Origin of the sequence: Nosocomiicoccus ampullae (assembly GCF_001696685.1) — a bacterium.
In the GTDB taxonomy this organism is placed as follows: Bacteria; Bacillota; Bacilli; order Staphylococcales; family Salinicoccaceae; genus Nosocomiicoccus; species Nosocomiicoccus ampullae_A.
Window position 1 is genome coordinate 1 of the sequence record NZ_MBFG01000017.1, and the last position, 57,671, is coordinate 57,671.

Annotated in this window: 52 protein-coding genes (1 of these 52 running past the window's edge); 2 read left to right on the forward strand and 50 right to left on the reverse strand. The window is 38.0% G+C overall.

From position 1 onward, the window contains the following. Positions 1–204: 204 nt before the first annotated feature. From BBS29_RS06670 to ylqF, 43 genes are all read right to left on the reverse strand, one after another. On the reverse strand, positions 205–1,071 hold the full coding sequence (locus tag BBS29_RS06670; RefSeq protein WP_068130431.1) for a 2-oxoacid:ferredoxin oxidoreductase subunit beta: 867 nt from the start codon (positions 1,069–1,071) through the stop codon (positions 205–207). Positions 1,072–1,088: 17 nt separating this feature from the next. After that, entirely contained in the window at positions 1,089–2,807 is a 1,719-nt protein-coding gene (locus BBS29_RS06675) for a 2-oxoacid:acceptor oxidoreductase subunit alpha (RefSeq protein WP_068130434.1), read from the reverse strand. 95 nt (positions 2,808–2,902) lie between these two features. Next, a complete protein-coding gene (locus tag BBS29_RS06680) occupies positions 2,903–3,661 on the reverse strand; it encodes a TIGR00282 family metallophosphoesterase (RefSeq protein WP_068130438.1) in 759 nt (252 codons plus the stop codon). 47 nt (positions 3,662–3,708) lie between these two features. Then, positions 3,709–5,268 carry a ribonuclease Y gene (gene rny / locus BBS29_RS06685; RefSeq protein WP_068130441.1) on the reverse strand — a complete coding sequence of 520 codons (1,560 nt, stop codon included), beginning with the start codon at positions 5,266–5,268 and terminating at the stop codon, positions 3,709–3,711. Positions 5,269–5,408: 140 nt separating this feature from the next. Continuing rightward, a complete protein-coding gene (gene recA, locus BBS29_RS06690) occupies positions 5,409–6,446 on the reverse strand; it encodes a recombinase RecA (RefSeq protein ID WP_068130443.1) in 1,038 nt (345 codons plus the stop codon). A 165-nt stretch (positions 6,447–6,611) separates the two neighbouring features. After that, the gene (gene pgsA, locus BBS29_RS06695) at positions 6,612–7,196 is read right to left on the reverse strand and encodes a CDP-diacylglycerol--glycerol-3-phosphate 3-phosphatidyltransferase (RefSeq protein ID WP_068130445.1); all 585 of its coding nucleotides are present in this window, start codon (positions 7,194–7,196) and stop codon (positions 6,612–6,614) included. A gap of 3 nt (positions 7,197–7,199) precedes the next feature. Beyond that, positions 7,200–7,949, reverse strand: coding sequence for a helix-turn-helix domain-containing protein (locus BBS29_RS06700; protein ID WP_068130448.1), 750 nt, complete (start codon positions 7,947–7,949; stop codon positions 7,200–7,202). A gap of 14 nt (positions 7,950–7,963) precedes the next feature. Then, positions 7,964–8,653 carry an SDR family NAD(P)-dependent oxidoreductase gene (locus tag BBS29_RS06705; protein WP_068130449.1) on the reverse strand — a complete coding sequence of 230 codons (690 nt, stop codon included), beginning with the start codon at positions 8,651–8,653 and terminating at the stop codon, positions 7,964–7,966. Further along, positions 8,646–9,920, reverse strand: a complete 1,275-nt coding sequence (yfmH, locus tag BBS29_RS06710; RefSeq protein ID WP_068130452.1) for an EF-P 5-aminopentanol modification-associated protein YfmH — start codon at positions 9,918–9,920, stop codon at positions 8,646–8,648. The genes BBS29_RS06705 and yfmH overlap by 8 nt, the downstream gene beginning before the upstream one ends. After that, complete coding sequence (gene yfmF / locus BBS29_RS06715) at positions 9,910–11,166, reverse strand: EF-P 5-aminopentanol modification-associated protein YfmF (protein WP_068130454.1); 1,257 nt, start codon at positions 11,164–11,166, stop codon at positions 9,910–9,912. Before yfmF ends, yfmH begins: the two co-directional genes overlap by 11 nt. 2 nt (positions 11,167–11,168) lie before the next feature. Further along, on the reverse strand, positions 11,169–13,499 hold the full coding sequence (locus BBS29_RS06720; RefSeq protein WP_040929126.1) for an FtsK/SpoIIIE family DNA translocase: 2,331 nt from the start codon (positions 13,497–13,499) through the stop codon (positions 11,169–11,171). A 60-nt stretch (positions 13,500–13,559) separates the two neighbouring features. Beyond that, a complete protein-coding gene (locus BBS29_RS06725) occupies positions 13,560–15,236 on the reverse strand; it encodes a ribonuclease J (protein ID WP_068130458.1) in 1,677 nt (558 codons plus the stop codon). Positions 15,237–15,239: 3 nt separating this feature from the next. Then, positions 15,240–17,375 (reverse strand): polyribonucleotide nucleotidyltransferase, encoded by a 2,136-nt coding sequence (pnp, locus tag BBS29_RS06730; protein ID WP_068130461.1) that lies wholly within the window; start codon positions 17,373–17,375, stop codon positions 15,240–15,242. Positions 17,376–17,469: 94 nt separating this feature from the next. Continuing rightward, entirely contained in the window at positions 17,470–17,739 is a 270-nt protein-coding gene (rpsO, locus tag BBS29_RS06735; protein WP_040929129.1) for a 30S ribosomal protein S15, read from the reverse strand. A 98-nt stretch (positions 17,740–17,837) separates the two neighbouring features. Further along, the gene (locus BBS29_RS06740) at positions 17,838–18,776 is read right to left on the reverse strand and encodes a bifunctional riboflavin kinase/FAD synthetase (RefSeq protein WP_068130464.1); all 939 of its coding nucleotides are present in this window, start codon (positions 18,774–18,776) and stop codon (positions 17,838–17,840) included. A gap of 7 nt (positions 18,777–18,783) precedes the next feature. After that, positions 18,784–19,695, reverse strand: a complete 912-nt coding sequence (gene truB / locus BBS29_RS06745; protein WP_068130467.1) for a tRNA pseudouridine(55) synthase TruB — start codon at positions 19,693–19,695, stop codon at positions 18,784–18,786. A gap of 99 nt (positions 19,696–19,794) precedes the next feature. Beyond that, positions 19,795–20,142: a 30S ribosome-binding factor RbfA gene (gene rbfA, locus BBS29_RS06750; RefSeq protein WP_040929133.1), complete on the reverse strand. Its 348-nt coding sequence runs from the start codon at positions 20,140–20,142 to the stop codon at positions 19,795–19,797. Positions 20,143–20,144: 2 nt separating this feature from the next. Next, on the reverse strand, positions 20,145–22,232 hold the full coding sequence (gene infB / locus BBS29_RS06755; RefSeq protein ID WP_068130561.1) for a translation initiation factor IF-2: 2,088 nt from the start codon (positions 22,230–22,232) through the stop codon (positions 20,145–20,147). A gap of 4 nt (positions 22,233–22,236) precedes the next feature. Continuing rightward, a complete protein-coding gene (locus BBS29_RS06760) occupies positions 22,237–22,542 on the reverse strand; it encodes a L7Ae/L30e/S12e/Gadd45 family ribosomal protein (protein WP_068130470.1) in 306 nt (101 codons plus the stop codon). After that, complete coding sequence (gene rnpM, locus BBS29_RS06765; protein ID WP_068130472.1) at positions 22,539–22,823, reverse strand: RNase P modulator RnpM; 285 nt, start codon at positions 22,821–22,823, stop codon at positions 22,539–22,541. The genes BBS29_RS06760 and rnpM overlap by 4 nt, the downstream gene beginning before the upstream one ends. A 13-nt stretch (positions 22,824–22,836) precedes the next feature. Beyond that, entirely contained in the window at positions 22,837–23,931 is a 1,095-nt protein-coding gene (gene nusA / locus BBS29_RS06770) for a transcription termination factor NusA (RefSeq protein WP_084778903.1), read from the reverse strand. Between the two features lie 14 nt (positions 23,932–23,945). Then, entirely contained in the window at positions 23,946–24,413 is a 468-nt protein-coding gene (gene rimP / locus BBS29_RS06775) for a ribosome maturation factor RimP (RefSeq protein WP_068130475.1), read from the reverse strand. A gap of 106 nt (positions 24,414–24,519) precedes the next feature. Further along, on the reverse strand, positions 24,520–28,782 hold the full coding sequence (locus BBS29_RS06780) for a PolC-type DNA polymerase III (RefSeq protein ID WP_068130478.1): 4,263 nt from the start codon (positions 28,780–28,782) through the stop codon (positions 24,520–24,522). A 53-nt stretch (positions 28,783–28,835) separates the two neighbouring features. After that, positions 28,836–30,527, reverse strand: coding sequence for a proline--tRNA ligase (locus tag BBS29_RS06785; RefSeq protein WP_068130480.1), 1,692 nt, complete (start codon positions 30,525–30,527; stop codon positions 28,836–28,838). Positions 30,528–30,531: 4 nt separating this feature from the next. Next, positions 30,532–31,836, reverse strand: coding sequence for an RIP metalloprotease RseP (gene rseP / locus BBS29_RS06790; RefSeq protein WP_068130482.1), 1,305 nt, complete (start codon positions 31,834–31,836; stop codon positions 30,532–30,534). Next, complete coding sequence (gene dxr, locus BBS29_RS06795) at positions 31,837–32,964, reverse strand: 1-deoxy-D-xylulose-5-phosphate reductoisomerase (RefSeq protein WP_068130485.1); 1,128 nt, start codon at positions 32,962–32,964, stop codon at positions 31,837–31,839. A gap of 11 nt (positions 32,965–32,975) precedes the next feature. After that, on the reverse strand, positions 32,976–33,761 hold the full coding sequence (locus tag BBS29_RS06800; RefSeq protein ID WP_068130488.1) for a phosphatidate cytidylyltransferase: 786 nt from the start codon (positions 33,759–33,761) through the stop codon (positions 32,976–32,978). Next, the gene (locus BBS29_RS06805; protein WP_068130491.1) at positions 33,751–34,500 is read right to left on the reverse strand and encodes an isoprenyl transferase; all 750 of its coding nucleotides are present in this window, start codon (positions 34,498–34,500) and stop codon (positions 33,751–33,753) included. The genes BBS29_RS06800 and BBS29_RS06805 overlap by 11 nt, the downstream gene beginning before the upstream one ends. A gap of 109 nt (positions 34,501–34,609) precedes the next feature. Continuing rightward, a complete protein-coding gene (gene frr / locus BBS29_RS06810; RefSeq protein WP_068130493.1) occupies positions 34,610–35,167 on the reverse strand; it encodes a ribosome recycling factor in 558 nt (185 codons plus the stop codon). A 13-nt stretch (positions 35,168–35,180) separates the two neighbouring features. Further along, complete coding sequence (gene pyrH, locus BBS29_RS06815) at positions 35,181–35,903, reverse strand: UMP kinase (RefSeq protein WP_143861275.1); 723 nt, start codon at positions 35,901–35,903, stop codon at positions 35,181–35,183. Between the two features lie 63 nt (positions 35,904–35,966). Beyond that, the gene (tsf, locus tag BBS29_RS06820) at positions 35,967–36,848 is read right to left on the reverse strand and encodes a translation elongation factor Ts (protein WP_068130499.1); all 882 of its coding nucleotides are present in this window, start codon (positions 36,846–36,848) and stop codon (positions 35,967–35,969) included. 82 nt (positions 36,849–36,930) lie between these two features. Next, on the reverse strand, positions 36,931–37,698 hold the full coding sequence (gene rpsB / locus BBS29_RS06825; protein ID WP_040929145.1) for a 30S ribosomal protein S2: 768 nt from the start codon (positions 37,696–37,698) through the stop codon (positions 36,931–36,933). A 140-nt stretch (positions 37,699–37,838) separates the two neighbouring features. Beyond that, positions 37,839–38,609, reverse strand: coding sequence for a GTP-sensing pleiotropic transcriptional regulator CodY (gene codY / locus BBS29_RS06830; RefSeq protein WP_068130502.1), 771 nt, complete (start codon positions 38,607–38,609; stop codon positions 37,839–37,841). 18 nt (positions 38,610–38,627) lie between these two features. Continuing rightward, positions 38,628–39,992: an ATP-dependent protease ATPase subunit HslU gene (hslU, locus tag BBS29_RS06835; protein WP_068130506.1), complete on the reverse strand. Its 1,365-nt coding sequence runs from the start codon at positions 39,990–39,992 to the stop codon at positions 38,628–38,630. Positions 39,993–40,000: 8 nt separating this feature from the next. Next, positions 40,001–40,546: an ATP-dependent protease subunit HslV gene (gene hslV / locus BBS29_RS06840; protein WP_040929147.1), complete on the reverse strand. Its 546-nt coding sequence runs from the start codon at positions 40,544–40,546 to the stop codon at positions 40,001–40,003. Between the two features lie 5 nt (positions 40,547–40,551). Beyond that, positions 40,552–41,433 (reverse strand): site-specific tyrosine recombinase/integron integrase, encoded by an 882-nt coding sequence (xerA, locus tag BBS29_RS06845; protein ID WP_068130508.1) that lies wholly within the window; start codon positions 41,431–41,433, stop codon positions 40,552–40,554. A 152-nt stretch (positions 41,434–41,585) separates the two neighbouring features. Then, on the reverse strand, positions 41,586–43,652 hold the full coding sequence (topA, locus tag BBS29_RS06850) for a type I DNA topoisomerase (RefSeq protein WP_068130512.1): 2,067 nt from the start codon (positions 43,650–43,652) through the stop codon (positions 41,586–41,588). 84 nt (positions 43,653–43,736) lie between these two features. After that, on the reverse strand, positions 43,737–44,531 hold the full coding sequence (gene dprA, locus BBS29_RS06855; protein WP_084778904.1) for a DNA-processing protein DprA: 795 nt from the start codon (positions 44,529–44,531) through the stop codon (positions 43,737–43,739). 89 nt (positions 44,532–44,620) lie between these two features. Further along, positions 44,621–45,526, reverse strand: coding sequence for a succinate--CoA ligase subunit alpha (sucD, locus tag BBS29_RS06860; protein ID WP_068130516.1), 906 nt, complete (start codon positions 45,524–45,526; stop codon positions 44,621–44,623). Between the two features lie 18 nt (positions 45,527–45,544). Continuing rightward, complete coding sequence (gene sucC, locus BBS29_RS06865) at positions 45,545–46,714, reverse strand: ADP-forming succinate--CoA ligase subunit beta (RefSeq protein WP_068130519.1); 1,170 nt, start codon at positions 46,712–46,714, stop codon at positions 45,545–45,547. A gap of 98 nt (positions 46,715–46,812) precedes the next feature. Beyond that, a complete protein-coding gene (locus tag BBS29_RS06870) occupies positions 46,813–47,988 on the reverse strand; it encodes a DUF418 domain-containing protein (protein ID WP_068130522.1) in 1,176 nt (391 codons plus the stop codon). Further along, positions 47,985–48,737: a ribonuclease HII gene (locus BBS29_RS06875; RefSeq protein WP_068130525.1), complete on the reverse strand. Its 753-nt coding sequence runs from the start codon at positions 48,735–48,737 to the stop codon at positions 47,985–47,987. Before BBS29_RS06875 ends, BBS29_RS06870 begins: the two co-directional genes overlap by 4 nt. Then, a complete protein-coding gene (gene ylqF / locus BBS29_RS06880; RefSeq protein ID WP_068130528.1) occupies positions 48,727–49,581 on the reverse strand; it encodes a ribosome biogenesis GTPase YlqF in 855 nt (284 codons plus the stop codon). Before ylqF ends, BBS29_RS06875 begins: the two co-directional genes overlap by 11 nt. A 220-nt stretch (positions 49,582–49,801) precedes the next feature. Between ylqF and BBS29_RS06885 the strand changes: the two genes are divergently transcribed. Continuing rightward, positions 49,802–51,049 (forward strand): Glu/Leu/Phe/Val family dehydrogenase, encoded by a 1,248-nt coding sequence (locus BBS29_RS06885; protein WP_246827400.1) that lies wholly within the window; start codon positions 49,802–49,804, stop codon positions 51,047–51,049. A gap of 31 nt (positions 51,050–51,080) precedes the next feature. On the opposite strand, the gene arsC is transcribed toward BBS29_RS06885, so the two are convergent. The 5 genes from arsC to BBS29_RS06910 all read right to left on the reverse strand — a co-directional run bounded on the left by arsC (position 51,081) and on the right by BBS29_RS06910 (position 54,735). Beyond that, positions 51,081–51,479, reverse strand: coding sequence for an arsenate reductase (thioredoxin) (gene arsC, locus BBS29_RS06890; RefSeq protein ID WP_040929157.1), 399 nt, complete (start codon positions 51,477–51,479; stop codon positions 51,081–51,083). 15 nt (positions 51,480–51,494) lie between these two features. Then, complete coding sequence (gene arsB / locus BBS29_RS06895; RefSeq protein ID WP_068130534.1) at positions 51,495–52,784, reverse strand: arsenite efflux transporter membrane subunit ArsB; 1,290 nt, start codon at positions 52,782–52,784, stop codon at positions 51,495–51,497. After that, positions 52,781–53,098 (reverse strand): ArsR/SmtB family transcription factor, encoded by a 318-nt coding sequence (locus BBS29_RS06900; RefSeq protein WP_068130537.1) that lies wholly within the window; start codon positions 53,096–53,098, stop codon positions 52,781–52,783. Before BBS29_RS06900 ends, arsB begins: the two co-directional genes overlap by 4 nt. Before the next feature lie 100 nt (positions 53,099–53,198). Then, positions 53,199–53,900: a VOC family protein gene (locus BBS29_RS06905; protein WP_068130540.1), complete on the reverse strand. Its 702-nt coding sequence runs from the start codon at positions 53,898–53,900 to the stop codon at positions 53,199–53,201. A gap of 31 nt (positions 53,901–53,931) precedes the next feature. Then, complete coding sequence (locus tag BBS29_RS06910) at positions 53,932–54,735, reverse strand: MerR family transcriptional regulator (protein WP_083301995.1); 804 nt, start codon at positions 54,733–54,735, stop codon at positions 53,932–53,934. Between the two features lie 123 nt (positions 54,736–54,858). Here BBS29_RS06910 and BBS29_RS06915 point away from each other — a divergent pair, with 123 nt between their 5' ends. Beyond that, the gene (locus tag BBS29_RS06915; protein WP_068130548.1) at positions 54,859–56,199 is read left to right on the forward strand and encodes an MATE family efflux transporter; all 1,341 of its coding nucleotides are present in this window, start codon (positions 54,859–54,861) and stop codon (positions 56,197–56,199) included. 87 nt (positions 56,200–56,286) lie between these two features. Here the strand turns inward: BBS29_RS06915 and BBS29_RS06920 are convergent, their stop codons facing one another. Together BBS29_RS06920 and BBS29_RS06925 are read right to left on the reverse strand one after the other, a co-directional pair. After that, positions 56,287–57,033 carry an ABC transporter ATP-binding protein gene (locus tag BBS29_RS06920; RefSeq protein ID WP_068130551.1) on the reverse strand — a complete coding sequence of 249 codons (747 nt, stop codon included), beginning with the start codon at positions 57,031–57,033 and terminating at the stop codon, positions 56,287–56,289. Further along, a protein-coding gene (locus BBS29_RS06925; RefSeq protein WP_068130555.1) for an ATP-binding cassette domain-containing protein crosses the window boundary here: on the reverse strand, positions 57,030–57,671 show its 3' portion. It continues 135 nt past the right edge of the window; only the last 642 of its 777 coding nucleotides appear in the window; its start codon lies beyond the right edge, outside the window; the stop codon is at positions 57,030–57,032. Before BBS29_RS06925 ends, BBS29_RS06920 begins: the two co-directional genes overlap by 4 nt.

Below are 57,671 nucleotides of genomic sequence, written 5' to 3' on the forward strand. Positions count from 1 at the left end.
CTACTTTTACCTTAAATTCAAAGCTATGCTTTTTATACTTCATACAAAAACACCCCTAAAGTTGGATTTTCATGTCCAACTTTAGGGGTGCAGCTCAATTTGCGTAAACGCATGTTCAAATTCGTTAACGCAAAATCTCCAAAACCTCTCACCCAAACAAAAAGAAACACGCAAACTAAGATTCCTCTTAATTTGCGTGTTTTATTATGCGAAATGATTCATCAGTTCGTTAAACTGATCATCTTTTAATTTTAAATCATGATTAACGACTGCTTCATCTAAATAGCCGTCGATATGTGATGCATATGATTTAGAGTGATTGTCTTGATATAAAATTCCTTTTAATAACCCTTCGTGCTCGTTAATGTAGTTCATTACTTTGTTGCGATCTTCTCTATCGTAGTCTTCGATATCTTCGATATCAGTCACACGTTCTTTAAACCATTCATATGTGTTCACTTTGTTGTATGTGACACACGGACTATAAACGTTTACGAATGCGAAGCCGTCGTGTTTAATTGCCGCTTCAATTATTGCAGTTAATCCTTTAATATCAGACGAGACACTTTGAGCGACAAATGTCGCACCGCTTGCCATCGCAGTTGATATTGGAACGATTGGACTTTCAATTGAACCGTTTGGTGTCGTGTTCGTAACAAATCCTTTCGCACTTGACGGTGATGTTTGACCTTTTGTTAAGCCGTACACTTGGTTATCCATGACGATATACGTCATATCAATGTTACGTTTGATCGCATGAACAGTATGTCCAACACCGATCGCAAATCCGTCACCATCTCCACCTGTTGCGATAACTTCTAAATCTTTATTGGCCATTTTAATACCTTGGGCGATTGGTAGACTTCTACCGTGTGTTGCGTGGAAACCATATGAACGAATATATCCGGATACACGTCCACTACAACCGATCCCACTGACTAATGCTAAGTCTTCTGGCTCTAATCCAACGTTTGCAGAGGCACGTTGAATCGCAGATTGAATACTGAAGTGACCGCATCCAGGACACCAGTTTGGCTTTATATCGTTTCTAAAATCTTTAAATTTTGCCATGACTATTCATCCTTTAATTACAATAATTCGTTCAAATGACGTTCGATTTCTACCGGTTTTAACGGCGTACCGTCATATTTATTAAACTGAGACATTTTACCATGGTGTGGGTAGTTCATCTTAATGATGTTATATAGTTGTCCCGTATAGTTTTGCTCGACGACGAGTATCTCTTTAGCGCCATCTAAGTATGGCTGTAGTGCTTCAATTGGCACTGGGAACAGTTGACGCATATGAATCGTCGTTATATTTTTATCGATACGTTCGACCGCTTCATCGACTGGGCCGTTACCACTTAAGAAACTAATGACGAGTAACTCAGAGTCTACGTCACCATTTACTTTAAACGGTGCATCGATCGTTAGTCCCTCAAGTTTACGCATACGTTTGTCCATTTGTGTTTTACGGTTCACTGCACTTTCGTTAGGCGTACCGTTCGGGTTATGTTCAACACCCGTGACGTGGTGAATACCGCCTTTCACTCCAGGAATCGGTCGTGCGGAAATACCACTTTCTGTCACTTTAAAGCGTTCAAAGTAACTTTCGTCTCCGTCGATGTCTTCAGTAATCATTTGTCCTCTATTAATGACGACTTTTGAAGGGTCAAACGGATTTGATGACTGCTTACCGAGTGACATTTGTAAATCTGATAAAAGAATGACAGGCACTTGATATTCATCTGCTAAGTTAAACGCTTCAGTTGTCAGATAAAACGCATCTTCTACGTCAGTTGGTGCGAGGATGATTTTTGGAATTTCACCGTGCGTACCATAAATCATCTGCATTAAATCCGATTGCTCTTGCTTTGTAGGAAGGCCTGTTGACGGACCTCCACGCATCGTATCGACGATTACGAGTGGCGTTTCAGTCATACCTGATAGTCCAATAGACTCCATCATCAGTGACAGTCCAGGACCTGAACTAGATGTAAAACTTCTTGCACCTGCATAGTTCGAACCGATTGCCATCGTAACCGCTGAAATTTCATCTTCAGTTTGGATGACTGTACCATCGACCTTTGGTAAATGTTCGATCATATACTCCATAATGTCACTCGCTGGAGTAATTGGGTATGCTGCCATAAAACGTACACCTGCGTTTAATGCACCAAAACCTATCGCATCGTTACCAATGAGATATAAAGAATCACGAGTTTCAACTTTTTCTAATTCAAAGTCTCCGTCGATTTGGTCGAGTCGTTCTTCGATATAATTAAACCCGTCTTTTAATGCATTTATATTATTATCGACAATTTCTTGCCCTTTACGTGCAAACATCGTATAAATCATATCTGTAAACTTCTCAATATCAAGATGCATAAGACTTGCACTTGCACCGACAGCAACCATGTTTTTCATTAACTTACTGCCGTGTTCATTTGCGATTTCAGTAAATGGAACTGCGATGAGCTGAACGTTTAAATCCTCTTTTACTTCTGGTTTAAACTTTTCGTCAGCTAATATTACACCGCCATCTATTAACTCGCTTGCGTTAATATCGATCGTCTCTTGATCGAACGCAACTAATATATTTGTGTGGTCGCTAATTGATCGTACTTCTTTTGTTGAAATACGAATGTTGTTGTTCGTATGACCACCTTTAATTCTTGATGAAAAGTGACGGTAACTATATAAATAGTACCCCATACGGTTTAACGTCGTTGAGAAAATTTCACCTGTCGACTCAATTCCCTCACCTTGTTGTCCACCGACTTTCCATGATAATTGACTGATCATTTTCGTGCCTCCTCTAACAGTTAAATCATATCAAATTTAACTGTTGAATTCAGTGTACATACTGTCATTCACTTAAAATTCATACTTATGTCCGATTACTCTCGTATTAAAATCGGTTCAATTGTCTGTTTGACTGTATCAATCACTACTGCAGATAAAATACCATCACCTTTATCAGGTACGACATGTCGTTTTGGTAATTGGTCTAAAAATCTAGAAATGACCGCTTCTTTATCGATACCGAGTATGCCATCTTTATACCCTGTCATACCGACATCTGTTATGTACATCGTCCCGTTGTCTAAAACGACTGCGTCGTTCGTTTGAACGTGCGTATGCGTCCCGACGACAGCATTCACTCTACCGTCTAAATAATATCCCATTGCAATCGCTTCAGATGTCGTTTCACAGTGAAAATCCACAAATATTTGATCAGCGGATTCTCTTTTTAACAATGCATCGATTTCTGTAAACGGGTTATCAATCGACTCCATAAAACTACGCCCTTGTAGATTCACAATCATTAACGTTTCATTGTTAATATTTACTTTTTTAAATCCTTCGCCTGGAACGATTGACGGATAATTAAGTGGACGGATAATTTTTTTATCTGCTTCAAAGAGTTCAAATACTTCATCTTTATGAAATGCATGGTTTCCGAGTGTGATAAAGTCCACACCGTATCCCATGAGCTCTTTATAAATCGCTTTTGTCATCCCTTTGCCGTGTGCAGCATTTTCTCCGTTTGCGATTGTATATTGTATGTTATATTCTCGTTTTAACTCTGGTAAATTTTCCTTTACCATTCGACGCCCAATTTTACCGACAATATCTCCAATAAATAAAATTCTCAATCTTTTATTCCTTTCATAAAAAAAGATTGGAAACAATGTTCCAATCTTTATTTGGCATATTCTACAGCCCTCATCTCACGGACAACTGTCACTTTAATATGTCCTGGATACTGCAGTTCATCTTCGATTTGTGATTTAATATCTCGAGCGAGTCGATATGCTTGTACATCATCGACGTCTTCTGGACGAACCATAATTCGAATTTCTCGTCCCGCTTGAATAGCAAACGACTTCTCTACGCCGTCGTAGCCTTCTGCAATTTTCTCTAAGTTTTCAAGTCGTTTTACGTAATTTTCTAACGTTTCACGACGTGCACCTGGACGTGCTGCACTTAATGCGTCAGCTGCTGCAACGATTATAGAAATGATACTCGTTGCTTCAACGTCACCATGATGTGAAGCGATTGCGTTAATCACTGTCTCGTTTTCTTTGTAGCGTTTTGCTAAGTCTACTCCGATTTCTACGTGTGAACCTTCGACTTCATGGTCGATCGATTTACCGATATCGTGGAGTAATCCTGCACGTCTCGCGAGACTCACGTCTTCGCCAAGTTCAGCAGCGAGCATACCTGCTAAAAATCCAACTTCTACTGAGTGCTTTAATACGTTTTGACCGTAACTTAAACGGAATTTCATCTTACCAAGATGTTTAATGAGTTCAGGATGTAAATTATGAATATCCAATTCGAATGCTGCTTGTTCACCAGCATCACGAATGATACTCTCCATATTACGTCTTGCTTTATCGACCATTTCTTCAATGCGTCCTGGGTGAATACGTCCATCTAAGACGAGTTCGTCTAACGCATTTTTAGCGATCGTTCTACGTATTGGATCGAATCCTGAAAGGATAACCGCTTCTGGTGTATCGTCGATAATTAAATCGACTCCTGTTAACGTTTCAATCGTACGAATGTTACGACCTTCACGTCCGATAATACGACCTTTCATTTCGTCGTTTGGTAAGTTGACAACAGATACCGTCGATTCACTCGTGTACTCTGCTGCGTATCGTTGAATCGTCGTCGCAAGCAATTCTTTTGCTTTTCGGTCCGCTTCATATTCCGCTTGTTCTTGACGCTCTTTTAGCATTACAGCCATATCGTGTGACAGTTCTTTTTCGAGCGCTCTAAAGATTTCATCTTTAGCTTCAGCACTTGTTAATCCGGAGATGCGAGTTAATTCATCATTTTGTTGACTGATGATTTCATTAATCTTTTGTTCCTTGGCATCCACCGATTGCTGTTTGTCTTCAATTTTCGCTTCTTTTAAATCTAATATCTCATCTTTCTTATCTAGAGTTTCACTTTTTCTATCTAAGTTTTCCTCTCGAGAAAGTAGTCGAGATTCAAAAGCTTGTAGTTTTTGTCGTGCATCGTTTTGCTCACGATCAAACTCTTCTTTTAACTTTTGATTGTATTCTTTTGCTTCAAGCAATTTCTCCTTTTTTAAATTCATCGCAGTTTTATTTGCTTCTTCGATGATATGTTCAGCTGAAGATCTTGCTTGTTGCTGCTTATTCGTCATAATTCTATTGACGATTAAATATCCGATAACAACACCGAGAATAATACCAAGTAAGATTAAGAAAATGTCTTTCATGTCCACAAAAAACACCTCCCTAATACATGCTATTCACGTGTTGGTTAAAAATGTGTATTTTAAATATAATAATTTATCATACAGATTTCATTTTATATATTTTACATAAAAAAATCAAGCATGAGAGTGACTCATGCTTGATAATATTACTCATCAAATAGGCTGTTTTCTACTTCTTCACTTTCTTCAGTGACTTCACCTTCAAAGCCTAATTCGTTTCGTAATTTATCATTAATTTCTTCTAGTACTTCAGGGTTATTCGTTAAGTACTCTTTTGCGTTTTCTTTACCTTGACCGAGTCTTTCCCCGTTATAAGAGTACCACGCACCGCTTTTATCGACGATGTCGTATTCGACTCCGAGATCGAGAAGTTCACCTGTTCTAGAAATACCTTGTCCGTACATAATATCTACTTCTGCTACTCTAAATGGTGGTGCAACTTTGTTTTTAACAACTTTAATTTTCGTACGGTTTCCGACGATATCTTGTCCGAGTTTTAACTGTTCTGCACGGCGCACTTCTAAACGAACTGAACTGTAGAACTTCAGCGCACGTCCACCAGGTGTCGTTTCCGGGTTACCGAACATAACTCCAACTTTTTCACGAATTTGGTTGATGAAAATCGCTGTCGTATTACTTTTAGAAATTGCAGCAGATAGTTTACGTAATGCTTGTGACATCATTCTCGCTTGTAAACCGACGTGAGTATCTCCCATCTCACCTTCGATTTCTGCTTTTGGTGTTAATGCTGCAACTGAGTCAATAACGACGATATCCACTGCACCACTTCGTACGAATGCTTCGGCGATTTCTAATCCTTGCTCCCCGTGGTCTGGCTGAGACAGGTATAAATTCTCGATATCGACACCTAAGTTTTTAGCATACACTGGGTCCAGTGCGTGCTCAGCATCGATAAATGCAGCGATTCCACCTTGACGCTGCACTTCAGCAATCGCATGTAATGCGACTGTCGTTTTCCCTGAAGATTCTGGTCCGTAGATTTCGATAATTCTACCTTGTGGATATCCACCGACACCGAGTGCACGGTCTAATGTGATCGAACCTGATGACGTCGTTTTTACTTTACGTCCAGGATCGTCACCGAGTTTCATAACGGCACCTTTACCGAACATCTTATCCATATTCTTTTGAACAGTTTCTAGAGCTTTTTGTCTTTCATCCATCTATTACATTCCTCCGAACTATCTTTTAAATCATTTTTCGATATTTAAAGTATACCATAACAAAAAATAAAAGACGAATATATGTTCGTCTTTTATGTGCTAAATTTCAAATATTAAATTCAGTATTTTAAATATCGCTTACTTTTTAAAGCAGATAATTAAAAGTTACGCTTTTTGATTTAAAAACACGTCTCGTCCTTTGTAGAAATACTCAATCATCGATAAAATCGTGAAGAACACTGCGATATATAGAGATATCATGCCGATAGATACCCCGATATAATTGACAAATAAATCTCCAAATAGAAGTAAGACGAGAGCAACCATTTGGAATACTGTTTTAATTTTTCCTAAATTACCAGCGGCACTGACAAACCCTTGTTCGATTTGAAGTAAACGTAATCCTGTAACTGCAAATTCTCTTGCGATAATTACGATAGCGATCCAACTTGAAATTACTGACCACTCGACTAATACAATGAGACCTGAAGCGACGAGTAGTTTATCTGCAAGTGGGTCTAGAAATTTACCCATATTTGTAATTAAATTTAACTTTCGTGCTAAATAGCCGTCTAACGCATCTGTGAGTGATGCGACGACGAAAATAATCGCTGCGATAAGTTGCTCAATTAAAATCTCGTTTCCTCCAAGTATCGCTACTGTACCGAAGTTAAAATCGTTAATTGCAAATATAATAAAGACCGGTATTAGTATGATTCTTATCACTGTAATCCAGTTAGGTAAATTCATAGTTTACTCCCTCTCAATCGTAAAATGATAAAACAACGTGCCGTCATTTTGTACTTCATCGTCTTCTAATTCAACATCATTCACAAAAATACTGAGTTTGTCGTTGTCTTCAACTGCAATAAATAACTCTGATGCATCTGACTGAATTAAATATGTCTCATCATTAATTGTTTCGTTAACATACGTATTATTGTTATCGTCTGTCATGTTGACAGTACTCCCGTCACCTTTAAACGTGACGTTAATGTCATTTGACGTATTTATCGTATAAAATGCTGTATTGTCTTCAACGCGCTCTAGCGTTACGTTAAACGTGTCGCTTTCTTCTTTAGGTGAGACTTCGACCTCATCATATACAGGAGACTTTCTAAAGTAATCTCCTTGTCCACCGACTTGTAAAAGAACAAGCCAAAGAACAAACAACACTCCGATCACAATTAAAAAAGTATATATCGTCTTTTTTAAATAGAGCATGTCTTTATCGACTTTATTTTCTTTACGTTCTTTATAGACCGCTTCTTTTGTCGGTATTTCGTCACCATAACGTTCAAACAAATCGTCACTATTTAACTGTAAAGCATCCGCATACGTACGAATTAAATACTTCGTATGACTACTATCCGGAAGCGCGTGATAGTCGCCTCTTTCAATCGTTTGAATAATGTCACGACGAATATTCGTACGTGCTTCAATTTCACGTAACGTAATGCCTTTTTGTTCTCTCACATTTCTTAAATATGGTCCTAAACTCATAATTTAACCCTTCTTTATAACGTGTACCATCCACCGTTAATATTTAGCACTTCACCTGTGATCGATTGACTCTCTTTACTGAGTACGAAGTTCACAAGTTTTGCAACTTCAACTGGTTCAATCAGTCTTTGCTGTGGTAACTCTTCGAGTAAAACTTTAATATCCTCTTCACTTAAAAGATTAGTCATCTTACCTTTAACAGCACCTGGTGCGACGGCGTTAATCGTAATATTCGTACTCGCGTACTCGACAGCGAGTGAACGAACGAGTGTGTTTTGTGCACCTTTCATCGACGCATAAACACTTTCACAACTCGCACCAATTTGACCGTACACACTTGAAATAACGACGATGCGTCCGTGTGAACTCTTCTTTAATCTCGGTAATGCTGCCTGTATAAAAACAATTAAGTTCCGCACTTGGATGTTATACTGTTCGTCGATAACATGTAGTGGTGTATCTTCTAGCATATCAAAATACGCACTACCAGGTGTATAAATTAAACAATCGATTGTTTCGATATGTTTAAACGTCGCTTCGACTTCTTCTATAGAAATCGGCTGTGATAAGTCAAAGTAATGATGCAAATTGTCATAAGTTGACGGTGTGTGTCTAGAATAGCTAATGACGTGTTCGTCTTTTAATTCGTTATGTATTGCGGATCCAATGGATCCGCTACTTCCAACTAGTATGACGTTACGCATTTTTCATCATCACGACAGAGACATAGTCGTCATTTAATACAGTGTTAAATGCATCATTCACGTCATCGACGGTAATCGAATCGACGATATTTGGAATGTCATAAAGGTTGCCACCGTCTAATAAATATTTTGTATATTGATTTGCAATATATTCTGGTGAATTTAAAGAAGATAAATAGTCACCAATTGTTTCACGTTTTTCGCTTTGTAACATCTCTTCAGTGAAATAATCCGTATTTTTAACTTCATCGATAATCGCCTGAATTCGCTGAATCGTTTCTTCAGGTTTTTCACTATGTGCAATAAATAGCGTGTGTGAGAAGTCAGATTCCCCTTGGAAGCCGTATTGGAAACTATCATCTACAAGATTTTCATCGATTAGATCATAGAAATACTGAGATTTCGCTCCAAATACCATCTCTAACGCAAACATCATTGTGAAATCGAGTTTTAATAACGACGCGTCATCTAAATCGTGATTATATTTATATCCGAGCATCACTCTGTCATCCGACACGTTCATCTTAATTGTTTTTTCTTTGTCGTGAACGTGATTTTCTTCAGTCACTGTATGAAGTGTTAACTCTTTCGGGTCGTGATTACGTTTTGATTGATGTGTTTCGATAAAACTAAATAACTCACTATCATCTAAATCACCGACGACGATTAACACCATATTGTTCGGTGCGTAAAATGTCTCATGACACAAATATAAATCTTCTTTTGTAATTTGTTGAATCGAGTCGAGCGTTCCAGCGATATCAATACGAACCGGATGTGTGTTATATAGTGACTCCATCATCGTAGAGAATAATTTATACCCCGGATTATCTTGATACATTTTGATTTCTTCGTTAATAATACCGACTTCTTTTTCAACAGATTGATCGGTGAAATAAGGCTCTTCGACCATATCCATAAGGAGTTTTAAGTTGTCATAAAAGTTGTCTGTACAACTAAATAAATAACTCGTACGGTCAAAAGATGTAAATGCATTCGCACTTGCACCGTGTTCACTAAATTTATGGAAGACATCACCATCTTCTTTTTCAAACATTTTATGCTCTAAAAAGTGTGCGATTCCGTCAGGAATTTTGTGCGTCACACCGTCGACTGTAAAATGATTATCTACAGAACCAAAACGCGTCGTATACGTCGCAAACTTTTTGTTAAACCCTGGCTTTTTAACGTAAATGACTTCTAATCCGTTTGGGAGTGTTTTACTAATGACTGTTTCTTCAAGTGCTTCATAATATTTAACTGTCATCACTTTCTCCTCCTGTTAGCGTATATACCGTATCGAGATGAATCGAGTGCGCTGCTTCAATAATATCTTCACGCGTAATGCTTTCAACTTTTTCTTTAAATTCATCATCTGTCAATCCTGTTAAGTTTTCGCTATATACAATTGATATCATACCTTTTGCTCGATCTTTACTGTTTTCTCTATCTGATAATAACTTTTTCTTCGTCTCTTCTAAAAACTCAGTAGTAAAGTCACCATTTTGGAATTTTTCAAGTTCGATAATGATGTGCTGTTCCGTTTCTTTCACACGTGAGTGGTCAACTCCAGCTAAAGCAAATAAATATCCATTTTTAATATCGACGTTTGAACTAATTTGATACGCTAACGAACGTGCTTCACGTAAATGCTTAAATAGATAGCTCGACGCGCCACCACCAAACATACGGTTAAAAATACGCACTGACATTTCGTTAGTTTTTTCTTTATCGATTCTAAAACCTAAAATTGCTTTAGACTGTTCTACGTCGTCATGCATTACTTTGTAGTTGACAATTTTTTTAAGTTCTACTTCATAATTATTGAACGGTAATTCAACATAGTTTTCTCTATCGTAGATTTTTTGTAAAAGATTAATTGAACGATCGTCAATATTTCCACAGAGTAAAATCATCATTTCGTCCGTATCCATCATCGACTTGTGAACTTTTTTAATGTCATCGATTGTAATTTCATCGATATCTTCAATATTTCCGTAAGACAGTTGTCCTTCTGGTTTATCTCCAAACATCTCTTTTAAAAGACCTGTGTATGCGCGCTGCATACTGTTATCCATCATACTTTTTAGACGGTTTTTATAGAGTCGTTTTTCTTTTTCTAAAAATTTAACCGTTTCTTCATCGTAAGAGAATGGTGTCGTTAACACGTCATTTAATAGTTTAGACATGTGTTCTAATATGTTTAAGTCTTCTTTAATAAAACGTTCGTTTACAAACTCTAACGTAAAGTGGACGAGATGACTCGTCCCAACTTTTGACGTTTGATACGTTAGATGTGCACCGTAATATTCTGATAAATACTGTACGAGTGCCGCTTCACTATTATGCGTCTTTGTACGTTTTACCATCATGCGAGCAAGTAAATTTCTCGCTGTAACAGTGTTTACGTCTAACTCATTTCTAAATGTGACGCGTAACGTGAATGTTTTAAATTTATTTGTATCGATCGTTACGATTGGAATGTTATTTAATCGTTCATTTCTAATTTCCAATACTAACTCTCCCTCTCATCCATTTCGTCTTCTGTGACGAGTACGTTTCTCGGCTTTGAACCACTTGCTGGTCCGATAATACCGTTACGCTCTAAATCGTCAACGAGACGCGCTGCACGGTTATAGCCGATTCTAAATTGTCGTTGAAGTAGACTTGCACTTGCGCGCTGCTCTGTGATGACGAACCATTTCGCTTCTCCGTATAATTCGTCTTCAGATTCAACTTCTTCTTTTTTCGGCTCTTTTTGATTTAATATGACCGACTTATCGTAATTTGCTTTCATCTGGCTCGTGACGTAATTGACGACATCGTTCACTTCTTCATCTGATAAAAATGCCCCTTGGACACGAACTGGTTTTGATCTACCAGATGGTAAGAAGAGCATATCCCCTTTACCTAGGAGTTTTTCTGCACCCCCAGAGTCTAATATCGTACGAGAGTCAGTCGTTGAGCTGACGGCAAATGCAATACGTGACGGAATGTTTGCTTTAATGATCCCTGTAATAACGTCAACAGATGGACGCTGTGTAGCGATAATTAAATGAATGCCTGCGGCACGTGCCATTTGTGCAATACGCGTAATGCTTGCTTCAACGTCTTTACTTGCGACCATCATTAAATCTGCAAGCTCATCGATGATGACGACGATATACGGCATTTTAGATACTTTATCTTTATCTTCAGCTGTACGTTCTAAGTAATTGTTATACGCTGAAATGTTTTTAGTATTCGTTGCACTAAATAAGTCATATCGACGTTCCATCTCGTTTACGACGCGTTGTAAAGCGTCCGCTGCTTTTTGTGGATTCGTCACGACTGGACTCAGTAGGTGTGGAATACCGTTATATACATTTAACTCCACCATTTTTGGGTCGATCATCATTAATTTCACTTCATGCGGTTTAGCATTTAGTAAAATCGAAATGATAATACCGTTAATACATACGGATTTACCGCTTCCTGTAGACCCAGCAACGAGCAAGTGTGGCATCTTGTTTAACTCTGCCATAATCGGTGCACCAGAAATGTCTTTACCAAGCGCAACTTCTAGTGGGTTTGTACTCGTCTTACGCTTCATGACTTCACGTAATGTAACCATAGAAACGACCGAGTTCGGCACTTCAATACCGACAGCTGATTTACCAGGAATCGGTGCTTCGATACGAATATCTTTTGCTGCAAGCGACAGTGCAATATCGTTTTGTAAATTAATAATACGGCTAACCTTTACGCCGATATCCGGCTGCACTTCAAACTGTGTTACAGCTGGACCGATTCTAATTTTTGAAACTTTCGCTTTTACACCGAAGTTATGAAGTGTTTCTTCTAAAACTTTACCTTGTTTTAACACGACGTCATTTGACATCTTCTCTGACACTTCAGCATCTTTTAGTAGTGTAATCGGTGGTACTTTATACTCGAGAAGCTCTTTAATTTCTTCTTCGTCTAGTTCGTCGAGTGGAGTATTCTCTTCGACGTCTTCAATCGAGTCATCGAGTTCCTCTTCTTCGTACTCTAAATCAACAGTCTCATCTTTTGTTTCAACGAGGTCACTGTCGATATCATCACTGCCGACAATTTCAGGTTCATATACTGTTTCTTCGACCTCTTCTTCGATATCATCATGACTTGAAGACTCGATAATTGGATCTTCAACTTTAGTTTTCTTCGCTTTTTTCTTCTCTATTTTCTCTGGTTTGTTCGCGCGTTTTTCTTTATTTTTCTCGATGATTTCAGACGTTTTACTATTGATGTTTTTACCCGTCACTGATAATAATTTCCCGACGCGAGAAAAATCTTTACGCAGTTGTTCTTCGACGCTTTTATTTCGAATCATAATAATCGAAAAGTAAATAAACACAGCAGCAAGTAAAACTGTACCGATAAAGCTGAGCGTGTTATTCATCGCTGTAAATAGTACTTGACCAATAATTCCGCCACCGGTGAAGTTTTTAAATCCTGTCGTAGCGATCGTATTTTTTATTTCATCAAAACTATAAAAATTATTAATGAGTGGTTTGTTCGTTAAATAAAGCACACTATGGAATAAAAAAATCAGTCCAAATTGTAGCAATATATAACCGAACATGCGCTTTGTGAATGGGAAGTTACGGTTCATGGCGACGTAAATACTCGTTAATGTAATGATTAAGTACGTAAAATATTTACTCGTTCCAAACAGGTACGTAAATATTGAATCGATATATTCACCAAAACTACCGAGTTGAAACAAAGATATAAAGACAAGTAATAATGTGATAAAACTCGTTAACGCATAATAGGTTTGGCGCTCATCTTTCTTTTTACGACGCGTTGCTTTCTTTTTCGCCATCACAAACTCCTTCCTAAAAAATTTGGAGATACTATAATATAATATCTCCAAAATTCTTTCTTATATTTCAGATATGATTGGTATAATCATCGGACGACGTTTCGTACTTTCGTATAAGAACTTAAGTAACGCTTCTCTAACGTCTTGTTTTAAGTCGTTCCAGTCTAAGTTTCCTGATTGAATAGAATCTTCAACGACTTCTTTTACAATTGCTTCAGCAGTGGCTAATAGCTCTTCACTTTCTTTGACGTAGACAAAGCCACGACTTTGAATTTCAGGACCGGCTTTAATTTTTCGCTCGTTACGATCGATCGTAACAACCGCAATGAATATACCGTCTTCACTTAATATACGGCGGTCTCTTAAGACGATGTTACCAACGTCCCCGACACCTCTACCGTCAATTAAGACGTTACCTGCATGTACTTTTTCTTGATAGTACATCTCTTCTCCGTCGTAGCTGACGACGTCACCTTTTTCAAGTAAGAAGATATTTTCTGGATCGATACCTGCTTCAGCAGCAAGTTTTGCGTGAGCAATCTGGTTTTTATATTCGCCCTGAACAGGAACAAAATATTTCGGTTTAAATATATTAAACATCATTTTTAACTCTTCACTTAAACCGTGACTCGATGCGTGAATTCCACTTGTCGGTAAGTAAATTTTAGCACCTGCTTTAGTTAAGTCGTTTAGCGTTGAATATAAAATGACTTCCATGTTTGACGATGGCGTCGTTAAAATATACACTTCATCGTTTTCTTTAATGTTTGTCACTTCATGCGTTCCTTTTGACATCTCTGTCAGTGCATCGAATGGTTCCCCTTGTTTACCAGTTGCGATAATGACAATTTCATTATCTGGGAAGTTTTTAATTTGATGTGACGGAACGAGTAACCCTTCAGGAATATCGAAATATCCGAGCTTTCTTGCGACTTTAAACGATGCTTCTAACGTCTTACCTAAAAATGTCACTTTTCGGTTTGCTTTATGTGCGTTTGTTAACACTTGTTGAATACGTACGAAGTTCGATGCATAAAGTGACACGATAATGCGCCCTTTAGATTTTAAGAAATCCGTTAATAACTGCTCTTCGATAATATTTTCAGGTGTATTATATCCGCGCTTTTCTGCTTCTGTAGAATCACTAATTAATACGAGACAATCATCTTCACGTGCTAAGTCGTACATCTTCGCACCGTTAAATCCGTAATCTCCTTCGAGACTTTGATCGAATTTAAATTCTCCCGTATAGACAATTGAACCGTACTTCGTTTTAATTGAGCATCCGTAAGAATCTGGAATACTATGGCTCGTTTCGAAAAATTCAAAACTTGCATTTTTAAAATTCATTTTTGATTCACTATTAATTGTATAGAACTTTTGTTTTTTACGAATATTTAATTCTTTAAATGATTCTTTAATTAAAGCAATCGTCAGCTTTGAAGCATAAATCGGTACGTCGATATCTTCTAAAATATACGGTAATGCACCGATTGAATCTGCATGACCATGCGAGATAAATATCGCTTTTAAACGGTCGATATTTTCTTTCACGTACGTAATGTCCGGAATAACGACATCTACACCGTACATTTCGTTTTCCGGAAACATTAACCCCGCGTCTAGCATGAACATTTCATCGTCTACCTCGACGATATACATGTTTTTAGCAATCTCTCCAACTCCGCCGAGTGGGATGATTTTTACGTTCGCGTCACGCTTTCTTTCTTTTGCCACGATTTATCCCTCCTCGTTATTCTTTTTGTTTTTATCGTTATCTTTCTTTTCAATTAACGCTTTACGAGATGCGTTTACGCGTCCTTGCTTATCGATTTCTGTTACTTTAACGAGTGTTTCATCGCCAATTTTTAACACGTCCTCCACGTTTTTAACGTGTGCGTGATCTAAATTAGAAATGTGAACGAGTGCGTCTTTACCAGGGAATAACTCAACGAACGCACCGAATTTTTCAATACGCTTTACTGTACCCATGTAAATTTCTCCAACTTTTGCTTCACGCGTTAAGTCTTCGATAATTTTACGTGCTTTGTCGATCATTTCTTGGTCGACAGCACCGATAAAGATCGTTCCGTCTTGCTCGATATCTAACGTTACGCCAGTTTCATCGATAATTTCGTTAATTTGTTTACCACCAGGTCCAATGACTTCACGAATTTTATCTGGGTTGATTGTCATCGTTTCAATTTTCGGAGCGTATGGTGATAACACTGTTCTTGGTGATTCGATCGTCGCTAACATGTTATCTAAAATGTGTAGACGACCGACGCGTGCTTGTTCTAACGCCTCTTCTAAAATATCTTCACGTAATCCGTCGACTTTAATATCCATTTGAATTGCAGTAATCCCTTTAGCAGTACCTGCTACTTTAAAGTCCATATCACCTAATGCGTCTTCCATACCTTGGATGTCTGAAAGGATTGTATAGTTTTCACCATTCATCATCATACCCATCGCAATACCAGCAACTGGTGCTTTAATTGGCACACCTGCGTCCATTAATGCGAGCGTTCCACCACAAATTGACGCTTGAGATGAAGAACCGTTCGACTCTAAAACTTCTGACACGACGCGAATTGTATACGGGAATTCCTCTTGTGAAGGAATGACTTGGCTAAGTGCACGTTCACCTAACGCACCGTGACCAATCTCACGACGTCCTGGAGCGCGAAGTGGTCCAGTTTCACCGACAGAGAAGTGCGGGAAGTTATAGTGATGCATGAAATGCTTCTCTTCTTCTTCTCCGAGTCCGTCGATAATTTGGTGCTCACTTAGACTTCCTAACGTCGCAACAGATAATACTTGTGTTTGTCCACGTGTAAATAAACCAGAGCCGTGTGCTCTAGGTAAAAGCGCAACTTGAGAGTTTAACGGACGAATTTCGTCCGGTTTTCTTCTATCTGGACGGATTTTATCTTCAGTGATTAAACGACGCACTGTATTAAATACCGCATCGTTAAATAAGCGTTTCGCTTCTTTTTCGTTCGCTTCGAAGTTTTCGTCTTCTTCATCGAGTAGAGCGATAATTGCTTCTTTCACTTCAGATAATTTATTATCACGTTCGTGCTTATCAACTGTTAATACACACTCTTCAATATCAAACTGCTCGAGTTGACTATCGACGATCTTTTGAATTTCTTCGTCGTCAACTGGTGGTTCAAATGCCATTTTCTCAGGATTCACGTAGTCGACGATTTCTTGTTGGAACTCGACTAACTTTTTAATTTCTTTATGCCCAAAAAGAATTGCTTCGAGCATTTTATCTTCAGGTACTTCTTTTGCACCTGCTTCAACCATGTTGATTGCGTCAAACGTTCCTGCTAAATCAAGTTCTAATACAGAGTTGTTTAACGTCTCAACATCTGGGTTAATGACGAACTCGTCGTCTTTAATACCGATACGTACACCAGCAATCGGTCCGTTAAACGGTACGTCAGAAACAGATAAAGCAATCGATGAACCGAGCATCGCTGCCATTTCAGGTGAGTTGTTTGAATCAACAGAAAGCACTGTCGAAATAATTTGAACGTCGTGTCTAAATCCGTCTGGGAAAAGTGGACGAATTGGACGGTCGATTAAACGACTCGCAAGTGTCGCTGCTTCACTCGGACGCCCTTCACGTTTATTAAATCCACCAGGTATTTTACCGCGTGCGTATAATTTCTCTTCGTACGCCACTGTTAGTGGGAAAAAGTCCATATCTTTTGGTTCTTTAGAAGCAGTCACTGTCGATAAGACAACTGTGTCTCCATATCGTACTAGAACTGCACCATTTGCTTGTTTGGCTACTTCGCCGTATTCAACGATTAGTGGACGTCCTGCCCACTCCGTTTGAAACGTTTTCTTAGTTTCTATCATATAATTTCTCTCCTCTACATACTTCTCTTTATGATACCATTTTTAACGACTAATTTATATAAAAAAAAGCATACCAAATGGTATGCTCTCTCTATTAACGACGTAAACCTAATTTTTTAATTAACTCACGGTAACGAGTAACGTCTTTTTCACGTAAGTAGTTTAATAAGTGCTTACGGCGACCAACCATTTTTAAAAGTCCGCGACGTGAATGGTGGTCTTTTTTGTGTACTTTTAAGTGTGCGTTTAATGTGTTAATTTCTTCAGTTAACACTGCAATTTGAACTTCTGGAGATCCAGTGTCCGTTTCGTGTACACGGTATTCTTCGATTAATTGTTGTTTTCTTTCTTTTGACATTGACATAGTCATGTCCTCCCTTTTATTAAATATTCGCTAATATCTGAGTCAAAAGTTAGGGTGTCTAATGACCAAGATATCGCACTTAAATAATTATACGCGATTTACTCGAATTTTTCAAGTAACTGTATGGCGTTTTCTTTATCGATTGTCATCGCTTCAATTAAATCATCTAAACCGTCAAATTTCTTTTCTCCACGTAAATAGTTATGAAGATACACTGACACTTCTTCACCGTATATCGTACGGTCAAAATCAATTAAATGCACTTCAATCGTCACTTTATAATCTTTGTGGAACGTCGGCTTTTTACCAATCGATGCGACACCTCTATAAATCGTATCATCTGCACCAATCGTCATCGTAACAGCATACACTCCGAGTGACGGTAGTAAAAACGGCCCGCTCGGTTCGATGTTTGCTGTTCTAAATCCGATTGTTCTCCCGCGCTTTTCACCTTGAACGACGACACCGTTAATTTGATACGGTCGACCGAGTATTTTATTTGCTTCTTCTAGCTTATCACTTAAAAGAAGTTCTCGGATTTTTGTCGTCGAAATTTTTTCTTCGTTTTCGTTTATCGGAAGTACTTTAGTCGTGTTAAATTCGTTGTACGTCTTTAACGTCGTAATCGATCCTTTACCGTACTGCCCATATGAAAAATCAAACCCTGCGATTACTTCTTTCACGTTGTTAGAGATTAAATACTCTTTCACAAACGTATCTGGAGATAACGCTGCAAAGTCACTTGAGAAGTTTACGACAAATAAGTAATCGATACCTTTTGCTTTTAGCATCTCTTCTTTTTCTTTTAACGGCGTAATGTACGTCGTACGTCGCATTTTCGGATTTAATACGACAGAAGGATGCGGATCAAACGTCATCACTGCTTTTTTTAACCCTTTTTCTTCAGCAATTTCAATCATCGTGTCGATCACTTGTTGATGTCCGAGATGCAGTCCATCAAAAAAACCGAGCGCTAATGCGATTGGTTCGTTTTCTATAGATAAATCATTTGAATAATATAGTCGATATGTTTTCATAAAGCCCTCACAAGTCATTTGACGTAAGAAACATTTTAAACGGTTTATATTCGTTTTCTTTATGTTTTTTATACAAACCGATTGGTCGGTTGTTTTTAACAAATAAAACTGTCTCTACGTCTTCATTATTCGTTAGTTTCATCATATCATTTTGACTCATCTTTTGCCCATTTGAAATTTTAAACAATGGCCCACGATCTTTCAGTTCATCTAATAGTTCGACAGTATATTCATCGCTTAAAACTTCTAAAATCGGAATAATCGACGCTTCACTAATCGTATCTAACTCGACCGCATCATCTTCAGTAAACCCACACGATTCTGTTCTTCTTAAATATGACATATGTGCTTCAACACCGAGTTTACGACCGATGTCTACAGCGAGCGTACGAATGTATGTACCTTTTGAGCATGTTACGTCAATTTGAAAATCTATCGTATCTTTAAACGTAATATCTCCAGTACGTTCTAAACGATAAATCGTAACGACGCGGCTCGGTCTTTCTACCTTTTCGTTATTTCGTGCGTATTCGTATAACTTTTTACCGTTTACTTTCACCGAGCTATACATCGGTACTGTTTGGTTATAATCTCTTTCAAAGTTTTCAATAACGTCGTCGATCATTTCTTTAGTAATATGTGATACGTCACTCGTTTTTACTTTTTCACCTGCAGAATCTTCAGTTGTCGTTGAAAATCCGAGCGTTACTACTGCTGTATAACTTTTTTGTCTTTCTTGTAACACTTCAGTCAGTTGCGTTGCATCTCCAACGACAACCGGTAACACACCAGTCACATCCGGATCTAACGTTCCTGTATGACCGACCTTTTTCATATGTAATTTACGTCTGACTTTCATGACGACGTCATGACTTGTCATACCTTTTGGTTTATCCACACAGATGACTCCACTATACATTGTGACACCTCTTGCTTTTTTCGATTAAAGATTTTTATTTAAATATAAATATAACACTAAATCTTTGAAAAAATAATGAGCGACGAATCGCCGCTCATATTATTTGTCTTCGTTTTTAATTTGGTTTAATAAGTCTTCAATTCTGCTACCGTAGTCGACAGATTGATCGTACTTCACGTAAATTTCTGGTGCTTTTCTTAAACGAATATTTTTTGCAACTGCTGAACGGAGTAATCCACGATATTTATTTAAAATATCTTCAACTTCTGCTTTATTTTCGTTTAAAGTCGTAAAGTACACGTTCGCATATTCAAGCTCTTCAGAAACTTCAACTTCAGTCACTGTAACGAGTTTTAACGATGGTTCTTTATCCATCACTTCGTTGTCGATGACTTCAGTCACTACTTTTTTAATTTCTTCTGCAACTCGGTCATTACGCTTAGCCATAATTAAACTCTCCTAACTTCAACCATTTGGAACAATTCGATTTGGTCGCCCTCTTTAATATCGTTAAAGTTTTTAATCGTAATCCCACATTCGTATCCTGAAGCAACTTCTTTTGCGTCGTCTTTAAATCTTTTCAGTGAATCGAGCTCACCTTCAAAGATAACGACACCTTCACGGATCACACGAACGCCTGCGTCTCTAGTGATCTTACCTTCAGTCACGTAAGAACCAGCGATTGTACCGATTTTAGATACTTTAATCGTTTGACGTACTTCAGCGTATCCAATGACTTCTTCTTCGTATTCAGGGTCGAGCATCCCTTTCATTGCTTGCTCGATTTCTTCTAATGCTTTATAGATTACGCGGTGTAGACGAATATCTACTTTTTCGTTTTCTGCTGTACGACGCGCGTTTGCATCTGGACGTACGTTAAATCCGATAATAATCGCGTTCGATGCGTTTGCGAGTGTAACGTCTGATTCGTTAATTGCTCCAACACCTGTATGGATAATTCGGATATTTACACCTTCAACATCAATCTTCATGAGTGACGCTGCAAGTGCTTCTACTGTACCTTGAACGTCCGCTTTAAGAATTAAGTTTAAGTCTTTTAACTCGCCTTCTTTTAGCGTTTCAAATAAGTTATCTAAACTAATCTTATTTGTAGATTCGCGGTCGCGCATAATTTTGTCTTCACGGCGTTTTTCACCGATAGAACGTGCTTTTTTATCGTCTTCAAAGACGACGAATCTGTCACCAGCTTGTGGAATATCGTTTAAACCAGTAATTTCAACTGGTAATGATGGTCCAGCTGTTTGGATTCTTTGACCTAAGTCGTTTGTCATCGCACGTACTTTACCGAACGTGTTTCCGACAACTAAAGAATCTCCAACATGTAACGTACCGTGCTGAACGAGTAGCGTCGCTACAGGTCCACGTGATTTGTCGAGCTCTGCTTCGATTACTGTACCGATTGCATCGCGGTCAGATTTTGTGCTTAACTCTTCAACTTCACTGACTAGTGTAATCATTTCAAGTAAATCATCAATTCCTTCACCAGTTAATGCTGAAAGTGGTACGAAGATTGTATCTCCACCCCAGTCTTCTGGGAATAATCCGTGTTCACCGAGTTCAGTCATGACGCGGTCAGGATTTGCTGTTGGTTTATCGATTTTGTTTACTGCTACGATAATTGGAGTCTCTGCAGCTTTAGCGTGGTTTAACGCTTCGATTGTTTGAGGCATTACACCGTCGTCTGCAGCGACGACAAGTACTGTTAAGTCTGTCACTTGAGCACCACGTGCACGCATTGTCGTGAACGCTTCGTGTCCTGGTGTATCTAAAAATGTAATATCTTTACCGTTCCAATGAATTTGGTATGCACCGATATGCTGAGTGATTCCACCCGCTTCTCCACTCGTTACGTTTGCGTTACGGATTGAGTCAAGTAGCGTCGTTTTACCGTGGTCAACGTGTCCCATAATCGTAACGATCGCTGGACGCTCTTCTGTTAACTCTTCGTTTTCTAAATCGAAGTAAATATCGAGGTCCGTGTCGTCGATAACTTCTTCTTTTTCAGCTGTATAGCCGTAGTTATCTGCGACGATTTCAACCGCTTCGTCATCTAAACTTTGGTTGATGTTTGTCATAATTCCGAGCATAAATAAGTCTTTAACGACTTTTGATGCGTCGACATTAATTTTTGAAGCAAGCTCACCGACTGTAATTCCTTCTTCATACGTAAACGTCTTTTCACCTTGAACCTCAGCTTTAGCTTCTTTTACAGGCTTTTCTTGTTGTTTTGGTTGTTGCTTTTGCTGCTTATTCTTTTTGTCATTCTTTTTGTTTACGTTCTTTTTATTGTCTTGCTTTTTATTGTTATGTTTATGTTTTTTATCTTTGTTTTGTTTTGGTTTGTCATTTTTCTTTTCTTTTTTAACAAACTTTTGGTCTAATAGTTTAACGTCATCATCGTTTAACGTCTGCATATGAGAGCTAAAGTCTTTTCCACTCTCGTTTAAAGTATTTATAACTTCTTTACTCTGTAAGTTATGTTGTTTCGCGTATTCATGAATTCTAATCTTACTCATTGAATCACGTTCCTTTCTCATTCAACTCTAACAACTTCTTTTTAAAGCCAACATCTGTCACACCGAGAACCACTCGGTTATATGCTCCAGTGCTTTGTGAAAGCTCGTGATTAGTATAATCTTCAATTAAAGGAATTGACTGAGTTGTTGTTTTATCGCGTATTCTCTTTTTTGTACTATTCCCAGCGTCACTTGCTAAGTAAACAAGTTTCACTGATTTACGTTTAATACCATCTAAAGTTAGAGGTTCACCGTTAATTACTTTTCCTGCACGTGTTGCAAGTCCGAGTAAATTTAACTCTTTATTCATCGCTTCGGAATATCCTCGCGGTATATGAGACGAATAATTTCGTCATACACTGGGCCTAACACCTCTGTTGATACACCGAGTTTACTTTCTAAAACCTTTTTGTCACGTGCATCGTTTACTTTTTCTAAATCTTTGACGACGTAGGCACCACGACCGTTTTTCTTTCCAGTTTCATCTGCAAATACTTCGCCGTCTTTCGTTTTAACGATTCGTATAAGATCTTGTTTTTTAAACATTTCACCAGATAAAATATCTTTTCTCATCGGAATTTTTCGTGCCATAAACGTCACACCTCTACTCTTCTACTTCAGTTTCTTCTAAAGTTTCTTCTAAAGTTTCTTCATCCTCAGTATCACCGTTAAATTCAGATTCTGAAACGATATCGATCTTCCAGCCTGTTAACTTCGCAGCAAGTCGTGCGTTTTGACCACGTTTACCAATTGCGAGTGATAACTGGTGATCTGGTACAACGACTGTCGTTGATTTTTCATCTTCATTAATAATTACGTCGACCACTTCTGACGGTGATAATGCGTTTTTAACGTATACTTTAGGATCTTTGTCATATAATACGATGTCGATTTTTTCACCTGATAACTCGTCGACGATTGCTTCAACGCGGGCACCTCTTGCACCAACACATGACCCAACTGCATCGACGTTTTCGTTTTCAGCGTATACTGAAATTTTAGAACGTTCGCCAGCTTCTCTTGCGACACTCATAATCAGTACTGTTCCGTCATAAATTTCTGGAACTTCTTCTTCGAAGAGTCGTTTTAAAAGATTTGGATGTGTACGTGAGACGTAAATTTGTGGTCCACGTGTCGTTTGTTCTACTTTGTTTAAATAGACGCGAATTTTATCGCCAGTTTTGTAGACTTCATTTGCCATACGCTCTGACTCTGGTAATACAGCATCCGTGTTACCAAGTGTGACGTATACGAAACGACTGTCGACTCTATCAACTGTTCCGATTAATAACTCATCTTCTTTATCGATAAACTCTTCATATAAAATTTCACGTTCAGCATCTCGAATTCTTTGCATAACTGCTTGTTTCGCAGCTTGTGCACCGACACGGTTAAAGTCTGAAGGTGTTACGTCTTCATCAAACGGGTCACCGACTTCATATGCTGGGTTGTATTCTCTCGCTGTGAGTAAATCGATCTCTGCTGTGTCGTCTTCTACTTCCTCAACGACGTCTTTTCTAGATACAACGCGGTAGTTTCCTGTGTCCATATTAATTTCTACACGGACGTTTTTATGTTCTTTATAATTTCTTTTATACGCAGTTAAAAGTGCCGCTTCAATTGCTTCAACGAGTACTTCTACTGGGATGTTCTTTTCTTTTTGAATATATTCTATTGCATTCAGTAATTCCTGATTCACTACTATTCCTCCATTCAAACTAATACAGCTTTACGAATTACAGCAATTTTGTCACGATCGACTGTTACAGTCTTTTCGCGCGTTTTATCGCGATACTTAATCGTTACCGAACTGTCATTGTACTCTGTGAGTATCCCTGTCCATTCTTGTTCACCATCGATATGCTGGTACGTTTTTACATAAATACCATTGTTTAACGTCGTCTCTAAATCTTTTTCAGTTTTGATTGGACGCTCTGCACCTGGTGAAGAGACATCGAGGAAATAATGACCGTCGATAATATCCCATTCGTCTAATTTCTCAGCAAGTACTTCACTGCCACGTACGCAATCATCTAACGTAATTCCACCTGGTTTGTCTAAATAAAATCTTAAAAACCAATCTTTACCTTCTTTTTTGTACTCCACTTCAATTAATGAGTAGTCCAATGATTCTACAACCGGTTCTGCTAATTCAAATATGTGTAATTCTTTTTTATTCACCGATACGTTCACCTCGCTTAAAACATAAGAAAAGAGCGGACACGATTGTGCGCTCTTTTCCAAATCCACAACATTTTATTTCTAGTTAATTATAACACATCATTATTTATAAGTCGAATATAGAAAGCTGTGCTTTATCTGGTAAATGATCTAAACTTCCAAGTTCTGTTAAATAATCGATCACTTTTTGGGATACTCCAGCTTTTTTATTTAAATCTTCTTTACTTATAAAGTGGTCATGTTTTCTCACTTCAGCAATATTTCTTGCAACACTTAGCCCGAGTCCTGGTACTGCAGTAAACGGTGGGATTAAAGCATCGCCTTCTATAATGAAGTGCTCTGGATGAGATTTTTCGATATTGACCGGTAACATATTAATATCACGATGTCTCATCTCATTCACAATTTCTAAAACGATTAATAAGTCTTTTTCTTTTTTCGTTAACTCATTGTAGTTGTCTTTCATCTCTTTTACGCGCGTACGAATTGTCGACTTGTCTTTTGTCATCGTCATTAAATCAAAGTCAGCCGCACGTACACTTAAATATGTCGCGTAATATTCTTTAGGATAATGCACTTTAAAGTACGCAATTCTTACTGCCATAAGAACGTACGCTGCTGCGTGAGCTTTCGGGAACATGTACTTAATTTTTAAGCAAGAATCGATATACCAATCTTCTACCCCATTTGCTTTCATCGCTTCAATCCACTCTGGTTGAAGTCCGCGTCCTTTACGTACACTCTCCATAATTTTAAACGCTAAACTCGGCTCGAGTCCTTTATACATTAAAGTAACCATTATATCGTCACGACACCCGATAACTGTTGAAATGTCACAAATTCCTTTTCGGATTAAATCCTGCGCATTTCCTAGCCAAACGTCTGTACCGTGTGATAATCCCGAGATTTGAACGAGCTCACCAAATGTATTTGGTTTTGTATCTTCTAACATTTCACGAACAAAAGGTGTTCCGAATTCAGGTACGCCGTACGTTCCAGTGTTACTCATAATGTCATCTCGACTTACACCGAGTACTTCTGGACCTTCAAATAGTTTCATCGTATCTTCGTCGTCGATTCGAATCGTCTTCGGATCCACGCCTGTTAAATCTTCGAGCATACGAATCATCGTCGGATCAACGTGACCAAGGATATCGAGTTTTAAGACGTTTTCGTCGATACTATGGAAGTCAAAGTGTGTCGTACGCCATTCACTCGACGTATCGTCTGCTGGATATTGAATTGGCGTAAAATCAAAGACGTCCATAGAATCCGGGATAACGATGATTCCCCCTGGGTGCTGACCTGTCGTACGTTTAATCCCTTCACTTTCGCTTGATAGTCTATCGATTTCTGCTTTACGTTTATGAAGTCCGTGATCATTCATATATCCATTCACGTATCCGAATGCAGTCTTATCTGCGAGTGTAGAAATCGTTCCTGCACGGTAGACGTAGTCTACACCGAATAGTTCTTTCGTGTAGTTATGTGCTGTCGCTTGATATTCTCCACTAAAGTTTAAATCGATATCTGGAACTTTATCCCCTTTAAATCCTAAAAACGTTTCAAACGGAATATCCTGACCTTCTTTAATAAACTCGACGTCACACTTCTCGCACTTTTTGTCAGGTAAGTCAAATCCTGAGTTATATTTACCATCGTCGAAAAACTCACTATGCTTACACTTCGGACAAATATAGTGCGGCGGCATCGGGTTAACTTCAGTAATCCCCATCATCGTCGCGACTAAACTTGAACCAACTGAACCACGACTCCCTACTAAGTAGCCGTCATCGAGTGATTTTTTAACGAGCTTTTGTGAGATTAAGTACACGACGCCAAATCCGTTTGAGATAATACTGTTTAACTCTTTTTCTAAACGTGCTTCGATGATTTCTGGTAATGGATCACCGTAAATCTCTTTTGCTGTTGAATACGTTAACTCTTTAACTTCTTCGTTCGCATTTTTAATTTCTGGTGTGAATAATCCGTTTTTAATAACTTCGACTTCGTCGATTGAACGACTAATTTCGTTCGTATTTTCAATGACAATCTTTCGTGAAAGTTCGTCACCTAAAAAGGCGAAGTTTTCTAGCATTTCAGTTGTCGTTCTAAAATGAGCATCTGGTAACGTTTGGCGGGATAACGGGTTCCCGGGGTTTCCTTTAATGATAATTTCGCGACGAATTTTATCTTTTTTATCGAGATAATGAACGTTTCCTGTCGCGACGACTGGAATCGATAACTCGTCACCGATTTTAATCATGTTATGAATGAGTTCTTCGTACATATCGTCATCTCGAATGAGCTCGCGTTCATAAAGATGAACATATAAGTCTTTTGGGAACACTTCTAAATAGTCATAGTAACGTGCTTTTTTAAGTGCCGCGTCATATGACTTTTCTAATAACGTTCGAAACACTTCTCCGTTATCACACGCACTTCCGATAATTAACCCTTCACGGTGAGCGTCTAAAAAGTGCTTTCTCACGCGGGGCACTTGGTAAAAACTATCTGTTAAACTATCTGAAACAATTTTAAATAAGTTTTTTAAACCGATTTGGTTTTTAACTAAAATTGTCGCGTGGCTCGGTTTACTTAACTTAAACGCATCATCTCTAGCGAGCGTATTAATATCCTGATGTGTGGCAATGCCCGCATTCTTTAACTGCGCTAACATCTTTATAAATATAAAACCTGTCGCTTCTGCGTCGTAGATTGCTCTATGGTGACTGACGAGTTCGACGTTATAATGTTTTGCGAGCGCTGCTAAGTTATGACGTTTTAAGTCTTTATTGAGTACTCGCGTAATCTCAAGCGTGTCGATGACAGGGTTATCTGACGGACCAAACCCAAGCTTAGTGAACGCCGTATCAATGAAGCCCATGTCAAACGTCGCGTTATGTGCGACATATATCGCATCCCCGACCCACTCTCTAAATTCAGGGAGAACATCTTCAAATTCACGTTCGTTTTCTAACATCGAATCTGTAATACCTGTTAAGTTTTTAATGACCTCTGATAACGGTTCATGCGGATTAATAAAGCTTTCATAACGGTCGATGATTTCACCGTTATGTACTTTAACTGCTGCGAGTTCGATAATTTTATCGTATCTACTAGATAACCCTGTCGTCTCAACGTCAAATACGACGTACGTCGCGTCTTCTAAACGCACTGGACTATCTTTAAATGCGAGTTTCGCACTATCTTCGACGATGTTTGCTTCCATACCAAAGAGCATTTTTAAACCTTTACTTTTAGCATAGTTATATGCGTTCGGGAATGCTTGAACGTTGTTATGGTCTGTTATAGCAAGTGCAGGATGTCCGTATTCAACCGCGCGGTCAATATAATCTTCTATTGTCGTCACACCGTCCATCGCACTCATCATCGTATGAAGATGAAGTTCGACACGCTTCTCTTCACTTTCATCTTCATGTTTAGGTGGTTTAGTAATCGTTAACGCACGTAAATTCATGACAAGGTCTTTTGCGAAGTCATCGTACTCAATATTTCCTTCGACGATTACCCAGTCCCCTTTATTCAGCGCTTCGAATACGTTAGTTTCTTCTTCTTTGTTACCGAAACGTTTCACTTGAATGCTATCCGTGTAGTCGGTAATTTTCATATTTAAAATTTGCTTCCCAGTACGTGTATGTATCACGTCTTTACTGAAAATTACACCTTCTAATCGGACGTTATATTCTTCATCTTCGATCGTATACATCTTTCTTACGCCATCAAACGTAAGTTTTTTACCGATTTGCTTAACGATTTCTTTAGGCTTCGATACTTCTTTTTCTTTCTCTTTTTTATGTTGTTCTAATAATTTTTCTGTATGATTCGTAATTTTTTGATCGAGTTTTTCATCGTTTTTAGTTTGTGCATCAAAATCTACATCTGCCACGATGTCTGAGATGAGGATGCCATATGAACGATATTCTAAAATTAAATTGTTTTTAATTTTTCGTTCAAAATATTCTTTAGTAACGTCACTCGTAAAACTAAATTTTAAAGTGTCGTCGTTATACATAATTTTCGAATTGTTAATTTGGCGCTTAAAGTTTTCAGTCACTTCGATATTTTCTAGCGCTTCTTTTAAATACTCGTAAATGTCTCGCTCTTTGAATTCATTAGCATGTACTCTTAAGCGAACCGTTGCGATATTTCGAAACGTCTCTTCGACTTTTTGCTTTAAAAACGCAAATACCGCGTAATCGATCAGCGTCTCAAAATGTATATGAAACTCCCATTCACGCGTCTTGTCGTCGACGATTACTTTTCTAAGTTCTCCGCCAGTTAACTGTTCATTGTCTTCTATATTTGCCTGTTGTAAGAGTATGTTAAATTGCCGGTTGTAATCCACAAAGCATCTCTCCAAAAAGAAGCGTAAATCTCTCGATTTACGCTGTAGTATTGTTAGTTATAATGTTCGTTTATAAATGATTCTAAGTCTTCTAATTTAACGTCGTGCGTTTCGTCACTATTTCTAAATTTCACTTCAACGACATCGTCTTTAATACCACGTCCGACGACAACTCTTACTGGAATACCGATTAAGTCTGAGTCGTTAAATTTAACGCCCGCGCGCTCATCTCGGTCATCGAGTAATACTTTATATTGTTTAGATAGTGAGTCGTATAATTCTTCTGCTGGATTTACGAACTCTTCTTTTTTAACGTTCATCATGACGATGTGTACGTCAAAAGGAGTGACAGATTTCGGCCACATAATTCCATTTTCGTCGTGGTATTTTTCAATGATTGCTGATAAAGCTCTTGAAATACCGATACCGTAACATCCCATTAAAACTGGAACACTTTGGCCACGTTCGTTTAGCACTGTTAAATTTAATGCTTCACTGTATTCAGTACCTAGCTCGAACACTTGTCCAACTTCGATACCTTCTCTAAACTTCACTGGTCCGCTACCATCTGGTGCCATTTCACCTTCAGTAATGAATCTAAAATCTCCGAAGTCTTCAACCTCAACGTCTTTTAAGTTCACGTTGATAAAGTGATAGTTATCTTCATTCGCACCAACTGGGAAGTTCTTCATCACTTCTACTTGATAATCGATATATACAGGAATTTTACTGTTAACTGGTCCGAGTGATCCTGGGTGTGCATTGAAAATTTCTAAAATATCTGATTGATCTGCAAGCTCTGGCTCTGTACTTGAGTTAAAGAATGATTTTAATTTAATCGTATTTAACTCGTGATCACCACGAAGTACGATCATTTTAAATTCACCGTCGACGTTAACGACCATCGTTTTCGTCGTTTCTTTTAGATCAATACCGAGTAAATCAGCAAGTTCACTACATGATTTTACGTTCGGTGTATCTACTTTTTCGATATCTTTTTCTACATCATTGCTTTTTTCTTCAGGACGTAAGCACGCTGCTTTTTCGATGTTTGCAGCATAATCACTATTTTCACTGAATACAATCGTATCTTCACCAATTTCAGATAGCGCCATAAATTCGTGAGTGTGTGAACCACCAATTGCACCACTATCTGCTTCAACTGCTCTAAAATCTAAACCGAAACGTGTAAATATTTTTTCATACGCATTGTACATATCTTGATACGTTTTAGACAGTGACTCTTGGTCGATGTGGAACGAATACGCATCTTTCATAATGAATTCTCTTCCACGTAATAATCCAAAGCGTGGGCGTAGTTCGTCACGGAATTTCGTTTGGATTTGGTAAATCGTGAGTGGTAGACGTTTATAACTACGTAACTCGTCTCTCACTAAGTCCACGACGACTTCTTCATGAGTTGGTCCAAGTAAAAAGTCTCTATCGTGACGGTCTTTTAAACGCATTAATTCTTTACCATATTTCTCCCAGCGGCCAGACTCTTCCCACAATTCTCTCGGTGCGAGTACTGGCATTTGAACTTCGTTTCCATCGATACGGTTCATTTCTTCACGTACGATGTTTTCGATGTTTTGTAGTACGAGTTTTGTAATTGGTAAGTACGTATACACCCCGCGCGCGAGTTGTTTAATCATTCCTGACTTTAACATTAACTGGTGACTTAAACTTTCAGCTGAAGCTGGAACTTCACGCTGCGTTGGTATAAACATTTTTGATTGTCTCATTCAATTATCCCCCTAAGAAAAATACTTTGATGTCGTTCCATGTCACTAAGATCATAATCATTATAACGAATAATACACCTGCAATTTGAATATTCATTGCAACTTTTTTATTTACCGGCTTTCTAAATATCGCTTCGTATAAGACGAATAATATTCTTCCACCGTCGAGTGCTGGAATTGGTAATAAGTTCATTACCCCTAAGTTTACACTAATCATCGCAGTAAATGCGATTAAACTTATAATGCCGAGCTGCGCGACGGATTCTGTCACTTTATAAATACCGACAGGTCCGTTTAACATATCAAATGTAAACTCACCTTGGAATATCGATAAGAACAGTTGACCGAGTAGCGTGAGTAACATCGTACTCACTTCAATCATTCTTTCAGTACCCCAAAGAATCGGTTCGAAAATATTTTTAGGTTCTGCCATCATTTGACGCACACCGATAATTAATCGTTTCTCAACGTCACCAGTTGGAGTCTCTGTCTCTTCAATCATCGGCACGATGTCAACTTCACGGACGTTACCATCGTTTTCAACTGTAAACGTAATCGGTTTATCTTCTCCACCGTTTGCTGCGATCGTTTGTGTCATTTCTGTCCAGTCACTGACGACTTGACCGTTGACTTCTTTCACTTCGTCACCGACGACAATTCCAGCTTTTTCTGCTGGAGACCCTTCAGATACTTCACCAACAATCGGTGTGTCGACTGTTTTACCAACAACATAAGCTAAAAAGATAAATAACACAAATGCGAGTAAGAAGTTAAATAATGGTCCTGCAAACAATGTTAAAAATCGTTGCCACGGCGTCTTTGACTCAAAACGTTCATCGTAGCTTGCGATACGTTCTAATTGTCCGTTTTCAACTAAATACGCTGTTTTTGCGAGCGTGTACGTGACGACATTATTATCGCTATAGCGATTCGCTGTCACTGTCATTTTCTCAACAAAATCGTTGTCGATAACTTCAACCGCTTCGATGTCGTTAAAATTATGTTTATCATCTAATAATACGTGTGTAATTTCGTTTGAATCGTTTAATTTTAGTGCGATACTCATCCCTTTGTTTAAAGGGTTCACTTCCATATCCGCACTTGCCATACGAACGTATCCTCCGACTGGTAATAAACGAATTGTATATAACGTGTCGTTATGGCTGTATGAAAATAGTTTTGGTCCCATTCCAATCGCAAACTCCGGACAATAGATACCTGCACGTTTTGCAAAGTATAAGTGACCGAGTTCATGTACTGTAACGAGTACTCCAAATACGACTATAAAAGATAAAATACCTACCAACAGTTAAACCCTCCAGTCTGACTTATATAACTTATCGTAATGTAATATCGTTTCGAGGTCTGGATTTTGTACAACCTCATGGTGTGCCATTCTCGATTCAACGATATCTTCTATTTCTAAAAATGTAATTTCATCGTTTAAAAATTTGTTCACCGCATACTCATTCGCTGCGTTCATAACCGCTGGCATCGTTCCACCGACTTTTAACGCTTCATACGCAAGTTGAATCATTTTAAATCGCTTAAAGTCCATCGGTTCAAAATTTAATGTCGATAACGTATTGATATCCAGTGGATTGTCTTTATAAATACGGTCTGGATACGTCATCGCGTATTGAATCGCTGTACGCATATCACTATTTCCAAGTTGAGCGATTATACTATTGTCCGTAAACTCAACCATCGAGTGTATAATACTTTCACGATGAATTAGCGTTTTAATTTTATCGATTGGCATATTAAATAAGTGATGTGCTTCGATTACTTCTAAACCTTTATTCATCATCGTTGCGCTGTCAATCGTAATCTTTTGACCCATCGACCAGTTCGGATGGTTTAACGCATCTTTTTTCGTGACGTGTTTTAACTCTTCACGTGTTAAATCTCTAAAACTTCCGCCTGACGCAGTAATAATGAGCTGACGAACTTGAGAGAGTTTTTCACCATTTAAACATTGAAAAATCGCAGAATGTTCACTATCGACAGGAATAATTTCTGCACCGTACTGTTTCGCATGGTTCATGACGATGTCACCTGCTGCGACGAGTGTTTCCTTGTTAGCTAAAGCGATTTTACGCCCCTTTTCAATTGCGCGTAACGTCGGAACGAGTCCGACACTTCCTAATATCGCAGTCACTAATATATCCGCGTCATATGTCGCAACGTCTACTAGACCATCATTTCCGTACGTAAATGTCACATCTGTAAACTCACCTTTTAAAGATGTCGCATCTCGTTCGTCCATGACTGATACGAGTTTCGGTTTAAACTCTGTAATAATTTGCCTTAACATCTCGATATTTCGACCTGCAGAAATTGCTTCTACAGAAAACTTATCACTATTATACCTTATGACGTCTAGTGTTTGAGTTCCAATTGACCCCGTCACACCTAATATCGATATTTTTTTCATAAAGTCACCTTCTAAATAATTATCGGTAGTATATTCATTAACGGTAGAACGAATATAAAACTATCGAATCTGTCTAGAATACCACCGTGGCCAGGTAAAATTGTCCCTGAATCTTTGACGTCAAAATGTCTCTTTAATGCAGATTCAACGAGATCTCCCATTTGACCAAATGCACTTAAAATCACCGTTAAAACGATGAGTGAAAACATATTGTTATCTAAAAGACCCGTCAGTGAAAATATTACTGCAAGAACTGCAGCACTAAATAGCCCACCGAGCGCACCTTCTATCGTTTTATTTGGTGAGATACGCGGCCATAATTTTCGCTTACCAATGGCGCGTCCAAATAAATACGCACCTGTATCTGTCGTCCATACGATTAAAAGTCCGTACATTAAATAAATCAAACCAGCATTTCTCGTTTCATATGCATACATAAATCCAATACCGATATAAGCGACACTCATGACACAAAATCCCATGTCGACAAACGAGAATCGGTTATTAGATATAACAGTAAACGACAACATAACGAGCGCAATACCGATGAGTAAATTTAAACGGTACGCTTCAACTGTTGGTAAAAATGTCGAATTTGGTCCGAGGATTAAAAACAACGCGAGAATTGACATAATACCCGGCACACTGAAAATATGAATTCGATTCATTTTTAAGATTTCGTATAAAGCGACAAAAGACATTAAGTAAACGAGCGCTAAAAATGGAATACCGCCGTAGATTACAAGAGGTAAAAATATGAGTAACGCGACAACTGCTGTAATAACTCTAGTTTTCATCGTGACGTTCCTCCTTTAACCCACCAAATCTTCGGTCTCTTTTACAATAACTTTCTATAATCGAATTGAACTCTTCAACAGATAATTCCGGCCAATACGTATCTGTAAAATATAATTCACTATACGAAATTTGCCATAATAAAAAGTTACTTATTCGATATTCCCCACTCGTACGAATGAGTAATTCCGGATCCGGATAGTCTTTTGTATATAAATACGTGCTAAACGTTTCGTCAGTAATATTTGATGACTCTATAGTCCCACTTTCTACGTCTTTTGCGATATTTTTTACAGCGCGTACAATTTCATTTCTACCACCGTAATTCAGCGCAAAAATTAACGTTAAACCCGTATTGTTTTTTGTTTTATTGACCGCATAAGAGACGGCTTTTTTAGTATGTAAAGGTAATTCATCAAATTCACCGATCGTCTCTACTTTTACATTTTCTCTCATCAATTCTGGTAAGAATTTGTTCATAAAAATTCCAGGAAGTTTCATCAAAAATGATACTTCACTTTGTGGGCGTGACCAGTTCTCTGTAGAAAATGCATATAGCGTTAAATACTTTATATTTAATTGATTCGCAGCTACAACTATTCGACGAACAGTCTCCATGCCTTGTTCGTGCCCTTTTACTCGAGGTAATCCAAGGCTTTTAGCGTATCTGCCGTTTCCATCCATGATAATCGCTACATGGTTTGGACCATTTATATCGGTCGAGTTTTTCTCATTAAACATAAGTAGCCTCCGAGTTAAAATTAAAAAACGTACAGACTGTACATATTAATCTATTTTAACATAAGAAACATTAAAAAATACAGGTAAGCGAATGCTTACCTGTAAACTTTTAAACTTCCATAATGTCTGCTTCTTTTTCCTTTACGCGTTCGTCGATGATGTTCACAAATTTATTTGTTAAATCTTGAACATCTTCTTCTAATGAACGTAATTCGTCTTCACTAATTTCAGAGTCTTTCTCTTGTTTCTTTAGTGTATCGTTTGCATCACGGCGGATGTTACGAATAACGACTTTAGAGTTTTCACCAACGCTTTTAACGTCTTTTGTTAATTCTTTACGTCTGTCTTCTGTTAGTTGCGGAATTGTAATACGAATCATCGTACCATCTGACGTTGGGTTCACACCTAAGTCAGCTAATTGAATCGCTTTTAACACGTCGTCTACTGAACTTTTGTCGTACGGTGTAACTGTTAACATTCTCGCTTCTGGCACTTGAATGTTTGCAAGTTGTTGAAGCGGAGTGTCCGCACCGTAATAGTTTACGTACACGCGGTCTAAAAGACTTGCGTTTGCTGTTGCTGTACGAATTCCTGCAAGTTCACGATTTAACGCATCAATTGCGTCGTTCATTTTCTTTTCTGCTTGTTTCAATACGTCGTTAGCCATTATTTTCTCCCTTTTAATCTGTTATCGTTGTACCAATATCTTCGCCGAGTACTGCGCGTTTGATATTGCCCTCTTCTGTAATTGAAAATACCACAAGTGGGATAGAGTTGTCCATACAAAACGATGTTGCTGTTGCGTCCATCACTTGTAAGTTCTTCTGTAACATGTCGAGATAAGAAAGCGATTCGAACTTTGTCGCTGTGTCGTCGTGCTTTGGATCTGCTGAATATACGCCGTCTACGTTATTTTTACCCATTAAGATAACGTCAGCATTTATTTCAGCTGCACGTAATGCTGCTGTTGTATCTGTTGAGAAGTACGGGTTACCGATTCCTGCTGCAAATATAACGACGCGTCCTTTTTCTAAGTGACGAATCGCACGACGTCGAATATACGGCTCTGCAATTTGTTTCATTTCAATCGATGTTAATACGCGTGTATCAACACCTAATTGTTCTAAACTGTCTTGTAACGCGAGTGAGTTCATTACTGTAGCGAGCATACCGATATAGTCTGCGTTCCCACGTTCCATACCTAAGTCACTTCCAGTTTTACCACGCCAAATGTTTCCACCGCCGACGATTACAGCGATTTCTACATCTAGTTCTCTCGCTTCTTTAATTTGCTTTGCGATATTTTTAATGATATCCGGTTTAATTCCGACACCTTCTCCACCAGCAAGTGCCTCACCAGAAAGTTTTAATACGATGCGTTCATATTTAGAAGAACTCATGATTTTCATTCCTTTTAACTGTTATATATATTGATATAGAAAAAAGACACCGAAGTGTCTTTTTAATTACTGACCCATTTGGCCTTTAACTTCTGCAGCAAAGTCTTCATTACGTTTTTCTAAACCTTCACCTAGTCCAAAACGAACGAAAGTAACGAGTTCAGCGTTGTTTTCTTTTAAGAATTGATCGACAGTTTTGTCACTATCTTTAACGAATGGTTGTGAACCGATGACGATTTCTTCTAAGAATTTACGCATTCTTCCTTCAACCATTTTATCAACGATGTTTTCTGGTTTACCTTCTTCAAGCGCTTGGTTACGTAATACTTCACGCTCTTTATCTAACTCTTCTTGTGGTACTTCGTCTTGTTTTGCATATTGAGGATTTAATGCAGCAGCGTGCATTGAAACATCTTTAGCGATTGCTTCGTCTGTTGAACCTTCAATTACAGATAACACACCGATCGTACCACCCATGTGGATGTACTCACCGAATGCACCATTTTCTGGCTTAGTTAAAACTTCAAAACGACGGATGTTCATGTTTTCACCAATTGTAGCAATTGCTGATTTCATAACTTCCTCAACTGATTGACCATCTAATTCAGAAGCGTTTAACTCTTCTAAGTTCGCTGGTTTTGTTTTAACGATATGCTCAGCAATTTTCTTAACTAAGTTTTGGAACTGTTCGTTACGTGCAACGAAGTCAGTTTCAGCGTTAATTTCAACGATTGCTGCATCGTTACCGTCTACTGCGATTTCAATTAAACCTTCAGTAGCGATACGGTCTGCTTTTTTACCAGCAGAAGCAATACCTTTTTCACGTAGGTATTGGATTGCTTCTTCGATGTTACCATCAGTTTCTTGTAACGCTTTTTTACAATCCATCATACCTGCGCCAGTTTTTTCACGTAATTCTTTAACTAATTGAGCTGTAATTTTAGCCATTATTGTTCCTCCATATTCTTTAAAATCAATTTATGTTTTAAAAAAGGTGATAAATAACAAGTACTTATCACCAAATTGTTTATTATTCTTCAGTTTCTGATGCTTCTTCAGCTGATTCTTCTTCTGTTAAGTCGATGTTTTGTTCAGCTGCAACATCTTCGTTAGATACACCTTGTTGACCTTCTAATACAGCGTCAGCCATTTTAGATGTCATTAAGCGTACCGCACGAATCGCATCGTCGTTAGAAGGGATAACGTAGTCCACTTCGTCTGGGTCACAGTTAGTGTCAACCATTGCAACGACTGGGATACCTAAGATTTTAGCTTCGTTGATCGCGATAGATTCTTTACGTGGATCTACGACGAATAATGCTTTAGGCATATCTGTCATTTCACGAATTCCACCTAAGAATTTGATTAAACGATCGTATTCTTTATTGATTTCTGCAACTTCTTTTTTAGGAAGTACTTCGAATAATCCGTCTTCTTCCATTTTTTCGATTTCAGAAATTCTGTCGATACGTCCTTTGATTGTATCGAAGTTTGTTAAGATACCACCTAACCATCTGTGGTTTACGTAAAGTTGACCTGCACGCTCTGCTTCTTCTTTAATCGCATCTTGAGCTTGCTTTTTCGTACCGACGAATAATACTTTACCGCCGTCACGTGAAACTTCTTTAATGAAGTTGTACGCATCGTCAACCATCTTAACTGTTTGTTGTAAATCGATAATGTAGATACCGTTACGCTCCGTGAAGATGTATTTTTTCATCTTCGGGTTCCAACGGCGTGTTTGGTGTCCAAAATGTACACCAGCTTCAAGTAATTGTTTCATACTAATTACTGCCATGAATATTTTCCTCCTTGGTTTTTACCTCCGCTTTAACGCTAGCTAACAACCGTTACGGCACCAGTTAGCTCCTTGCTAAAACGTGTGTAATTGGCTTTATAGCCGTTTATTATAATAGCACAGTTTAGTCAGGGCTTCAACTAAAACATATCTTTTTCTAGTTCTTTTAAGAATCCTGGCTTTTTAATGCGAATAAACGTCCCTTTCATACCGAGTGAACGAGATTCAATAACGCCTGCACTTTCTAACTTTCTTAACGCGTTTACGATAACTGAACGTGTAATCCCGACTCTATCCGCAACTTTTGACGCGACGAGTAAACCTTCTAACGCATCGAGCTCTTCAAAAATGTGTTCGATCGCTTCACGTTCAGAGTATGATAATGAGCGGATTGCCATCGCGATGCTCGCTTTGTCACGCGCTTCTTTTTCAACTTCTTTTTGACGCTCGTTCATCATTTCCATACCTACAACAGTACTTGCGTACTCACATAAGACGAGATCTTCTTCGGTAAATTTTTCTTCTTTTTTACCGACGACGAGCGTTCCAAGGCGATCTCCACCACCGAAAATTGGAATGACGCACGTCTCTGAGTTACTATATTCAGCAACTTCTTCTGGGAAGATCGTTAACTTATTACTAAAGTCGATATTCTCTTCTGTTTCACGTAGTCGCATAATACGGTTCATATAATACTCAGGGAACTCACGATTTTCTAAAAAATCGTGCATACGACTATTTTCATCGAAACTTTCGTGATACGTACCGTAACCGAGTAACTTCGCATCACTCGCGACGATGAACGTGTTACAGTCTAATATTCTACTAAGTTTTTCTGCTAACGCTTCGTATTTTACGTTTTCTTGAATGAGCTTATTAATTTCTCTCGCTCTTTCTAATAATGTTGGCATATAGAATAGCCCTCCGTTTTATAAAATAAATTGACTTAAGTTTTTACTACTCTTAATTGTGTCTAGCTTATCATTTACGTATTTCTCTGTAATTTCAACGTGTGCACCGTGCATATTATCCGCTTCAAACAGTAACTCTTCAAGCAGAGTTTCCATAATCGTATGAAGTCGTCTTGCACCGATATCATCCGTCGTAGAGTTTACGTCGTACGCAATATTTGCGAGTGCTTCGATCGCTTCATCGGTATAACTGACCGTCACACCTTCAGTTTCAAGCAGTGCTTCATATTGCTTTAATAATGAATGTTTTGGTTCAGTTAAAATACGTTTAAAGTCTTCTGCTTTTAACTTATCGAGTTCTACACGAATCGGGAAACGCCCTTGTAACTCTGGAATTAAATCACTCGGTCTTGCAACGTGGAACGCTCCAGCACCGATAAATAAAATATGTTCCGTATTCACCGGTCCGTATTTCGTTTCAACAACACTTCCTTCAACGATTGGTAAAATGTCACGTTGTACCCCTTCACGAGATACTCCAGCTTGACTATTTGACCCCATCGCAATTTTATCCATCTCATCGATAAAGATAATCCCTAACGTTTCAGCGAGTTCAATCGCTCGGTCATAGACGAGGTCCGTGTCGATCAGCCCTTCAGACTCTTCTCTAATTAAATGCTCACGCGCATGTTTTACTGGCAGACGTTTTTTACGTTTTTTCTTCGGCATCATATTTTGTAACATATCGCCCATACCATTGTCCATACCTGGCATCATCATCGACATTTGTTTCTCTTCGACTTCGATTTCAACGACACGCTCTTCTAAACGTCCGTCTTCTAAATCCTGGCGGATGTTACGACGTTTTTCACGTACAGTGTCATCAACTTCTTCTACTGGTTCTTCTGTTTTACCCATATTTGAAAACATTTCAAACGGATTGTTAAACGTCGGTTCTTTAAAACGTCCTGGTGCGAGTAATTTTATTAAACGTTCGTTCGCTAATTTCGTCGCCTCTTCACGAACGCCTTTAAATAATTCTTCTTTCACCATTTTTACGCTCGTCTCGACTAAGTCTCTCACCATCGACTCGACGTCACGACCGACATAACCGACTTCTGTATACTTTGTCGCTTCAACTTTCGTAAACGGTGCACCGGTAATTTTAGCCATGCGTCTTGCGACTTCTGTTTTACCGACACCTGTTGGTCCGATCATTAATATATTTTTCGGGATGACTTCATGTTTAAGTTCATCACTTAATTTCATACGGCGATATCTATTTCTCATCGCTATCGCAACTTTACGCTTTGCTTCATATTGTCCGACGATGTTTTCGTCGAGTTTTGACACAATTTCTCTTGGAGATAAACTAGCCAATATATATCCTCCTATTCAGCATCTATCGTTTCAACGATAATATTATCATTTGTAAAGACACAAATATCTGCAGCGATTTTTAACGCGTCACGCGCAATCGTCTCAGCATCTAAATCGTCTCCGTGTAATTTCATCGCGCGTCCTGCAGCGAGTGCGAAGTTCCCACCAGACCCAATCGATAAAATACCATCGTCTGGCTCGATGACTTCACCTGTACCTGAAACGATTAACATCGTATCTTTATTCATAACGATTAACATCGCTTCAAGTTGGCGGAGCATTTTATCTGTACGCCACTCTTTCGCAAGTTCTACGGCTGCACGTTCAAGTTGACCGTTATACTCATATAGTCTTGCTTCAAATTTTTCATATAAAGTAAATGCATCAGCGACACTACCTGCAAATCCAGCGACAACTTTTCCTTCATATAAACGTCTCACTTTTCTCGCGGTATGTTTCATGACGACTTGGTTACCTAAAGTAACTTGTCCGTCACCAGCCATCGCCATTTTACCTTTATGCTTGACTGCAAATATCGTCGTTCCTTTAATTGCCACTTTCGTCACCTCTTATTATTTTGTGGATGTGCGTTTAAATACGCTTGTCTCAACTGCTCTTTAGAAACGTGCGTATACCTTTGAGTCGTCGATAACGACTCATGACCAAGTAGTTCTTGTACTGCACGTATGTCTGCCCCGTTATTTAACATATGCGTTGCGAAAGTATGTCGTAACGTATGCGGATGAAGCGATGCTTTTACTGCACTTTCTTTCATCACTTTATTGATGATATAGCGTAATCCACGGTCAGTTAATTTCATCAAATTATAATTTAACCAAAAAGCACCTGTCTCTTCCATATGTTTAGAAAACGTCTCGATATATTCAAGTAACGCTTCTTTTACGGATTCATTAAACGGTACGATACGTTCTTTGTTCCCTTTACCGAGTACTTTTAACAACCGGTGATCAAAGTCGATATCAGAAACTTCGATGTTTAATAGTTCTGCACTACGTATTCCTGTGCCGTATAATAACTCGAGTAACGCACGATCTCTCGTGTACATCTTTTTGTTTTTATCGAGTGACTGAAACAAAGCATCGATTTGGTTTTCATACAAGAAATCCGGTAACATAGAGTCTCGCTTTGGAAAAGACACTTGACTCACCGGATTGTTTTCTACGATATATCGTTCGTTTAAATAATTATAAAAACTACGAATCGCAGAAATTTTACGGCTAATCGTCGTCTTTTTATAGTCTTTATCGTATATAAACGTTAAATAATTACGTGCATCTCTCGACTCAAACGTCGTTACCGTTAGATGTTCCGCGTTTAAAAATGATTCAAACTCGCGTAAATCGAGTTGATAACTTTCAATCGTTTTTGGAGAATACTGCTTTTGATACTTTAATACATCTAAAAAGTCGAGTACATAGTCCATCCACAGTCCTCCTCACTGTTATAAAAAAATTCCCATTGAATAGTTTAATATATTTGACAGACAATTGCACACAATTACTATTTTTCTGAAATATCTTTTTTCTTATGAAACACCATAAAAAATCTAGGCTAGATTAGTAGCCTAGATTATTTTTAGTTTGCATCTTCTTCATAATCACAGTTCGAACATTTTACCTTGACCGTTTTACCTTTACGTTGCTCGACTAAGTACTGGTCACATTTCGGACAATCTCTACCGACTGGCTTATCCCATGATACGAAGTCACAGTCTGGATATCGTTCACATCCGTAGAAAATACGACCTTTTTTTGACTTACGTTCAACGATTTCGCCTTCTTTACAAGTCGGACATTTTACACCGATCTTCTTAACGATTGGTTTTGTGTTACGGCAATCTGGGAAGTTTGAACATGCCATAAATTTACCGTAACGTCCCATTTTGTAAACCATTGGCGAGCCACATTTTTCACAGTCTATGCCTGCGGGTTCGTCTTTAATTTCGATTTCTTCCATTTCTGATTCAGCTTTTTCAACTTGTGGTCTAAACCCTTTATAAAAGTCATCGATCACTTTTACCCACTCTTTGTTGCCGTCTTCAATTTCGTCGAGTTGTTTTTCCATATCTTTCGTAAAATCAACATCGATAATATCTGGGAAGTAATCGGATACTTGTGCAGAAACGATTTCTCCAAGTTCAGTTGGAACAAAACGACGCTGGTCGAGACGTACGTAGTTACGTTTTTGAATCGTCTCAATCGTCGGTGCGTACGTAGATGGTCGGCCGATACCTGACTCTTCTAACGTTTTTACAAGACGTGCTTCAGTGTAACGTGGTGGTGGTTGAGTAAAGTGCTGATTTGAATCGATCTTTTCAGCAGTAACCGTTTCACCTTCAGAAATTTCAGGGATAATATTTTCTTTCGCATCTACTTTTTCGTCTGTACCTTCTTCGTATACTTGTAAGAATCCTTTAAATTTAATAGTAGAACCGTTACTTCTAAAGATGACTCCGTTATTGTTTAAGTCCACGCGCACAGTATCGAGCACTGCTGGTGCCATTAAACTAGCGACGAAACGGTCCCAAATTAGTTTGTACAAACGGTACTGATCACGTGATAAGAAAGCTTTCATTTCTTGTGGTGTACGTAATGTAGATGTTGGACGCACCGCTTCGTGCGCATCTTGTCCTTCAGACTTTTTATCTTTACGTTTACCTAAAAACTCTTTACCGTACGTGTTTTCAATATATCCGTATGCTTCAGACTTCGCTTCGTTAGATACGCGCGTAGAGTCTGTTCTCATATACGTAATTAAACCAATCGTCCCTTGTCCTTTTACGTCAATTCCTTCATACAGTTGTTGAGCGAGCATCATCGTTTTACGTGCACGGAAATTTAATTTACGCGCCGCTTCTTGTTGTAATGTAGAAGTCGTAAATGGATACGCAGGATATCTCAGTTTTTCTTTTTTCTCGACAGAGTCGACGTTAAAGTCGTCTCCTTTAATTTGCTTTAAAACGTCTTTAACGACAGATTCATTTGGTAACTCTGTCTTTTTAGCGTCAGACGCTAACTTATAAAACTTACCTGTAAATTTCGAGCGCTTATATTTAAAGTGACCTTCAATTGACCAATATTCTTCTGGTTTAAAGTTACGGATTTCATTTTCTCTGTCGATAATCAGTTTTAATGCAACTGATTGTACACGACCTGCAGATAATCCTTTTTTAACTTTCTTCCATAATACTGGTGAAATGTTATAACCAACGAGTCTGTCTAATATACGACGTGCTTGCTGTGCGTCGACGAGTTGTTGGTCCATTTCTCTCGGTTCTTTAAAACTATTTTTTACTGCATCTTTTGTAATTTCATTAAATACGACGCGGTGATATTCTTTATCGTCACCGAGAGCGTGTGCTAAATGCCACGCGATCGCTTCACCTTCACGGTCCGGGTCCGATGCTAAATAAATTCGTTTTGCTTTTTTTGCTTCTTTTTTAAGTTCTTGAAGTAAAGGTCCTTTACCTCTAATCGTTATATATTTTGGTTGGTAGTTGTTTTCGACGTCAATACCAATTTGACTACGGGGCAAATCTCTAAGGTGACCCATCGAAGCGACGACTTTATATCGTTTTCCAAGATATTTACCAATCGTCTTCGCTTTTGCTGGGGACTCTACAATGACTAAATTATCTGCCACTTTTAATTGCCTCCCTCACGTTTTATGATTCAATGAACAATATTACACACTAACTTTTAAATTTGTCAACGGTTCTAAATTCATTTATTGTAATTCATATAAAATATCATCAGCTTTTGTAACGAATATCGCACCTTCTTTTAACCGCGCATTTACACCTGCACTGAGCGGTGACGTAATATTTCCTGGTATACAAAAGACGTGTCGATTTTCTTCCATCGCCATCTCTAACGTAATTAAACTTCCGCTTTTTTCTTCGGCTTCAGTGACTAATACACCTTCACTTAAGCCAGCGATAATTCTATTTCGTGCGACGAATTGATGCTTATTTATCGGTGTGCCTGGTGGATACTCACTAATCGTACAACTATATTTTTCAATACGATGTCTCGTTTTTATTGTTGACTTCGGATAATGGATATCGTGACCAAATGCGAGTACACCGATCGTTTGAATATTCTCTTCAAGTGCAATATGGTGCGCGATATCATCTGCACCATATGCGAGACCTGACACGACTGTAAACTCATTTAACGCTGGAATGATTCTTTGTAACGCTTGACGCGTATACATTCCAGCTTTACGACTACCAACGATGCCGATTTTGCGACCATTTAAAGCCGATAAAGAGCCCTTTACATATAATACGTACGGCGGATCATAAATTTCTTTTAACGATGCTGGATAATACTTTGAACTCTCCGTTATAAACGTCACACCGTTCTCACACAATGTACGGTGGATGTCTTCTAACGAAATTTCTCTCGCATGCTGTAACTTCTTAATTGTAGATTCTTTTAATACTTCACCATTTCGGATCTTCTGAAACTCTTTTCTTGTAACTTTTGCAAAACTTAATTGTAAAATGTGAAGTTTCATACCTGTATTATAATCGATAGTTTTTAAAATTGGTATAAAAATAAAAAAACGCAGAGATTATATTATCTCTGCGTTACAATTTAAATTTATTATTTAATTGTTAGACATTGCTCGTAAAGGCCTTCTTTTTTAATACGCTCGATTAATGTCTCACCGATTACTGACGGTGTATCTGCTGTGTCGATACCTGCGTCGTTCATCGCTTTAATTTTACCTTCTGCTGTACCTTGACCACCAGAAATGATCGCACCAGCGTGACCCATACGTTTTCCTGGAGGCGCTGTTTGACCACCGATGAATCCAACAACTGGTTTTGTCATATGTTCTTTCACCCAAGCTGCTGCTTCTTCTTCAGCTGTACCACCGATTTCACCGATCATTACAACTGCGAGTGTTTCATCGTCTTCGTTAAATGCTTTTAATACGTCGATGAAGTCTGTACCGTTTACTGGGTCTCCACCGATACCAACAGCTGTCGTTTGACCGATTCCAGCTTCAGTTAATTGGTGAACTGCTTCGTAAGTTAACGTACCAGAACGTGATACAACTCCTACGTGACCTTTTTTGTGGATATATCCTGGCATAATACCGATTTTAGTTTCATCAGCAGTGATGATACCAGGACAGTTTGGCCCAACAAGACGTGTTTCTTTGTCTTCTAAGTAGTCCACGACTTTAACCATGTCTAATACTGGAATATGCTCTGTAATACAGATAACAAGTTCTACACCTGCATCTGCTGCTTCCATGATTGAATCTGCTGCGAATGGAGCTGGAACGTATACGACTGATACTGTCGCGCCAGTTTCTTTTTTCGCTTCTTCTACTGTATTGAATACAGGTACACCTTCTACTACTTGTCCACCTTTACCTGGTGTTACACCACCGACAATTTTCGTGCCGTAGTCTAACATTTGTTTCGTATGGAATAATGCAGTAGATCCAGTAATACCTTGTACGATTACTTTTGTATCTTTATCTACAAATACTGCCACAATTAATTTCCCCTTATCTTATTTATTTTCTTCAACGAGTGCGATAATTTTTTGTGCACCTTCAGCCATTGTGCTTGCTGGTGTAATTGCTAAACCAGAGTCTTTAAGAATCTCTTTACCTTCTTTAACGTTTGTACCTTCTAAACGTACGACTAATGGAATTTCAAGTCCGACGTTTTTAACTGCTTGTACAACACCTTTAGCAATGACGTCACATAACATGATTCCACCGAAGATGTTTACAAAGATACCTTCTACGTTTTCATCACTTAAGATGAGTTCGAATGCTTTTGTAACTTTCTCTTCAGTCGCACCGCCACCTACGTCTAAGAAGTTCGCTGGGCTTCCACCGAAGTGGTTAATTGTGTCCATCGTTGCCATCGCAAGTCCAGCACCGTTAACCATACAACCGATGTTACCATCTAGTGCAATATAAGATAAGTCGTATTTAGACGCTTCAACTTCTTTTGGATCTTCTTCGTCGAAGTCACGCATTTCCATTACTTCTTTTTGACGGTATAATGCGTTATCGTCAAAGTTGATTTTCGCATCTAACGCCATAACTTCACCGTCACCTGTTGTTACAAGTGGGTTAATTTCGACGATTGATGCATCTTTTTCTACAAATACATCATAGAGTCCAAGTAATAATTTTGCCGCTTTGTTAATTAACTCAGTTGGAATGTTGATGTTAAACGCAAGTCTTCTTGCTTGGAATGGTAATAAACCAACTGCTGGGTCGATCACTTCAGTGAAGATCTTTTCAGGTGTTTTAGCTGCAACCTCTTCGATTTCAGTTCCACCTTCTTCAGAACCCATTAACACGACACGGTTTGTCGCACGGTCTACAACAAAGCTGATGTAGTATTCATCTTTAATGTCGCAACCTTCTTCAATTAATAAACGGTTAACAACAGTACCATCTGGTCCGTTTTGTACCGTTACTAATGTAGAACCGAGTAAACTTTCAGCGTATTCTTTAACTTCATCTAAAGATTTCGCAATCTTTACGCCTCCAGCTTTCCCACGTCCACCTGCGTGAATTTGTGCTTTCACTACGTAGACGTCAGAGTCTAATGTTTTTGCTACTTCTACCGCTTCTTCAGGCGTACGCGCAACGTCACCGTTCGGTACTTTTACCCCTTTAGAGCGGAAAATTTGTTTTCCTTGATACTCATGAATATTCATGGTCTGCCTCCTAAGCGTTATAATAATAAGCTTTCAAAACTATTATATAAATTCATCGCACTATTGTAAACTTAACACGCTTCTAAAAAGTGTAATTTTTAAATATGTGCGTTTTTTCCACGTTTTAAATGTGGTTTAAACGAGAAATACGTCCAAATTCTAAGTATATATTCGAGTGGTCCGTATTTAAACTTCTTCATATAGTAATAACTACATATAATTTGTACGATAAAGAAAATGATCGCTATTACAAATGACAACGTAAAGTTACCATCTCCGAATCGTCCAAGCCCACTACCATAATATATAAACGAGTGGAATACGGATTGTAAAATATAGTTCGTTAACGATAATTTACCGACGGCTGCTAAACTGTCCATAAATAAGTTTTCCTTATATAGATAATAAAATAGTGCGATATATCCATAAGCTAACGCTGTGTCGATAAAGAACATATAATAATCGAGTGTCTCATTATTAAGCCCAAATATATTTAATATAATACCGATCGGTACGAGTAGAATGAGTGCTTTTTTCCACGTGCCACCTGTTTCAAACATTTTAAGTTTTGCTGCAATCATTCCAGATATAAAGACAGGCACGTAAAAGGAAATAATGAGTATATACGTAAATACATATCCGACTACACCACCGCCAAAAAACGGATTCTCTGAATCGAATATAAACGACTGACGTTCAGCATTCGATAACGTACGATACGCTTCTTTTTCTTCGAGTAAATATTCGATTTTTTCATCGGTTAACTCTGTCGTATAACTCTCAAATTCTACATCTACGTCTTCTACACTACTACCAAAGTCTAAATGCATTAATACAACGAGTGCTGAAGATAATAAGAAACATACAATCATCGTTTTAAGACTTCGATTCGGTAGCCAAAATAAAACAATCGTCATCAGTCCATAAACGAACAAAATATCTCCTTCAAATAAATACATCGCGTGCAGTGTACCAAATAAAAGTAACGCGAGTCCGCGACGAATGAGTCCACGTTTTACACCGAGATCTTTACGTTTAAAACTAGACGCCATCATATACATCCCAAATCCAAATAAAAAGGCAAATATCGGCATCGTACTTCCTTCAAATAATACGCGAATCGTATTCATTAAAAAGATGCCCGTTTTAGGTACGTCATACACTTCAGGATAACTATTACCAAACATACCGTAGTTAAAAACGAGCAAGTTAGCGAGTAATATCCCTAGTAAACTAAATCCTCTTAAACTATCTACGACTTTAATTCTGTTCATCTAAAAATCTCCTGAATTCCCTTAACGGGTGAAAAACTTTTTCTATGAATCGGTGTTGCTCCGTATTGTCCTAACGCATCTAAATGAGTCTTCGTTCCATACCCTGAGTTCTTTTCAAAATCATATTCCGGATACTTTTTACTATGTGCTTCCATTAAACGGTCACGATATACTTTTGCAATAATTGAAGCGGCAGCAATCGAATTTGAATTTGCATCACCTTTTATGATACTTTGCTGATGAATATCTACATCTAATTCCATCGCATCAATCAATAAGTGATCCACTTGTACTTTTAAATTTTCAACTGCACGAGTCATCGCAAGTTTCGTCGCTTCATATATATTTAATGTGTCAATTTCTTCCACTGTTGCGGTACCTATACCAACCGTGCACGTATCTAAAATTAAATCATATAAACGATTTCTTTCAGTTTCACTTAATTTTTTAGAATCATCTAACCCATATAACTTCTCGTCACCTAAAATTACAGCACCAGCAACAACTTCTCCTGCGAGTGGCCCGCGCCCTGCTTCATCGACTCCGGCAATTACACCTGTTAACTCACGCTCATAGACCATCATACTTTCAAAACGTCGTTTCGTCTCTTCGATTTTTTCAAGTTGACGTCTGCGACTTTTAATTGCATTTTGTACACCAACACGTGTGTCACTTTGTAAATCAATACTTTCTAAATCTTCTATAGAATGTATCGTCTGTAAAAATTCTTTTACTTCTTTAATTGTCATCGTTAACCTCGTCAAATGTATATCTACCGATTTTACCGTTACGAATGTCGTAAACGACGCGGTTTGTCACTTGTTCATAGTCAACTTCGTTACCAGACATTAACATACCTCTACTTCTACCGATTGCGTCAAACACGGATACGATATCATCGACGTCATAATTCGTAATTTTATAAAATGCATCGAACGTTTCCTTATCGTGTTCGATTAAAAATTTCATACCAAAAATAGCGACCTCATCTAAATGAACGACTCTATCCGTAATTGCACCTGTTAAACTTAATTTTAAGCCGACATCTCCTTCAAACTTTGGCCATAATACACCTGGAGTGTCTAGCAGTTCTAAATTATTTCCTGCTTTAATCCACTGTTGTGATTTTGTTAACCCAGGTGTATTTCCAGTTCTAGCTGCTTTTTTACGCGCTAAACTATTAATTAACGTCGACTTTCCAACGTTTGGAATACCGATAATCATCGCACGAATCGGACGACGATTAATACCGCGAGCTTCCATACGTTGAAACATCTCTTCAGTCGCTTCCATCGCAACTGGTTCAATGCGCTTTAATACGTTATTGCTACGAGCATCCAGTGCTATCGGATACGTCCCAATCGACTTAAAGTAATTCATCCACTGATTTGTCATATTTTGATCTGCGAGATCAGACTTATTTAAAATGACAATACGTGGTTTATTTTTAACGATCTCGTTCATCATTGGGTTTTGACTCGACATTGGAATTCTCGCGTCTAAAATTTCTATCACTACATCAACTTTACTTAAATTCTCTTCAATTTGGCGCCTTGCTTTTGCCATATGTCCAGGAAACCAGTTAATAGACATATCTCCACTTCCTCATTACGTTTTAATTTCTATTCGATTATAGCAAATTCCTTTTATCATACGATATACCACAAGGATTTAAAATATGTAAATTATGAAAAAGATTAGCCATACGAACATTAAATTTTTGTTCGAAAATACAAAATAACAATCTTTCATTATTTTATAAACGTGATATTATATACATATAAACTTAATATCAAAAAAGGTGGTCTTTCCTTTGAGTAACAACTCATTTATCAATGCGCAACAACAAGTTGAATCAGCATGTAGAATTTTGAATACGGAACCAGCAGTCTTTGAAATTTTAAAAGACGTTGAGCGTATGATTGAAGTTAGCATTCCAGTTAAGATGGATGACGGTACAATCAGAACGTTCAAAGGTTACCGTGCAGCACACAACACGTCACTCGGACCAGCAAAAGGTGGAATTCGTATTCACCCTGCAACAACGTACGATGACGTAAAAGCGTTATCTATTTGGATGACATTTAAATGTGCAGTAACAGGTACACCATACGGTGGTGGTAAAGGTGGTATCGTTGCTGACCCAACAAAACTATCTGAAAACGAACTCGAGCAATTAGCGCGCGGATACGTTCGTGGTCTTTACAAATACTTAGGCGAAAAAATCGACGTACCTGCACCAGACGTAGGCTGTAGTGCACAAATGATCAGCTGGATGGTTGACGAATACTGTCAATTAGCTGGTACACAAGCACTCGGTACATTCACTGGTAAACCAGTAGAATACGGTGGGTCACTAGGACGTACAGAATCAACAGGATTCGGTATTTCAGTCATTGGACGTCAAGTTGCTAAGAAATTCGATATCCACTTCGAAGAAGCAACACTTGCAGTACAAGGATTCGGTAACGTAGGAAGCCACGCGGTAAAATACTTCGAACAACTCGGTGCAACAGTACAAGCAGTTATGGAGTGGCATCCAGATGGACTATTTGCTATCTACCGTGAAGAAGGATTTACTTACGAAGAGCTAGAAGCAAACCGTGGTAAATTCAAAGAAATGGACGACGTTAAAATCTTAAACCCAGAAGACTTCTGGTCATTAGACGTAGACATTATGGTACCAGCAGCACTTGCAAACGCAATCGATGAGCGCGTTGCGAAATTAGTAAAAGCAAACATCGTACTTGAAGGTGCAAACGGACCAGTCACTACTGAAGGAGATGCAGTATTCAAAGAAAGAGGCATCACAGTAGTACCAGACATCCTTACAAACTCAGGTGGAGTAATCGTATCTTACTATGAGTGGGTACAAAACCTACAAGGATTCTACTGGACAGAAAAAGAAGTCTTAGAGCGTCAAGAAGAGAAAATGATCCAAGCATTTGACGAAATCTGGGATACAAAAGAAAAACACGACGTTACATTCAGAGAAGCGGCTTACTTAAACTCAATTCAAAAAGTAGCAGACGTTATGAAGTTACAAGGTAAATTATCTTAATATAAAAGAGGCGAAATGACTCGCCTCTTTTTTAATGTCTCAATTTAAATTGTTCTATCGCTAATTTAATTTCATCTCTAACACGCTCGAATTCTGACCACTCTTTACCCGCAGGATCATCAAAACCCCAATGTTCTTTTTTAACGTTTACCGGTAAGATAGGACAATTCTCATCTGCATCACTACATAACGTTACGACTAAATCTGATTGTTTTAAAATATCATTATCAATCAAGTCTGACGTATGGTCTGATATATCAATACCTACTTCTTTCATAGCTTCTACTGCTTTAGGATTAACACCATGTGTTTCAATACCAGCAGAATAGACATTCCAGTCTTCACCTAATAATTTCTTCCCCCAACCCTCAGCCATTTGGCTACGGCAAGAGTTGCCAGTACATATAAAATAAATTGTTTTCTTATCCATAATTAAAGCCTCTTTTTAAAATATGATTAGTGTAAAGTACAATCCTAAGAGTGTTACAAATAGGACTGGAATAGTAATGACAATTCCCGTTTTAAAGTATGTTCCCCATGAAATCTTTACACCTTTTTGTGCTAAAACATGTAGCCATAATAATGTTGCTAAAGAACCAATCGGCGTAATTTTAGGTCCTAAATCAGAACCTATAATATTCGCATAAACCATACCCTCTTTGAGTAGTCCTGTAGCACTAGATTGACCAATCGCTATTGCATCTATTAAAACAGTTGGCATATTGTTCATAATTGATGATAAGAAAGCAGCTATAAAGCCCATACCCATCACACTGATGAATAATCCATAACTTGAAATATTAGTTAATATTTCAGCTAAAAATGTTGTGATACCTACATTTTTTAATCCAAATACAACTAAATACATACCAATAGAAAATAGAACGATGTTCCATGGTGCACCTGTAATCACTTGTTTTGTATTAACTGCTTTAGATTTTCGAGCGAATAGCACAAAGATTATAGCAATCGTACCAGCAACAAAAGATACAGGTATCTGAACAAACTCACTAACAAGATAACCAACAAGTAGTATTACTAAAACAATCCATGAAATCCTAAATAGTTTAAGATCTTTAATTGCATTTTTAGGATTGGGTAGGTTTTCTGCATTAAACGTTTTAGGTATAGATTTTCTGAAATATAACCATAAAACGACAATACTAGCAATTAAAGAGAATATATTAGGAATAATCATACGGTTAAAATATTCAATAAACCCAATATCGAAGTAATCTGCAGAAACAATATTCACTAAGTTACTTACAATTAAAGGTAGTGATGTCGTATCCGCAATAAAGCCACTAGCAATAATAAAAGGGAAAATCTCTTTTTTATTAAATCCTAAATTTCTTACCATTGCTAATACGATAGGCGTTAATATTAAAGCGGCACCATCATTTGCGAAAAATGCTGCTACAACTGCTCCAAGTAACATGATAAAAACAAACATTTTTAACCCATTACCATTTGAAGCTCTGACCATATGTATTGCAGACCATTCAAAAAAGCCAATTTCATCTAATATTAATGAAATTAAAATAACAGCTACAAAAGTTAGAGTGGCATTCCAAACAATACCTGTTACTTCTACTACATCAGAAAAACTTACAACTCCTGTAATGATAGCCACAACTGCCCCAATTAAAGCTGTAACACCAATATCTAAACCTTTCGGTTGCCATATAACAAAAATTAAAGTTAAAAGGAAAATCACAATTGCTAAAATCATCAACAGCAATCACCTGATTTCACATTTTTACATACACATCTTTCGGTCGATGTATTAATAATATTTAAATTTTTGATAATTTCATCTAAATTATCATGATTCAGTTGATACCAATGTTTGTTACCGTCTTTTCTTGTTGTAACTAATTCATTATCTACTAAAGTCTTCATATGATGACTGAGTGTAGGTTGTGAGAAATGAAAGTATTCCAACAAGTCACAAGCACATAATTCCCCACAAGATAGTAAATCTAGTATCTCCAATCGACTTGGATCTGATAAGACTTTTAATATTTTTGATAGTTCTTTATAAGACATGACTAAACCTCCTAGATGGTAAATAGATTAACATCTATATAGATTGTTGTCTATGTGCTTTTGTTATTTTTTTACAAACCCTTACGAAACGTTAATTACATTAAATTATGAATGTCTCTCCGTCTGTTTCGACTACTACCTGATTTTCTTGTAACTCTTCCGTAAATGTTAGTCTTACTTTACCTAATTCCAGAGTGTTCTCATCATGTTTATTTAAGTGAAAAGCTTCGGCGAATGCGTGAATCGCATTATCAACATTTTCTACTGCTACCTTAATTTCTAATAGTTTACCGTTATCTCCTAGTATGCTTCCTGCTTCAAGGTTTTCTATTCTCTCTTCGTCACTCATACCCCAGTCAATGATGAATGGCATAGGGACGTTCGTCTTATTGTCTTTTATAAATAACAACTTCCATGAGACTACTTCTCCATTTTCTTTTTCTCTCTTGAATGTGCGAGGCCCATCGATTTCGAATCCTGAATTCTCGAGCGACGTACTGAGAGCTTCGATGTCAGTCGTTCGAAGTGCAAAGTTGTGCATACCCTCACGGTAATTTTCTTTATATATGGAAGACATGAGCGTGTAATCTACATTATCTTCGTTGTACTTCTCGAAGGTTTGTCTGTTTTTTATCCCTAAAAATTCAATATAATAGAGCCCGCAGTGTAATAGTGTATTATACGTGCCCCAAATGTCGTGTGTACCGCCGGTCACAGTATAAAACCCTTTTTGTTCGTATTCGTCTTTCATTGCACTAGGATCTTCAGAAAAATAGATGATGTGGTCGAATAATACTGTCATATGAACGCCTCCTTTACTATAATTATCCCGCTCATTTTCCTTCCACTTGTATCATAATTTTTGTAATGTAATCTTCTTCACCTTTTACACTGAGTCCATCAATGACGTACTCCTCTATCGTATCTCCGCTAATTTGATATCCAGTTTCCTCTATAAAAGATTTCATTTTTTCATATGTCTCATACGTCTTTAAGTACGATCCTTTGTGGTAACCTACCGCATAAGTGCACGACTTTCTAATAAATGGATTCTTTAAAGCTTTTTCTTTAATTCTCATAAATAGATGAGACACATTTAAATAATCGTTCTTTTCAATTTGTGCTTTTGGAATCAGCCCACCTACTGGATACCCAATATCTAGCGCTTCTTCTTTTGTATATTTGACAAATGACATGATTGCTTCCGTAAATTCTTTGTCAGTGCTATTTAAAATATTTTTGCTTAACACGTAGTATTCTCTCTCTAAATGTTCAATTGTAATACTATCGATATCTAGCTCTATCGCATTTACGATCTGCTCTTTCTTGTTTTGAATAATCTCTTTCGTGCGCTGTAGTGCCTCAATCTTCTGCTGCATCATTTCTGCTTTTTCAGTAAACATCTCAGCTGTTTCTTTTAAATTGTTGGCGTTTAAAAACTCTTTTATGTCAGATAAAGACATGCCAATCTCTTTTAATATTTCAATGACCGTAAACACTTCTGCTTGTTGAAATGAGTAATACCGATATCCATTCGGAGCTACATACTCAGGTTTTAACAAATCAATATCATCATAATGAAAAAGTGTTTGTTTCTTCACGTTACAAATATTTGCGAATTCTCCAGTGGTAAACAAATTTTTTAAAAATTCCAGTTTTTATCTCTCCCGTCCTTGACTATATGGTTACTGTATAATTTATTATCATAATATAGTAAGAACAAACGGAACAGATTTATATATATATAATGAGGTATTTTTATGGAACGCGTACACACTACAATGCAAACGATGCAACCACGAAAACTTTTTCTTAAATATTTAATTCCATCGTTATTTGGAATGATGCTCATGGCCATCAACATTTTAGTCGATGGACTCTTCGTGAGCCACGGTGTAGGAGATAACGGACTGGCTGGAGTCAACATCGCTTTGCCCATTTATTCAGTCATCTTAGCATTTTCTCTATGGATTGGAATGGGTGGAGCAACCCTGTACTCCATTGCTCTAGGACAAAATAATGTGCATCGTGCAAAATCGATTTTTACACACGCGATTATTATTACCGTTGTCGTCACTGGTATCATCATTGGAGTATGTCTCGTATTTGAAGAACCACTCGCGTACCTATTCGGCGCAAATGATGCAATCATTAGTTATGTGCTCGATTATCTACACGTCATTTTAGTATTCGGAATCTTCTTCGTGTTAGAAAACATTCTGAGCATTTTTATACGTAACGACGGGAATCCAACACTCGCGATGGTCGGCTTAGTTGTCACATCGGTTGTAAATATTATCCTAAATTACATCTTTATTTTCATCTTCAACTGGGGTGTAAAAGGAGCCGCATATGCTACAGTCCTTGCGACTGTTATCGGTATTTTAGTCCTCGTGACGCACTTTTTAACTAAACGAAGTCAACTGGCACTCGTAAAGATAAAGATCGACCCATCTATTGTTCGCAATATCATTTCAATTGGATTTCCAAGTTTTATATTGGAAGCCTCAGCTGCAGTAATGATGATTGGGCTGAACGTTACATTTAGTCATTATGTCGGTGAAACAGGAATCTTCTCTTATGCGGTTGTAAACTACATGCACACTGTGTTCTTGATGTTATTCATTGGAGTGGGTGCAGCACTTCAACCAATTTCGAGCTATCATTACGGTGCAAAACTCTTTGAACGATTACAACAATTTATCCGTATCGCAACAGTCACTGGATTCATAGTCGGTGTCCTCATTTTTGTAATTGGAGTCTTAGGGAGAGGACTCATCATATGGCTATTTGGTATTGAAGGTACCGAAGTAATTAGTTATATAAAAATCGGAATCACCCTATTCTTCATTGGATACTTATTCTTAGGAATCAACATGGTGCTCACGGAATTCTATCAATCAATCGGTATAATTCGTATCGCGATTATGATTAGCTTATTACGTAGTTTTATTATCTTCATCCCTCTATTATTTATAATGCCAATTCTATTTGGACCAAACGCGATTTGGCTTGTATTCCCAATAGCAGAGGGACTTACAATGGTTATCATGTTTTTATCTTTAAAATTTAAATGGATACCATTAATTCCTAAAGCGTGATGAAATGTATCGTAGTAGAATACTACTAATAAAATTTTCTAAAAATAAAAAGAATACTCATGGTTAGTATTTAGCTTATCAAACACTTCATATCGAACTCGCAATAAGTTTTTTGGTATAGGGATTTTGTGGATTGTTCAAAATATCGTCCGTTTTACCTACTTCTACAATCTGTCCGTCTTTCATAACGATGATTCTATCTGTCAGTGTTTTTACTGTGGATATGTCGTGCGTGATGAATAGATATGAAGTGCGAATGTTATGTCGTAACTTCTTCAAAATCTCGATGACTTCTTTTTGCACGAGTATATCTAGTGCGGAGACCGCTTCGTCAAATATTACCACTTTCGGATCAGTGATCATCGCTTGGACGATCGATATGCGCTGTGCTTGTCCACCGCTTAACTGGTGCGGGTATTTATCTAGAATCGTTTCGTTTAATTGCACACGTTCTAATGCGCGAAGTATCTCTCTATCCATCTCTTTTTTTGTCTTTCGCGGAAGTCCTTTCGCAAAAAATGGTTCTCGGAGTGACGTTCTTACCTTCAAATATGGATGTAGACTTTCTTTAGGGCTTTGAAATACAAACTGCACATTTTGTCTAAATTTTAGGTAGTTACGTTTTTTCATACTTTTGATATCTTCACCTTCAAAATATACAGTTCCTGAGTTTGGACTTACAAGTCCGCCAAGGATATTCGCAAGTGTAGACTTTCCGGACCCAGATTCTCCAACAATTCCGATAGATTCCGCTTCTTTAAGTTCCAAACTCACATCTTTCAAAGCTATTGTATCTTTGAAGTTTTTAGACACATTTTCACATGATAAAATCATCTCACGTTCTCCTCTCTCGATACTTGGACGAGTGCTTTTGTATGCGGATGCGTTGGATGCTTAAATAGCGTCTTTGTATCATTCGTCTCTACCATTTCTCCCTTATAGAAAACATACGCACGGTCCGTGTACTTCTCTATCAGTTTCATGTTATGTGTGATTAAAATGAGCGACACGCCTTCTTCTTGATTCAGTTTTTTAAAAAACTCCATTATCTCGTTTTCCGTGATGCTATCTAGAGCAGTCGTCGGCTCATCTAAAATAATTATACGTGGCTTCGTCATTAGGGAGAGTGCGATATTGACGCGTTGGCGCATTCCACCAGAAAGTTCGAACACGTATCCGTTCAAGATTTTTTTAGGATTTTTAAGCCCCACAAGTTCTAACAATTCCGTCGCACGTTCTAATCCTTCACGTTTAGTGCCACACTGATGCGTCACGAAACCCTCTAACATCTGGTGCTTAATTTTTACTAACGGATGTAAAAATCCCGTTGTATTTTGTGGAATATATCCAACATCAAGTCCGATGAGTTTTCGGTAATCGCTCGACTTAAGGTCATCTATGTTTTTATCTTCTACCATTTTTAGCGTAGCATGTGACACGAGTGATCTCGGAAGCAAGTTAAACATCGCTTG

Coding starts and splice junctions, on each gene's coding strand:
- rpsB (WP_040929145.1), bottom strand. CDS start 37,698: ATGGCAGTAATTAGTATGAAACAATTACTTGAAGCTGGTGTACATTTT.
- sucC (WP_068130519.1), bottom strand. CDS start 46,714: ATGAATATTCATGAGTATCAAGGAAAACAAATTTTCCGCTCTAAAGGG.
- xerA (WP_068130508.1), bottom strand. CDS start 41,433: ATGGACTATGTACTCGACTTTTTAGATGTATTAAAGTATCAAAAGCAG.
- rbfA (WP_040929133.1), bottom strand. CDS start 20,142: ATGGCTAAGCGTAATGACCGAGTTGCAGAAGAAATTAAAAAAGTAGTG.
- arsC (WP_040929157.1), bottom strand. CDS start 51,479: ATGGATAAGAAAACAATTTATTTTATATGTACTGGCAACTCTTGCCGT.
- BBS29_RS06720 (WP_040929126.1), bottom strand. CDS start 13,499: ATGGCGAAAAAGAAAGCAACGCGTCGTAAAAAGAAAGATGAGCGCCAA.
- ylqF (WP_068130528.1), bottom strand. CDS start 49,581: ATGTCTATTAACTGGTTTCCTGGACATATGGCAAAAGCAAGGCGCCAA.
- frr (WP_068130493.1), bottom strand. CDS start 35,167: ATGGCTAACGACGTATTGAAACAAGCAGAAAAGAAAATGAACGACGCA.
- yfmH (WP_068130452.1), bottom strand. CDS start 9,920: ATGACAGTTAAATATTATGAAGCACTTGAAGAAACAGTCATTAGTAAA.
- recA (WP_068130443.1), bottom strand. CDS start 6,446: ATGGATGAAAGACAAAAAGCTCTAGAAACTGTTCAAAAGAATATGGAT.
- BBS29_RS06870 (WP_068130522.1), bottom strand. CDS start 47,988: ATGAACAGAATTAAAGTCGTAGATAGTTTAAGAGGATTTAGTTTACTA.
- BBS29_RS06900 (WP_068130537.1), bottom strand. CDS start 53,098: ATGTCTTATAAAGAACTATCAAAAATATTAAAAGTCTTATCAGATCCA.
- pgsA (WP_068130445.1), bottom strand. CDS start 7,196: ATGAATTTACCTAACTGGATTACAGTGATAAGAATCATACTAATACCG.
- BBS29_RS06920 (WP_068130551.1), bottom strand. CDS start 57,033: ATGATTTTATCATGTGAAAATGTGTCTAAAAACTTCAAAGATACAATA.
- BBS29_RS06670 (WP_068130431.1), bottom strand. CDS start 1,071: ATGGCAAAATTTAAAGATTTTAGAAACGATATAAAGCCAAACTGGTGT.
- dxr (WP_068130485.1), bottom strand. CDS start 32,964: ATGAAAAAAATATCGATATTAGGTGTGACGGGGTCAATTGGAACTCAA.
- BBS29_RS06875 (WP_068130525.1), bottom strand. CDS start 48,737: ATGACAATTAAAGAAGTAAAAGAATTTTTACAGACGATACATTCTATA.
- BBS29_RS06905 (WP_068130540.1), bottom strand. CDS start 53,900: ATGACAGTATTATTCGACCACATCATCTATTTTTCTGAAGATCCTAGT.
- codY (WP_068130502.1), bottom strand. CDS start 38,609: ATGCCAACATTATTAGAAAGAGCGAGAGAAATTAATAAGCTCATTCAA.
- BBS29_RS06915 (WP_068130548.1), top strand. CDS start 54,859: ATGGAACGCGTACACACTACAATGCAAACGATGCAACCACGAAAACTT.
- BBS29_RS06760 (WP_068130470.1), bottom strand. CDS start 22,542: ATGAATAAAGAGTTAAATTTACTCGGACTTGCAACACGTGCAGGAAAA.
- dprA (WP_084778904.1), bottom strand. CDS start 44,531: ATGAAACTTCACATTTTACAATTAAGTTTTGCAAAAGTTACAAGAAAA.
- infB (WP_068130561.1), bottom strand. CDS start 22,232: ATGAGTAAGATTAGAATTCATGAATACGCGAAACAACATAACTTACAG.
- BBS29_RS06675 (WP_068130434.1), bottom strand. CDS start 2,807: ATGATCAGTCAATTATCATGGAAAGTCGGTGGACAACAAGGTGAGGGA.
- pnp (WP_068130461.1), bottom strand. CDS start 17,375: ATGATAGAAACTAAGAAAACGTTTCAAACGGAGTGGGCAGGACGTCCA.
- BBS29_RS06700 (WP_068130448.1), bottom strand. CDS start 7,949: ATGAGTTTAGGACCATATTTAAGAAATGTGAGAGAACAAAAAGGCATT.
- rnpM (WP_068130472.1), bottom strand. CDS start 22,823: ATGGCACGAAAAATTCCGATGAGAAAAGATATTTTATCTGGTGAAATG.
- truB (WP_068130467.1), bottom strand. CDS start 19,695: ATGTATAGTGGAGTCATCTGTGTGGATAAACCAAAAGGTATGACAAGT.
- BBS29_RS06740 (WP_068130464.1), bottom strand. CDS start 18,776: ATGAAAACATATCGACTATATTATTCAAATGATTTATCTATAGAAAAC.
- BBS29_RS06800 (WP_068130488.1), bottom strand. CDS start 33,761: ATGAAAACTAGAGTTATTACAGCAGTTGTCGCGTTACTCATATTTTTA.
- BBS29_RS06785 (WP_068130480.1), bottom strand. CDS start 30,527: ATGAGACAATCAAAAATGTTTATACCAACGCAGCGTGAAGTTCCAGCT.
- tsf (WP_068130499.1), bottom strand. CDS start 36,848: ATGGCTAAAATTACAGCTCAATTAGTTAAAGAATTACGTGAAAAAACT.
- BBS29_RS06805 (WP_068130491.1), bottom strand. CDS start 34,500: ATGTTTAATGAGAAAAACTCGACCGATATAAATGGTCCAAACCATGTA.
- rpsO (WP_040929129.1), bottom strand. CDS start 17,739: ATGTCAATGTCAAAAGAAAGAAAACAACAATTAATCGAAGAATACCGT.
- BBS29_RS06705 (WP_068130449.1), bottom strand. CDS start 8,653: ATGCGTAACGTCATACTAGTTGGAAGTAGCGGATCCATTGGATCCGCA.